Origin of the sequence: Coprococcus sp. AF21-14LB (genome assembly GCF_003458885.1) — a bacterium.
GTDB lineage: Bacteria > Bacillota > Clostridia > Lachnospirales > Lachnospiraceae > UBA9414.
The window spans coordinates 1-57,671 of the sequence record NZ_QRVX01000001.1; the positions used below are offsets into that span (position 1 = coordinate 1).

Here is a 57,671-nt window from a genome sequence, read left to right on the forward strand (position 1 = left end):
ATTATTCCCTCTATACACTTTATTAAGTAAAATTATTCCCTCTATACACTTTATTAAGTAAAGTGTTTTTTTATTAACATATACATTTTCCACAAAAACAACTTATTTTCTAAATTGCAAAAGAGACCAGAATATATCTGATCTCTTCTTTTGCTTTACATTGTTTGTTTTGATAAAATATAAAATTCCTTCTCAACTTGTTAGACATTAATTTCTGCTGTCATACCAAGAAGGTCTTTATTAACTTCCAGTACCGGATTAACCACTTCATTCAAGAACATTTCTACCTGTTCTTTCGCACGTCCTGTATATCTGGACGGCTCCATTGCTGCTTTCAGATCTTCAAGAGACAATTTAAATGCCGGATCTGCTGCAATTAATTCCAATAAGTTATTATCCAGACCTTTTTCTTTGACGTTCTTTCCTGCTTCCATAGACAGTTCACGAATACGCTCATGGAGTTCCTGACGGTCTCCTCCTGCTTTTACCGCATCCATCATAATATTTTCTGTCGCCATAAATGGCAGTTCTGACATCAAACGTTTCTCAATGACTTTTGGATACACAACAAGTCCATCCACAACATTCATGCAGAGATCAAGAATGCCATCAATCGCAAGAAATCCTTCCGGTACACTAAGTCGCTTATTTGCAGAATCATCCAGTGTTCTTTCAAACCACTGCGTCGCAGAAGTGATTGCCGGATTCAATGCATCGATCATAACATATCTCGCCAAAGATGCAATACGTTCGCTGCGCATTGGGTTTCTCTTATATGCCATAGCAGATGATCCAATCTGTGTTTTTTCAAAAGGTTCTTCTACTTCCTTCAAATGCTGAAGAAGTCGGATATCATTCGACATTTTATGCGCGCTCGCTGCAATTCCAGCCAAAACATTCAATACTCTCGTATCCACTTTTCGTGAATAAGTCTGTCCGGATACCGGATAGCAGTTTGCAAATCCCATCTTCTTCGCAATCATCGAATCAACCTGATTGATTTTTTCTTCATCTCCATCAAACAATTCCTTAAAGCTCGCCTGTGTTCCCGTTGTTCCTTTGGAGCCAAGCAGTTTTAAGCTTCCAAGCACATATTCCAAATCTTCCAGATCCATAAGGAATTCCTGCAGCCAGAGCGTAGCACGTTTTCCAACGGTTGTCGGCTGTGCCGGCTGAAAATGTGTGAATGCCAATGTCGGCTGTGCTTTATATTCATCCGCAAACTTAGCCAATTCTGAAATCACATTGATTAATTTGCTTTTTACAAGCTTCAAAGCTTCTGCCATGATGATAATATCCGTATTATCCCCTACATAGCAAGATGTTGCTCCAAGATGAATGATTCCCTTTGCTTTCGGGCATTGCTGTCCATAAGCATATACATGAGACATAACATCATGACGCACAATTTTCTCTCGTTCTTTTGCCACATCATAGTTAATGTCTTCCGCATGGGCCTTTAATTCTTCAATCTGCTCTTCCGTAATTGGCAGTCCCAGCTCTTTCTCTGTTTCTGCAAGTGCGATCCATAATCTTCTCCATGTTCGAAACTTCATATCCGGTGAAAAAATATACTGCATCTGCGGACTTGCATAACGTTCTGATAGTGGGCTCTGATATCTATTATGACTCAATTATTCTTCCTCCTGTTTTGGAATCTCCATTGGATAGTTTCCTGTAAAGCATGCATCACAGAAACAGATATCTCCAACTGTCTCCTGCAGCTTCTCAATTTTCATATAACCAAGAGAATCTGCACCGATCAACTCACGAATTTCTTCCTGCGTATGTGTATGAGCAATCAGATCTTTATTGGACGGCACATCTGTACCGAAATAACAAGGATATAAAAACGGTGGTGAGCTGATTCTTACATGTACTTCCTTTGCCCCTGCTGCTTTTAACATCTTGATGATATTGGCACATGTTGTACCTCGCACAATAGAATCATCTACCATAACGATCCGTTTCCCTCGTACAACCTCTTCAATTACATTCAGTTTAATCTTTACACTGGATTCTCTCTGACTTTGTTTTGGTTTAATAAATGTTCTTCCAACATAACTATTCTTATGGAAAGCAATACCATACGGAATTCCGGAACCTTCTGCATATCCTTTCGCAGCTGCGATTCCTGAATCCGGCACACCGACAACAAGGTCTGCTTCCACCGGATAGCATTCTGCAAGTGCCTTTCCGGCAAGAATTCGAGAATGATACACATTCATTCCATCAATCGTACTATCTGGTCTCGCAAAGTAAATGTATTCGAAAATACATCTCGCCTGTTTTTCCTTCGGAATTGCCATTGTTTTATCTGAAGACAATTCTCCATTCATAATCGTCACAATCTCTCCCGGTTCTACATCTCGGACAAAATCTGCTCCGATTGCAGAAAGGGCACAGCTTTCTGACGCCAAATAATACGCATTTCCTCTTTTGCCAATGCAAAGTGGTTTCAATCCGTACGGATCACGTACACCGATCATTTTACGCGGGCTGGCAATGATCAGCGCATAAGCTCCCTGCATCTTGCCCATTGCATGTGCAACAGCCTCTTCCGCTGTCTTTGCATGAAGACGTTCACGCGCGATGTGATATGCAATCACTTCTGAATCATTGCTTGTCTGGAAAATTGCTCCTGTATATTCCAACTCATGTTTCAGCTGAGCTGCATTAACAAGACTTCCATTGTAAGAAATTGCCAGCGTTCCTTTTACATAATTAATTACAAGCGGCTGGGCATTCGCCACATTGGAACCCTTATCCGCCGAATACTGTACATGACCTACGCCAAGATTACCGCATAACTCATCCAGCATCTCCTCTTGAAACACTTCGCTGACAAGCCCCATGCCTTTTTTCGTCTGTACTCCACAAACTCCTTTTGTATCTGTCACTGCAATCCCACAAGACTGCTGTCCGCGATGCTGCAGCGCAAACAATGCATAATAGATCGAAGATGAAACATCCTCTCCATCAAAATCATACGCTCCGAATACACCACATTCTTCATGTAATCCGGAATCTGCTGTCTCATATTTCTTTTCTCTTCGCATCAATAACTCCTTACTGAATTCCGATTCGTTTAAATACTTCCTGGTAAGCATCTTCTACATTACCAAGATCTCTTCTGAAACGGTCTTTATCAAGCTTCTCATGTGTCTTCACATCCCAAAGTCTGCATGTATCCGGAGAAACTTCATCAGCAAGAATAATCTGTCCATGATAGCGTCCAAATTCAATCTTGAAGTCAATCAGTTCAATTCCTGCTGCAAGGAAGAATTCTTTCAGAACATCATTTACTTTAAATGCATATTCTGTAATCTTATCGATCTCCTCCTGTGTTGCAGCTCCAATTGCTTTTGCAAAATAGCTGTTAATGAGCGGATCACCCAGCTCGTCATCTTTATAACTGAATTCCAGTGTCGGGCAGAGAAGCTTTGTTCCTTCTTCGATTCCAAGTCTCTTAGAGAAGCTTCCTGCTGCTACATTACGTATGATTACTTCAAGAGGAACGATCTCTACTTTCTTAACAGCCGTCTCACGGTCACTCAGTTCTTCTACAAGATGTGTCGGAACTCCTTTTTCTTCCAGAACTTTGAAAATGTAGTTTGTCATACGGTTGTTGACAACACCTTTTCCAACGATCGTACCTTTTTTCTCACCGTTGAAAGCTGTCGCATCATCTTTGTAATCAACAATTACGATATCCGGATCCTCTGTTGCAAATACTTTCTTTGCTTTTCCTTCGTAAAGCTGTTCTAATTTTTTCATACGTGTCCACCAGTTCCTTTCGCTTTTCATTCATTTGTTTATGATATCGCAGTACACATTTTATGCCCCGCTTACGATTCGATTATAATACAAGGCAGGCGGAAAATCAACATATCCGCCTGCCTTGTCTACGCTTTACTTATTATTTATTTTCAAATACTTATATTAGTTTTTCTTATATATTGTACATACTTTATAAGTTCTCTTTCATATCACATGTTTTTCCGGTACTTTTCACGCCATTTTTCCAGAAGCTGCTCAGAATCATCTACTTGAATCTTTTCAGCCAGCGCTTCTGACATTTCACGAAGTTCCCGGTCAATCCCAATATAAACAGTACTCTTTCCGAGAAGCTGCTGATACGCCTCCGTTGTCATATAATTCTTACAACAGTAAATATAGGATATGAGCATGCTTTCTTCTTCGCAGATCTGAAATGCATTTTCATACATGCGTGCAGCTTCTTCATACAGAAACAGCTTCCCATAAGCTGCGCCGAGACATCCGTATACATTACCATAAAAGGTTCCATCCACCGATTCATCCGTTTCTCCATAAACAATGGATTGATACACTAATATTGCCTCTCGGACTTCACCACTTGCAAGGAGATTGTCACCCATATATTTTTTTCGTTCAATCTCTTTTTGATTTTTTAATTTTTCAAGTACATTCTGGATTTGAAGTATTTCGGACTTTGTATAAATACCGGAATGTTTCAAAATTGTCAAAACAAACTGTTCTACTGCTCCATGCCGTTTGATCGCGCTTTTCAATGTATACGCCATATCTTTCATATCAAGTTCTTCTTCAATCCAGTCACAAAGCTGTTCGTTCATCACTGTATAATCGATCAGATACAGGTTATTGGAAATATAGTAGCAGAGTTCTTCCAACGTATAAATCCTTCTGTGTATCCTTGTGATCTCGTATGGCTGAGATGCTTTCTTACTGTGACAAAGAATTAAACTGCCCATTGCTTCCTCCTAACCGGATCAGTTTCTCCGCAGCAAATCCCGCCGCCGGAAAGAACTCGCCCAATCCCATATCTTCTACTATAACTTTCAGGGTTCTGTCATCCTGAAACAGCATTTTCATCTGTACCCGCACGGTATAAGGCTGATTCACAGAAAGACCGTCAAGAGATATCTCTTCAATACGACTCTCTCCGGACGCCAGCGAATCAATTCGTATTTCAATCGCCTCTCCATCCGTCAAAAGTGCTTCTAACTGGCAATCAGATTCATACCAGTGCGCTCCCCAGTTTACAACCGGCTGCCAGACATCTCCTCCTCTTCTTCGAACTTTCAAAGAAATCTGCTCTGTCATTTTTGTATCATCCAGGTATACCGGCCCTTCTTCAAACTCCATTCCGCGCCTGTATGCCGCATAACACGCTCCTTTACTGTAAAGGTTATTTCCCTGAAATGCACGCCGGCCGTTACAGATAACTTTCAGAGAACTCGGATACCAGTTTTGATCAAATCCTTCTCCTGTCAAATAGACAGAAGAAATCAGCCTCTTCTCAAACACCCCCTGAACAAAAGTACGAAATCTGGCATCTGCTTCTGCTGCTTTCTCCTCATCTGTCATCGGAAACACTGCTTTTAATTCTTCCATCCGAATATTTGCTACCTCTTCCACTGTAACAAACGGATCTCTCCCTTTATCAAATGCTGTTTTTAACTTCTTCAGCATAAATGCCCGGATTTCTTTCCGATTGCAGTACAGCAATGCGGATTCATACTGCCACAGCTCTTTTGGCTGATAAAACATATAATAGCAAAAGCTTTCTTTGTAATCCTGCACATAAATATTTTTTCTCTCAATTCCTATCCGCTGGGCAATACCTTTCAGCATCTGAACAATGTCTTCATTTACTTTCGGTAACGTAAACACGATCACACTGATATCCTCAAAACTCTTCAGTGACATTTCGATAAATCTGGCAAGAAGCCATACCGCTTCATATGTCTGATCCTCATATGTAATTTTTTCCTGAGCCATTGCTTTATTCCAAAGATCATCTACAGTATATCCCTCTTTAACAACAGCAAGCCTTCTCGCCCGCTTTCCGTAAAACCATATATGATCATGATAACCGATCACCAGCGGAATCTGATAATTATCTACTGCCACTTCCAGGGTAGCCGGCTCTCTCTCTGCCTCATCAAAATAGCTGATCTGACAGCCATATTCATTTAAATCGTAGCCTATCATCATACCTTTCATCGAACTGTATTTCCCCTTCTCTTGATTAATATACCTGGAACAATTTATCTGCCAGCGCGTCTTCAAGCGCATACGACTGCATTGCTTCTTTCCTCTTTTCTTGAGGCAGAAGCGAGATTTCATTTAATTTCCCATATTTGCCTGCATGCGCCCATTTTCGTTTCACATAAGAACGCTTCTCCGTTGTTGTACTTCCATCTGCAGCAGTTTCCCGGAAATAATACCGAAGTCTTTCATCTTTATATAAAGTAAACTCTTTTACATAAACATTTTCATAAGTCGGAATCAGAATCTCTGCTTCAAAGCCAACGCCTTCCTGCTCATCTCTTACGATCTGATAATGAAGCTTCACTCTGCTGTCTGCATGTTTCGCCTTATACTGAATCAGTATCTTATCAAATAACTGAACTTCCCGAAGCCAGGCTTCCGGATATGTCAGATAGAATGGGAATACAAGTCCTTTCATACGCATTTCCCGAAGCCATCCGAAGAGCTTTTCTTCCCGTCCCGCCAGATTTTCTCCCGAATAGCGCTTCAAAAGCGCAATCTTGCAAATATCTGCCAGTTCCTCTTCTGCGCCATATTCATCTTCCATAATCTGGAACACACATTGATTTACCATTCGATCCCGCAGCACATATTCCCGGCTGACAAATGCCAGGTACGCCTGCTTAATCCTGAAATAAGGAACTCCATCATAGTAGTCCTGAAAGATCTTCTCTTCGTGATACATTGCTTCTGAAAACAGCATCTGAGTTATAATCCGTTCTGCCAGTTTCTTTGTATTCACTTCATACTGCTTTGCTGCATACCAGAGGTCTTTCATATGTTCTGTCGGTCCGCAATAGAAATTCGCCAGATATGTCAATGTCACTTTATCGTACTGTCCTAATTCAAACAGTGTATAGCAGAGATAACTCAGAAAATCATCTTCTTCGTAATTCTCTTCCCGGATTCGTTTACTGCAGATACAGAAGACGTTTTCTTCTTCATATTGCTCCATTCCGTATTTGCGAAGGTTTTCAAATGAAAGTTCTCTTCCTTTGCGCTCTCTTCCTTCAACCTGAGTCGTATCATTGTAATGACGGCTCAACTCCAGGAATTTCTGTTCGTAAAACAAACGTATACTCTCAAACGGAATAGAATCCGCATAATGCCAGCCATTTTGTCCTTCCCAAACAATTCTGGAATCTTTTTGTTTTAAAAAAACAATTGCACCATCTTCCCGGTCATAGGCTGTCCGCTGACTAATTGTTCCATCTGCCTCCAGCACAAGCACATATTTCATTCCCGGCTGAGTTGTTGTCACAAGATACGCATGGCAAATATCATAAAGCGCTTCCATTCGCTTTGGCGTCATGCCTTCTTCCGTAAAAAATCTCCGATAAATAATCCTTAATTCTTCACTGATCCTTCTTTTCTCCAACTGGTTCCATGCAAATGCTTCGATGCGCTCTCGATAACTTTCATAAACAGAACTATCTTCCGGTTCGTAAGTAATGATATTCGCATATAAAAGAGCCGCCTTCCTGTCATTCAGTGTGTTGCCATGCAGAAAATAAAGGTAGATTGTACGCGGTAACTTTCCACTTACTCTTTTCTCTTCCAGGCTAAACATATAATATTCATAAAGCTGTGCAATCTTCAATCCCTCTTCAATAGCCTTTTCAAACCAAATATGATAGCAGCTCTCCATATGCTGGCCTTTGATCAATTGGACACAGATCGCCTGCAAAATAGCAGGTATATGATACTTCTTATAGCATTTTACCAATAACCGATACAGGCTTTCGTCAAAATTCTTCTTCTGACATGCTAACTCCGCTGTCTGAACTGCCATCTCTTCGCCGCAGATCTGATATTTTACCGCAAAATTAACAACCTGGATTTCAAATGTGTTAAGCTGTTTTAAGCAGTCCGGACGCTCTTTTAAATACCGAAACGCCTGAAGATAAAAGATAAGGCTGTGCGCTCCATTTTCAAACTGCCTCTCCATCATCCGTATCTTAGCAGACGTATTTTCATAGACGCTATCGGTTTCGAGCAACATCATAGCAATACGCCAGTTATGCGGAAATTTGGTGTGGAGCCTTCGCATCTCTTCTGTTACTTTACGTCTTTGTTCCTCTTCCGGATTCAGTAGCAGCATCAAATACAAATAATAAAGCGCTCTCTCCGGAGTATGTCCAAGATCTGACTTCTTATAGTTGTAATGCTCCAGAAGCCATCTCGCTTCTTCTCTCTTCTCGCCAATCAGATACACATGGGCCAGCATCAATTGATAGATTTCCTGTTCCGGCGCCAGTTCTCTTAATTTCTGAAAACTATTTACCGCCTCTTCTGCCCAGATACTTTTCTCCATGCGTCCTGCCTCAACACCGAGATAGCCTTTCAGTGTCTGCGCCAGAATAAACTCTTCTTCCCGCTCTTTTCTTGGATTCAATAAAGCCTGATGCACTGTAATCTCACAGCAGATTTCTTCATACGGTGTATCCACATAAATCCGCCCATAATTATAGCCCTGGTGAAGCCCATCCTCCTCTATGATATACGGAAGGCTGCATTGATTCCCAACAAAATCATCTATTACAATCTGACTGCGCGCAACTTTCAAAAACTTCCCTTCTACGCGCACATAAGCTGTCAGATGTCCCCATGTATTTTTCTCCAGATGGATCTCGTCTTTTGTCGCTTCTAATATATTTTCAAATTCACGTTCTTCTTCCTGAAAAGACAGAAAAATCCGTTCTTTCTGCTTCGTACCAACAAGAAATTCTTCCAACGCCTGCTCGCTCAAAGACCATTTGCGCATATTATCATACAGAGAATAAATCCATTTTTCCTCATATTTCAGTACATCATAAAACGCTCTGGAGCGAAACAAACGATGTGCTTCTCCGAAATCCTGATAAGCAAGTTCCCGAAATTCTTTCAATGACTGTACTTTTCCACAGGATGTCATGACAAACGGCTTCTCTACTATAGCTGTAAAGGTAAGTTCATACTCGCCTCCATTCGTCACAACAGTAAATGTTCCCCGTTCTACAAATCCCGGTTCCAATCCTCGTCCATCATAGGTAAAATGAACTTCTACAGAAGCCCCTTCAAAACCTGATTCCACACAATTGATACGAAAAGAGGATGGATATACCAGCCCTCTGATATCTCCATCCAGACGGTTTTCTATACGGAAGCTGCCCTGATATATCTCTCCTTCTCCAATCAGAAGTTCCAAATGTGTCTGTGGGAAATATATTTCCGGCCGCGAAATCTGAAAGTTTCCTTTTGCAAATTGTTTAATCTTATTCTTCAAGATGCCACCTACTTTACATGTTGCTGTTTACAAACTTTTATAAATACGATTATAACATTATTTCATTTCAGTTAGCAATACACTATCCAAGATTTTTCTGCCATCCTTATTTCTCTAAATCTAACATGCTGCAATTTGCACCGATTTAGCCACAATCACACATAGTTCCTAAAACGCTGTCATAAGAATAGATTAACAAAAGATCTCAACTTAGGAGGATCTATGTCAGAAACATCTCAAAAAGAACGACTTTTCGCTGCTTCAGAGGCTTATCCACCAATTTGTGCTGCCGGAGAAAATCGCGCTTATGCCCGTGCCATGCTTGACAACGTGGGCGGACTCCGCTCTGAAATGAACGCTGTCAGCATCTATTTCTATAACAGTCTTATAGTCGCAGATAAGTGCGATGCAGCAGAAGCTTTCCATAAGATCAGCATCGTGGAAATGCATCATCTTCACATCTTTGCCACGCTCGCCAAACAGCTCGGTGAAGTACCTCGCCTTTGGGGATTTCAAGCTGCCGCCGTGTCTACTGGTCTCCATGCTACAACAAGTACACTTCTGAATTAAAGCCAATGCTCTTACAAGCAATCGAAAACGAACAGCAGACGATAAAAAAGTACGAATCACAACGCCAGTGCATTTATGACGAAAATATTCGTGCAAATCTCTCCCGCATTATCCTTGATGAAGAACTTCATATTTCTATTTACGAAACACTTTATCGAAAATATTTCTGTTAACAAAAACCAGAAAGGCAAAGCATCTGCACGCGCCTTTCTGGTTTTTCTAATCTCAGTATCTAATTATATTTCCAGTAGATCGTCAACTTATTTGCTCTTACGTCTTCTCGATAATAATAATGAATCTGGTTTAGACCATACCACCTTCCCAGATACTGCGCCTGTGCCTCCAGAAGGCCTCCAAACAAAATCTGTCTCGCCTCCTCATACACTGCATCGTCTCGAAATTTCATTACTACTTTATCTTCTTTTTCTTCTATGGAGCTTTGGAGTATCCGTTCCAACAGCTCTGCATCTGCCATTTCATAATACATTCCATTCCGCTTATAATAATCATAAGTATCTGCTGTACAGGCCGGATATGGAATATCACTTTCAAGTGTATGTGTTTTCAAAAGTTCGTCGTCAGAGCAGCAGAGATAATCGTATGTAATTTCATTTCCTATTGTCTCCAAAGCATTTTCCTCCTGAAGAAATACCGGATCTCCCCACGTTGTATCTACATAATAATATTCTCCGTCACATTTCACAAGATTCCATGCATGCGCTTCTCCGGTATAAACTTCACCGGTTACATAAGTACAGAAGATACCAAGCCGGTTCAGCAAATATTGGGTCGCCCTTGCGTATCCTGCACAAACGGATTCATGTCCTACAAAAACACTGTAAATATTCTGGTTCTCCGGTGCATCTACACGGTACTCTACCGAATTAATAATCTTCTCATAAACCTGTTTGATTTTTTCATATTCCGAAAGTTCCGGGGCAATTTGCGCCAACCAAATCTCTGATTCTGTGTCAATCTCCACTTTTCTCCGCGCTCTCTCCTCCCCCGAACAAGTATATCCGGGCATAATAACTGAATAGGTTTCCGGCACCGTATATGATGTCGTTCTCGAACTGCCATCACACCAGAAAAATTCCGGATGATCCATATAAACATATTGATATACACGATTTCCCTGATCAGGATTTGACAAATGCACATATATCTCATCTCTTCCGGCTTCTAATCCCGCTAAAATCTCTCTATATGCCTTTTGCTCATTCTCTTTCAGTAAGGAGTAATAGAAATAATTTTCTGCTTCTTCATTGCCGATGACTCTCTCCAGAAACGGAAGTGTCATCTCGCTGTTGGCTGGAATTGTTTTCTTCCATAAGATTTGAATTGCCAAAACCCCAGCCAGCAAACTAATCATCAGCAGAATCACTATCAACATTATTTTCTTTATAATCCTGCGCCGTTTCCTTTGTTTTAGCATCTCATCCTCCTTTTACATTCTCTATTATATGATATCGGCAAATGACTTACAACCAAATATTCATATACCTTTTTTTCCCACATATACTATATTGAAAAAGTAGCTTATGAGGTATTTTATGTATTTACACGCTGCCGAAGCTTCCTCTTTTGGAAAGCTGCAACTTCAAGTCACATCCGAAATCGATACGATTCCAATTACAGATGCAACCATAACTATTTCCTATACAGGAATTCCGGAAACACCGCTTGAAACACTTACCACGAATTCTTCCGGACAAACAGAAATCATTGATCTTCCCACTCCTCCGGTAGAATATAGTCTTGATCCCTCCATTTTTGAACAGCCATATTCCGAATACACTTTCGATATCACTGCTCCCGGCTATGAACCTGTTAATATTTCCGGCGCAGAACTATTAGCGACGTAACTGCGCTTCAACAGGTATCTATGCGCCCACTTACGCCAGAAAATGCCACTCCGGAGATCTTCAATATTCCTGCCCATACGCTCTATGCGGAATATCCACCCAAAATTCCTGAAGCTGAAATTAAGCCGGTCAACGAATCCGGTGAAATCGTGTTAAGCCGGGTTGTAATTCCTGAATTCATCGTTGTACATGACGGTTCTCCACGGGACAACACTGCAAAAAACTACTACGTTAAATATAAAGACTATATCAAAAATGTAGCATCCAGTGAAATCTACGCCACCTGGCCGACAAATACCATACGGGCAAACGTATTAGCTATCATGTCCTTTACATTGAATCGTGTTTACACAGAATGGTACCGAAATCAAGGATACGATTTTACCATTACTTCCTCTACCGCTTTCGACCACAAATGGATTCACAATCGCAATATTTATGACTCCATTTCCCTCGTTGTAGATGAGCTTTTTGCCGACTATCTTTCCCGACCAAACGTAAAACAGCCAATTCTTACACAATATTGTGACGGCAGACAAGTACAATGTCCGAATTGGATGACACAGTGGGGATCTAAAGAACTGGGAGATCAGGGTTATTCTGCTATTGACATTCTCCGCTCCTTCTACGGCGAAGATATGTACATCAATTCTGCCCAGGAAATCTCCGGAATTCCTTCTTCCTGGCCTGGATATGTTCTTCAAATCGGAAGTTCCGGAGAAAAAGTGCGCCAGATGCAGCAGCAGTTAAATGTCATTGCAGGTGCATACCCGGCCATTCCTAAGATTGATGCTGACGGTATTTTCGGACCACGCACTTCAGAAAGTGTACGAATTTTCCAGGGTGTGTTCGGACTTCCTAAAACAGGAACCGTTGACTATCGCACATGGTATAAAATTTCTGAAATCTATGTTGGCGTATCAAGAATTGCTGAACTCCAATAGGTTTTTATTTTACCCCAATCCTTGACAAAGAACTTTTTTATTTTTTGTTCAAAACTGCAGATTTAAAAAACACCGCGAAACGCCTCCGTCTGAAGGCATTTCGCGGTGTTAAGCAGATGCTCCATATTGCTTTATGCAATAAAAACACGCTGTCTTTTTTAATTATTTCCAGTTTACAATTTTTTCAAAATCCGGCTTGAGCGCTGCTCCTCCTACAAGTCCACCGTCAATATCCGGCTGTGCAAACAATTCCGGTGCACTTGCTGCTGAAACACTTCCGCCATACTGAATACGGATTGCTTCTGCTGTTGCTTCATCATAAATCTCTGCAATACATGCACGGATTGCCGCACATACTTCCTGCGCCTGTTCTGTTGTAGCAACTTTTCCTGTTCCAATTGCCCAGATTGGCTCGTAAGCGATCACTGCTGTTTTTGCCTGATCTGCTGTGACATCTAAAAATGCAATTTTAATCTGCTGACGGATGAAATCAATTGTAACACCCTGTTCTCTCTGTGTTAATGTCTCTCCACAACAAACAATCGGTGTAATACCATGTTCGAAAGCTTTTTTCACTTTCTTATTTACAGTTTCATCTGTCTCTGCAAAGTATTCTCGTCTCTCAGAATGTCCGATGATAACATATTTCACCCCTACATCTGTCAGCATTGCCGGAGAGATTTCTCCTGTGAATGCACCTTTTTCTTCAAAATACATATTTTCTGCTCCGATTGCAATGTTGCTTCCCTTTGCAGCTTCCATTGCCGGAATAATGTCAATTGCAGGTACACAGAAAACAACATCTGCTTCTTCTGTTGCTACAAGAGGTTTTAATGTATTTACTAATTCAACTGCTTCGCTTGGAGTCATATTCATCTTCCAGTTACCAGCAATAATTTTTCTTCTTGCCATGATCTTTGCTCTCCTTATTTATTTATCATTTGCCGCTGCAACACCTGGTAATTCTTTTCCTTCCAGGAATTCCAAAGATGCGCCGCCGCCTGTAGAGATATGTGTCATCTTATCACCAAATCCAAGCTGGTTAACTGCTGCTGCAGAATCTCCGCCGCCGATAATCGTAGTAGCGTCTGTTTCTGCCAATGCTTTTGCAACTGCAATCGTTCCTTTTGCAAGTGTCGGGTTTTCAAATACACCCATCGGTCCATTCCAAACAACTGTTTTTGCTGATTTTACTGCATCTGCATATAACTCGGCAGTCTTCGCACCGATGTCCATACCTTCCATATCAGCCGGGATTTCATCTACAGATACAACAGATACTTCAATCTCTGCATCGATTGGATTTGGGAAGTCTGCTGCAATTGTTGTATCCACCGGAAGAAGTAATTTCTTTCCTAACTTCTCTGCTTTTTCCATCATTTCTTTGCAATAATCAATCTTGGAATCATCAACAAGTGATTTACCGATTTCTTTTCCCTGTGCTTTTAAGAATGTGTAAGCCATACCACCGCCGATAATTAATGTATCACATTTTTCAAGAAGGTTAGAAATAACATTTAATTTATCTGCAACTTTCGCTCCGCCGAGAATTGCAACAAACGGACGAACCGGATTCTCAACTGCATTTCCGAGGAAGTCGATCTCTTTCTGCATTAAGTATCCTACTACTGCGGTATCAACGTACTCTGTTACACCTACGTTGGAGCAATGTGCTCTGTGAGCTGTACCGAATGCATCATTTACAAATACTTCGCACAGAGATGCGAGTTCCTTGCTGAACGCTTCTCCGTTCTTTGTCTCTTCTGCACGATAACGTGTATTTTCTAATAATACAACTTCGCCGTCTTTCATAGCTTCTACCGCTGCTTTTGCGTTTAGTCCCACTACTTCAGGATCTGCAGCGAATTTTACTTCCTGTCCTAATAATTCAGAAAGTCTTACCGCAACTGGTGCAAGAGATAATTCCGGTTTCGGTTCTCCTTTCGGTTTGCCGAGGTGAGAACAGAGAATTACTCTGCCTCCGTCTGCGATTAACTTCTTAATAGTAGGAAGTGCAGCAACCAAACGGTTCTCATCTGTGATTTTTCCTTCTTTTAACGGCACATTAAAGTCACATCTTACGAGAACTTTTTTGCCTTTTACATTAATATCATCTACTGATTTTTTATTAAGCATCTGAAAATGCCTCCTTTTCATTGATAAAAGGGCCCGGTCCTTAAAAGACCGGACCCTCATGCGTTGCTTCACAACGACACTTTAGAAATCCTTATGAACTGAGATTCTTAGATTTCTCCAGAAATGATTTTACCGAAGTATTTGATTGTTCTTACCATCTGGCTTGTGTAAGAGTTTTCGTTGTCATACCAAGAAACAACCTGAACTTCTGTTGTTCCGTTGTCTAATGGGCAAACCATTGTCTGAGTAGCATCAAATAAAGAACCATATGTCATTCCAACGATATCGCTTGATACGATTTCATCTTCGTTATATCCGTAAGATTCATTTGCTGCTGCTTTCATAGCTGCGTTGATCTCTTCTTTTGTTACATTTCCTTCAACAACTGCTGTTAAGATTGTTGTAGAACCTGTAGGTGTTGGTACACGCTGAGCAGAACCGATTAATTTTCCATTTAATTCCGGAATAACAAGACCGATTGCTTTTGCAGCACCTGTGCTGTTCGGAACGATATTTACTGCTGCTGCACGAGACCTTCTCAAATCACCTTTTCTCTGTGGTCCGTCAAGTGTCATCTGATCTCCTGTGTAAGCATGGATTGTGCACATGATACCAGATTTGATCGGTGCAAGATCATTTAATGCTTTTGCCATTGGTGCAAGGCAGTTTGTTGTACAAGAAGCTGCAGAAATGATGTCATCTTCTTTTGTTAATGATTCATGGTTTACATTGTAAACGATTGTAGGAAGATCGTTTCCAGCCGGTGCAGAAATAATAACTTTCTTAGCTCCTGCTTTGATATGAGCTTCTGCTTTTGCTTTAGATGTGTAGAATCCTGTACACTCTAAAACAACATCTACGCCGATTTCTCCCCATGGAAGTTCAGCAGCATCTGCTTTCGCATAAATTTTGATTTCTTTTCCATCAACTGTGATAGAATCTTCTCCAGCTTCTACTTTATCGCAAAGAGCGTATCTTCCCTGTGTTGAGTCATATTTTAATAAGTGAGCAAGCATCTTAGGAGATGTTAAGTCGTTGATTGCAACGATTTCAAATCCTTCTGCTCCGAACATCTGTCTGAATGCAAGACGTCCAATACGTCCAAATCCATTAATAGCTACTTTTACTGCCATGTTTAATTCCTCCTAAAGTCATATAGAATTTTTGATTTAACAGTTGTTTGCCTGTCTGTTGTGATTTTAATAACATTGTTAAAGAATCATCAACCTAAAAATATTGTACAAAATAATGTGCAAAAAATCAAGCCTTACTTCTTAGTTTTTCCAAAACTTCCACCTTAACTGCATATTCTTCCTGTATTTTTGTCAAATTGACAAAAATTCCGGCTTCCGCTCGCGAAATACTGTGTAATACCGAAAGCCTGCTGTATTTAAAATCTCTTTCACTTTGTTAAAATCGTAAGCGAGATGCTCCGGGCGATGCCCATCGGAACCAACAGTAATAATCTCTCCGCCAAGCTCTCGGTAACGTTTTAAAATCTCCGGCTTCGGATGGGCAAATCCAAGCCCATACTTAAACCCGGCAGTATTAAGCTCGATTCCCTTCCCTTTCATGATTACTGTTTTTAAAATCTCATCAAGAATATCCTTGTACATACTATAATGATAATGTGTTGCCTGTTCTTTTCCATAACGCACGACATAATCAATATGTCCAAGCACATCGAAATCATCAATATTTTGAACATCGACCAGCATTTCTTCAAAAGCTTCCCGGTAGCGTTCTTCATCTGATTTCATGGAATTCTCTCTCTCAAAATATGGATCAATCCCACCAAACACATGAGCTGAACCAATTACAAAATCAAAGGGATATTTTCCTGTCATCTCGTGGTAAAATGCTCCAAGATGAGGCTGTAAGCCGATCTCCACTCCGATTCGTACATCAATCTCCTCGCGATAGCTTTCTCTTAACTCGGAAAGTGTGTGGAAATATCTTTCCAGATCAAATCGAAATGAATGTGCTGCTTCATCCAGACCGTTTTCTTTGGCTGGATAATCTTCGTCATAATGATCGGTAATACAGATCATTTTCAGCCCTTTCCTTATAGCTGCTTCAATCTGCAGTTTTGGTGTGATTGCCGGATCTGTATCACTGGAAAAATTTGTATGCATATGAAAATCTGTTTTCATCTACTTATCACCTATGATCGTTCCTCCGCCGAGTACATATTCTCCATCATAAAATACAACTGCCTGCCCCGGCGTGACTGCTCTTTGCCTTTCTTCAAATGTGCAGAGGACTTCATCTTCCCCTGTCATTCTTATTGTACACCAGGCGCCCTTATGATTGTATCTGATTTTTGCAAACCCGCATTTCCCCTTCTAATTTTTCAATGCTCATAAAATTCAGCCTGTTTGCCCGCACATCATACGTCATAGCCTCTTCATTGCTGCCAATCACAACTTCATTTGTTTCCGGACGGATTTCGAGAACAAACACCGGATAGCCAAGCGCCAATCCAAGTCCTTTTCTCTGTCCCACCGTATAATGAATGATTCCTTTATGTCTTCCAAGTATTTTTCCGTCTGTTGTCACAAAATTTCCTTCCGGCGGAAGCGTTCCCTGTTCCTTCTCAATAAACGCTGCATAATCTCCATCCGGAACAAAACAGATGTCCTGACTGTCCGGTTTTGACGCAACATTTAACTGTATTTTTTCTGCAATCTCCCGAATTTCTTCCTTCGTATATTCTCCTACCGGCATTAACGTTCGCGACAGCTGCTCCTGTGTTAGATTGTAAAGTGCATATGTCTGATCTTTCTGCTGTGTAGCAGAACATCTGAGGGAATATCGTCCATTCGGCAATTGCTCGACTCTTGCATAGTGCCCTGTTGCAATATAATCTGCACCAATATCCAGGCTGCGTTTCAGAAGTGATTCCCATTTTACAAAACGGTTGCAGGCAATGCACGGATTTGGCGTACGTCCATGGCGGTATTCATCCACAAAATAATCGATTACATATTTTTGAAATTCTTTTTTAAAGTTCATCACATAATAAGGAATTTCAAGCTGATCTGCCACCCGTCTTGCGTCATCCACTGCAGACAGTCCGCAGCAGCCACCATTTTCTTCCTGTACTTCCTCCGGCTCCTCCTGCCAGATCTGCATTGTCACACCGATTACGTCATATCCGGCTTCTTTCAGAAGATAAGCTGCTACAGAGGAATCAACGCCGCCTGACATACCCACTACAACCTTTTTCTTTTCCATCTATCTCACTCCTAGTATACTTCTTCCTCTTCTTCGTCTTCGTGAATATCAGATTTTGGTTTTTCTAATCCTTCAATCTGAAGTCCGTTCTTTTCTGCATAATCCCAAAGCGCTGCATGGATCGCCTCTTCTGCCAGTAAAGAGCAATGTACTTTTACCGGTGGAAGTCCATCAAGCGCCTCCATAACCGCTCTATTTGTTACCTGCATCGCTTCATAGATCGTCTTTCCTTTTACAAGCTCAGTCGCCATACTGCTCGTCGCAACAGCCGCACCGCAGCCAAATGTTTTAAATTTTACATCCTGAATTACTTGGTTTTCATCGATATCGAGATAAATTCTCATAATATCTCCGCATTTTGCATTACCAACTGTGCCTACACCGCTGGCATTTTCAATTTCTCCTACATTTCTCGGATGTTGGAAATGATCCATCACTTTTTCTGTATACATATTATTTACCCTCTGCTTTCTTCATAAAATCTTCGTACAATGGTGACATTTTTCTCAAATTTGCAACAATTTCTCTTAACGTCTCTACTACGTAATCCATATCTTCTGTCTCGAACTCTTCATTCAGTGAAATTCTCAAAGAACCATGTGCAATTTCATGCGGCAGTCCGATCGCCAAAAGTACATGGGACGGATCGAGTGAACCAGACGTGCATGCAGAACCGCTGGAAGCACAAATTCCTTTCATATCCAGCATGATTAAAAGCGATTCCCCTTCAATAAATTGAAAACTGAAGTTCACATTATTTGAGAGACGCTCCGTTCGATGTCCGTTCAACCGACAATACGGAATTTCTTTTTCAATCTTCTCAATCAGATAATCCCTCAGCATTCTTTCTTTTTCTGTCCGTTCTTCCAATGTCTTCATTGCACGCTCTACCGCTGCGCCAAATCCAATAATCCCCGGAACATTTTCTGTTCCCGCACGTCTTCTGCGTTCCTGCGCTCCTCCGTGAATAAATGAACGAATCTTTACACCTGTGCGGATATACAGACACCCGATTCCTTTCGGTCCATTTAATTTATGTGCACTTGCACTGAGCATATCAATGTGACATTCATTCACATCAATTGGCATATGTCCAAATGCCTGAACTGCATCTGTATGGAAAAGAACTCCATGGTCTTTCGCAATTTTACCGATTTCTTTAATCGGCTGCACTGTTCCGATTTCATTGTTAGCAAACATAATCGAAATCAAAATCGTATCCGGTCTAATAGCTTTTTCTAATTCATCCAGACGGACCATACCAAATTCATCCACATCAAGATAAGTAACTTCAAATCCTTTTTTCTCCAGATATTCACATGTATGCAATACTGCATGATGTTCCATCTTTGATGTAATGATATGGCGTCCCTTGCTCTCATACGCCTCTGCCGTTGCTTTCAACGCCCAGTTATCTGCCTCTGTTCCGCCCGCAGTAAAATAGATTTCGTTTTCCTTAGCTCCAATTGCTTCTGCAATCATTTCTTTCTGTTTCATCACTGCCGTTTTATTTTTTGCCGCAAAGCTGTATACACTTGATGGATTTCCATATAATTCTGTAAAATATGGCAGCATTGCCTGGACAACTTCAGGAGCTGTCTTCGTTGTTGCCGCATTATCAAGATATAATAATTTCTCCATTTTCATATCCCCCTTTTATTTTATTTTTTCTGCCGGCACTCGCTGTCCGCAGCAGGAACACAGTTCCTTACTTTCTCGTACAAGCTGATCCAGCTTTATTTCATTTACTGTCTGAGTAATACTTTCATTAATTTTCTGCCAGACATATTTTGTCACACAGCGGTCAGCTGTATCACATCCCACTTCCGGATGCAGTCCCCCGCACTCTACTGCTTCAAGACTTCCTTCCAGAGCTCTTAAAATATCCCCCACAGAAATATCTACCGCTGCTTTATCCAAAACATAACCGCCTCCGGCTCCACGGATACTTTTGATCAGGCCGGCTTTTCTAAGGAGCGACATAAGCTGTTCCAGATAACGCTCTGAAATTTCCTGCCTTGCCGCAATACTGCTGATGGATACCGGCTCTTCTTCACTGTACTGAGCCAGGTCGATCATCGCTCTTAATCCATACCGTCCTTTTGTAGATAGTTTCAACTGATCACCTTCTTTTTTAATTCCTACTCTTTTACTAGGATTTCCATTGCTAGAATAACATTACTATTTTGTTCTGTCAAGAGATTTTCTGGAATAAGCTTTATTAACAGCACTATTAGGAGTTTTTATGTCCAAAACGCACTCTATTATCAAAGGAACTCTTATCCTTACCCTTGCCGGAATTCTTACGCGGCTCATTGGTTTTTATTACCGGATTTTTCTAAGTCATACCTTCGGCGAAGAAGCTGTTGGGCTTTATCAGCTCATTTTCCCCGTATATGCTCTTTTCTTTTCTCTTACCTGTGCCGGTACCCAAACTGCCATTTCTCGTCTTACAGCACGCTATACAGCTGTCGGAAAATCTCTTCAGGCAGTTCGCTGTCTTATGACCGGTCTTATGATATCATGCACACTTTCTATCCTGTGTATGATTTTCCTACAGCAAACTTCTCCAGTAATTGCTCTGCATTTTCTCGGAGATCAGCGCTGCGCTCCTCTTTTGTACTCGATGGCATATGCTTTTCCTTTTGGAGCTGTTCACAGCAGCCTCTGTGGATATTATCTCGGACAACGCCGGACAAACGTACCCGCTTTTTCTCAGCTTCTTGAACAGCTTGCCCGCGTCAGTACTGTCTTTCTCCTGTGCCATTTTACACTCAGACAGCATCTCACTCCAAACATTGTATTTGCAATTCTTGGTCTTGCTGCAGGAGAAATAATTTCTTCCTTTTATGCCGTCTTTTATTTTCTTACCGAACAGCGTCAACAGGCAGAACTGCGTCCTGCAGTCCGCGGAATGTTTCAGCCCTTCAGAAGCCTTATGCAGCTTGCCATACCACTGAGCACAAGCCGTATATTATTAAATCTTTTACAAAGCATCGAAGCTGTATCTATTCCGCACAGTCTAAAGGTGTATGGATTAACTACTGCTGAATCACTCTCTGTCTATGGCGTTCTAACTGGTATGGCACTCCCATGTATTCTTTTCCCTTCAGCTGTAACCAATTCCATGTCTTCTATGCTAATGCCAACTGTAGCTGAGTTACAGGCGTCTAAAAACCAAACTGCTCTGCACAGACTTGTTTCTAAAGTAGTCTTCTTCTGTATCTTTATCGGAATCATATGCTGTACCGGTTTCCTTCTTGCAGGAAATGTGATCGGGCAAGTCCTATTCCACAGCTCTCTTGCAGGAACTTTCATCGTAACGCTTGCCTGGATCTGCCCATTTCTTTACTTAAACACTGCTCTTTTGAGTATTTTAAACGGATTGGGAAAAACATCGTCCACACTGCTCATCAACATGGTCGGACTCACTGTCAGAATCATCAGCGTCTATCTGATTATTCCCTTTTGCGGCATCCAGGGATATTTATGGGGACTGCTTTTAAGCCAAATACTTATTACCCTTTCTTCTTTTTTTCTTTTAAAACGGATATCGTAATCCAAAATACAATATGTTCCAGGCACATCACATAAAAAGGAGACAGAAGCTGCTATAATATCAGCATTTCCTCTGTCTCCCTTTTTTAACCAAGAAGTCGAATAAATAACTTCATGATATCTGGATTTACATAAGCTTCCATAAAAATCCCTATCAGAAATATCCCTCCCACCGTCGTACTCTTCCATATATTCCACCGAATCTGCGGATAGCCATACAAATACCAAAGTAATATGGCGTATCCAAATCCATAAGCAATCATATGCGGAAACATTCCAGCTATGCAGATAAGCATTCCTTTCATACCAAGATTCAAAACTGCCGCCACCGCCACAATCCCTCCGCTAAAGCCTGTCCAGAGCAGAAAAACCGCAGCAGCACTGCTTTTGAATCTGCTGCATCCTGCTATTGCCAGCAACGACAGCGGAAAGAGACGGAGCTGTAAAAGATAAAAGAAATATTCCTTCACATTAATTTCTGTCTGCATATACTGTCTAAGAAAATATTCCTGAAAAATTCCGGAAGAATCCGGGGTGTTTCCTCCGACAATATTGGCATATAGAATTCCGACAAAAAACCCCGCCATATAATAGAGCAAAAGCTGCTTCTTTGACTTTCGTATCTTCATAGGACTCCCTCCCATCTGTTGATACTATATATATGCCGAGGTTATTGTTTTATTCAAGTTTATTCTGCATGATATTTTGCATCGTATGCAAGAATAGCCGCAATCGTTTTACTGTCTTCAATTTCCTGATTCAAAATCTTTTCTTTCAGTTCTTCTATCGTATAGGCTTCCACATCAATGTACTCATCCGCATCCAGATGTTGTTTTGATGGAATCAGATTTCTCGCTGTAAAAATCTCAATTTTTTCATTACAAAGCGCCACTGTCGTGCGAATGGTAATCAGTTTTTCCAGATTTTCCGAGCGATACCCTGTCTCCTCTTCCAGCTCACGGCTCGCACAGACAATTCCCGGCTCGTCAATGGTATCAAGTTTCCCCGCCGGAATCTCAATTGTCTCCCGATCGATCGCATTTCGAAATTGACGTACCATCAAAATCTTCCCATCCTCTCTTACCGGCACCACCGCGGCAGCACCATTGTGATGGATAAAATCATAGTGAACTGTTTTGCCGTCCGGTGTCAGCATCGTATCATCGTAAACATCCAGCACAGCTCCTCGATACGCTAAATCTCTTTTAATTCGTTTCACAGAATCCATTCTTCTCCCTCCAATCTGTTTTCAGTATAACAAATTTGTTTCTGTTCTCCAATGGCATTTTTGTTTCCCACAGAATAAAAAGGGCAGGATATTTGTTATCCCACCCTTATCTTACTTCAAAATAATATTTGACTTATTTTTTCGGTCAATTACTTCGCATAGTCCGTTGCTCTGGATTCACGAATTACATTGACTTTAATCTGTCCCGGATATTCCAATTCGAATTCAATCTGTTTTGCAATATCCCGTGCCAGTAACACCATATCATCATCACTGATCTGTTCTGGAACTACCATGACACGAATCTCTCTTCCTGCCTGAATGGCAAAAGACTTATCAACTCCCTTAAACTGGTTGGTGATATCTTCTAACTGTTTTAATCTGTTTGTGTATGTCTCTAATGTCTCTCTTCTTGCACCTGGTCTCGCTGCAGAAATCGTATCAGCTGCCTGTACGATACATGCAATCAGAGATTCTGGTTCTACATCACCATGATGAGATTCTACTGCATTAATGACTGTTGCAGATTCTTTGTACTTACGGCAAAGATCCACTCCAATCTGGATATGAGAACCTTCAACATCATGATCAATGGATTTACCAATATCATGTAAAAGTCCTGCACGTTTGGCAACGCGGACATCAAGTCCAATCTCACCTGCAAGAAGTCCTGAAAGCTGCGCCACTTCGATAGAATGTTTCAGCGCATTCTGTCCATAACTTGTACGGAACTTCATGCGGCCAAGCAGACGGATCAGCTCCGGATGGATTCCATGAACACCAACTTCAAGAGCTGCTGCCTCTCCTTCCTCACGGATCATACTTTCTACTTCTTTCTGTGCTTTCTCAACCATCTCTTCAATTCTTGCCGGATGGATACGTCCATCCACAATTAATTTTTCGAGAGCAATACGCGCTACTTCTCTTCGAATCGGATCAAAGCCGGATAAAACAACTGCTTCCGGAGTATCATCGATAATCAATTCCACTCCTGTCATCGTCTCTAAAGTACGGATATTACGACCTTCTCGTCCAATAATACGTCCTTTCATCTCATCACTTGGAAGCTGTACAACAGAGATTGTCGTCTCTGCCACATGATCAGCCGCACACTTCTGAATCGCAGTTACGACATATTCTTTTGCTTTCTTTGCAGCCTCTTCCTTTGCCTGGTTTTCCAGTTCTTTTACCATCTTAGCGGTATCATGTTTCACATCATCTTCAACAGTTTTTAACAGATATTCTTTTGCCTGTTCGGAGGTCAGACCTGAGATTCGTTCCAGTTCCCGTACTCTTTGTTTTGTCAGTTCTTCTGCTTTGACTTCTCGCTGCTTAATCTGTTCTTCACGAGTTACAAAGCTAGCTTCTCTCTGCTCAATTGCTTCTGAACGCTTATCAAGAGCTTCTTCTTTGGAAAGGACTCTCTTCTCGTAACGCTGCAGTTCTGCTCTGCGTTCCTTCGATTCTTTCTCGAGTTCATTCTTTGTACGAATGGACTCTTCTTTCACTTCCAAAAGTGCTTCTTTTTTCTTCGTTTCAGCCGTTTTTAATGCATCATCTATAATCTCGCGCGCCTTACTATCCGCATTCCCGATCTTACTGTCTGCATCTTTCCGCAGATTATTGACCGTGATCATGTGAGTAAGCCCTGCTGTTACTACTGATACAACTACAGCAACAATTATATAACCTAGCACAGGAGCACCTCCTTATTTAGTTTTCATTGTACAAATACAACAGTTAAATTTTATACTGTTTTGTTAAATATGTCAAGCATTCAATCAGAAACTTCCTTCATCCCCACAAGAAATCTCCATTGCACGACGAATTTCTTCATAACCAAATCCTTTTCGCGCCAGATAGCCATAAAGCTTTTGCTTCTGATTCTCATCCATATCAGGCCGATACCCTTTTTTAGAAAGGAGTGTGCAAATTGCTTCCAGCGCATCTTCCTGGTCATAACAGGATTCAAACGCCTCATCAATTTGTTCTCCCGGAATCCCTTTCTGCAGAAGGGCAGCATAGATTTCTCTTCGGCTCTTCTTCTCCTTCCGGTTCAGTACATACATCTGCACATACCTTTCATCATTGATATATCCAAAGCGTTTCACATATGCAACAGCTTCTTCTATCAAATCTTCCGGATAATTACTCTGTCGAAGTTTACTTCGCAGATCTGCCTCTGTTCGATCCGATACATTTAAAAGATGAAGCGCCCGCAGTTTTATACGTTTTAAAATAACTTCCTGACGAATCATCTCATAAATTGTTTCACTGATCTGTGCACCCTCAGCAATCTGATAGCGAGACAGTTCGCCTTTGTATAATTCAAAGGCGAACTGTTCATCTAAAAACACTTTATACTTTGTCTTCGTCACGGCTTCTACCCGCGTTACTTTCATACTACTCTTCTTCTGCCTCCGTTTCCGGCTTCGGCACCTGTACAGCAGACTCCTCTGCCGGTGCGAGACCGTAATGCTCTCTTACTTTCGCCTCCAGTTCTGTCATAATATCCGGATGTTCTGATAAATATTGCTTTGCATTCTCACGTCCCTGGCCAATCTTATTCCCGTTATAAGCATACCATGCGCCACTCTTGTTCACAAGATCAATGCTTGTTGCCAGATCCAGAATATCTCCTTCTTTGGAAATACCTTTTCCAAACATAATATCAAATTCCGCTTCCTTAAATGGCGGTGCAATCTTATTCTTAACTACCTTAATTCTTGTACGGTTTCCTACCATCTCACCGCTTTGTTTTAATGTTTCGATTCTTCTGACATCCATACGGATAGAAGCATAAAACTTCAAGGCGCGTCCTCCTGTCGTTGTCTCCGGATTGCCGAACATCACGCCAACTTTCTCTCTCAGCTGATTGATAAAGATTACCACACAGTTCGACTTGCTAATAACCGGAGTCAGTTTTCTGAGCGCCTGAGACATCAGACGTGCCTGCAATCCTACATGGCTGTCTCCCATATCTCCTTCAATCTCCTGACGCGGTACGAGCGCTGCCACGGAGTCGATTACAATAATGTCCATTGCACCGGAACGAACCATCGTCTCTGCAATCTCTAATGCCTGATCCCCACTGTCTGGCTGTGAAATATAAAGTTCATCAATATCTACACCAATATTCTTAGCATATGCCGGATCAAGCGCATGCTCTGCATCAATGAAACCGGCAATTCCGCCGCGTTTTTGTACTTCGGAGATCATATGCAGCGCTACTGTTGTCTTACCACTTGACTCCGGTCCATAAATCTCAATAACACGTCCCTTTGGAACTCCTCCCAGACCAAGCGCAATATCAAGACTCAAAGAACCTGTCGGAACGGTCTCCACTGCCACATTGGCACTGGCATCCCCAAGCTTCATTACTGTTCCCTTCCCAAAATCTTTCTCCAATTTTGAAATCGCTGCATCTAGTGCTTTCTTTCTATCTTCAATATTATTTGCCATTCTACATACTCCTTTTAAATACGAACTTATGTTCGTTTCTATGAATATATTAGTATACATTCTTTCAATTGTCAATAGTCTTTTATCGAATTCCTGCCCCTTGGAATTGTAAACGATGCTTCTTCAGTATAGCATATCCTTCCATATAAAGATAGAATAATACAAAAAGATTATCTGAAGATTGTGTGTTCAGATAATCCTTTGTTTTTTACACCTAAATGTTATTCATTCTGCTCCAGTACTTCAAATTTCATAGATGCGAACAGCGCTACGATCACAGTTGCTGCCAGACTGTAGACAAGCATAACTGCAAATACAACTTCCGGATTCAGGAAGATTGCTGCTGCCACTGATATAAGCACACCAACTCCAAGCACTGCTGACTGAATGAGAAGCCGCAGAATTGTACGCCCTGTATTTTCCATCGTATTTCCAAGCAGCATTTTTGCAAATACTTTTAAATACATTTTATTTGCCTGTAAAAGTACATATATTACGATACTTGCTGCTATCTGCCAGAATGGTACATGCCAGAAATATCCAATCATACCCGCCATGAGCAGTCCATCAAAAAATGCCTTTATATGTTCCATCTTTGTCGCATTCCACATTTTTCTGACTGCCGTGTCCGGAATCAGATATAAATAAGGATTTTCTAACTCCTTGTCCCATTTACCGGCATAACCGGAAGCACAAAAACTCATGTAAGCGATCAATCCCATCATAACCAGCCCCTGCATTCCTTCTTTCGGCGGTCCATCATCTTCGCCAGAACACCGGCAAGAACAACACAAATTAACGTCATCGAATCAAAAATAAAAAACCGCTCTTTCTTATATTCCAAAAGCTGGCGATAGAAGATTGCTTTGGCGCCGCCTCCAAAATTGCCTTTTACTGTACGGAATTTTTTCTTTTTCCCAAGACTATAACCAGTCTCTCCCCGCTTGCTCCGGTTACGGAGTTCTTGATAATCATCCGCAAATTTAGCCGCATCTTCATAATAAGCACCTGTGTTTTTTATCCGGATCGCCATAAGTGTCAGAAGTATAATCAGCCCCAGATATAATACTGTTCCGATTACATTCAAACGATCCGGACCAAGAATCACAAGCCGAAAAGCGCTGATATCCCATCCCACTACCGGAAGCAGCCGAAAAACCGGATGTTCGATCAGTTCCGCAGCACTTTTTAAGCTGATTCCGTTTTCTTTGAAATACCACAGGAAAAATATCGCTGAAACAATAAGAATTCCTTTGATGAAAATTCCCCATCGTTTAAACTTTCCATCAGCAAAACGGTCACTTCCATAGACAATGATAATCAGGCTGCATTCCAGAACCATTTCCAACACAAAGCAGAGCAAAAACATCAGTGCCGCACGCCAGATTGGAAGATGGAATACCCACACACCGATCACGCTCATGACAATACCGCCCACAATACTCAATCCCAGATTTAATGCCGCTGTATCAAGAAGAATTCTCTTTGGAGAAATCGGCGCAGTAAAAACAAAATGCGCCTGGCAGGGGCGGAAAATAATTCCTTTACGGCCTGCATAGCTGACGAAATTTGCAGGAATCATATAAAAACTCCAAATCGTCATCAAAATCACAAATCCATATGCCGAATCAAATTGAAAGGTTGCTGCAACTGTCCCGATTCCCGCAACAATAATTCCGATATAAAATATTCCGAGAACAAGAAACAGATACGTTGTCGGTCGCTTCAGCGCCTTCTTTATTTGATTCTTCCAAATTGTTTTTCTCAAATACCAAAGTGCTTTCATTCTTCCTCACCGCCTGTCATTTCGAAGAACAGATCGTCCAGATCTTTACCGCCAACCTCATCTTTCTTATAAGCTCCGATCAATTTTCCTTTCTCCATCACAAACATTACATCCCACAAGCCGTCTACCATTTCAAGCATATGTGTGCTGATGAGCACCGTTACCCCATTTTCTTTTAATTCCAAAATAACTTCTTTCAGTTCCTTAATTGCTTTCGGATCCAGTCCGACCATAGGCTCATCAAATAAGATTACCTGCGGCTTGACTGCAAGTGCGCAGCAGATACTGACCTTTTGCATCATTCCTTTAGACAATTCATTTCCCATTTTATCCTGCTTGTCACTCATTTCAAATCTTGCAAGCAGTCCTTCAATTTCTTCATCTGTAATGCTGCTTTTATATGCCTTACGAATATATTCTATATGTTCACGTACCGTCAGTGCATCAAACAAAGCCGGAATTTCCGGCACATAGGCAAAGACTTTTTTCGCCTCCAGTGATTTTGACGACATCTTTTGAATTCCAATTCCTCCGTCATACCTGAGCAGGCCTGCAATACTTTTTATAATTGTGGATTTTCCCGCTCCATTCGGTCCAAGAAGAATTCCTACACAGCCATCCGGAATCGAGAAACTAACATGATCTACTGCCAGATATTTTCCATAGCGTTTTGATAATCCCTGTACTTCTAGCATTTTATCCCTCCTCAAAACTTTTGTATTATTATATTAATACAGATATTTCTCTGTGTCAATATATAATATCCATAGGCGGAATTGCTGCTTCTTTGCTCTTATCCTCATTCCAAACAAAAAGGACGCTCATTTTTTGAGCATCCTGTTGTTTTCTTCTAATTTTCAGATTCGTACTTTTCTGCCACTTCGCCGCGCTTTTTATAAATACTGTTGGCCGGCACAAATTCCCTCACCATGGAAAGCGGATAAATATTTGTATGAGCTCCGACCACCGTTCCCGGATTCAGTACACTGCCGCAGCCAACTTCTACATTATCGCCGAGCATCGCTCCGAATTTTTTAAGTCCGGTCTCGATTGGACCATCCGGTGTCTTGACCGTCACAAGTGTCTTATCTGATTTCACATTGGAAGTAATCGATCCGGCGCCCATATGCGCTTTATATCCCAGCACCGAGTCTCCGACATAGTTATAATGAGGAACCTGCACTTTATTAAACAAAATAACATTTTTTAATTCTGTAGAATTTCCCACAACAGCGCCTTCTCCAACAATTGCATTCCCTCTAATAAATGCACAGTGGCGTACTTCCGCATCCTTTCCAATAATTGCAGGACCATGAATGCAGGCCGTTGGCGCAACTTTAGCGCTTTTTGCAATCCATATATTTTCTCCACGCTTTTCATACTCTTCTTCACTTAAAGTATCTCCAAGCTTCGGAATAAACTCACCAATCTTCGGAAGGACTTCCCACGGATATGTAACATCCTCAAAAATATCTTTTGCAAGCGTTTCATCCAGTGAATACAGTTCTGATACTGTTAATTCTTTCATACACATTCTCCTACTTCTTTTTATGAATACCTGTTTTATAAAATACTGCTGCCTGTTCATAGTATCGTCTCAGCTGATACTGATTGTTCAGGCCAAGCACACCATTCGTTCTGCTGATAATAAAATTTCTAAGCTTTGTCATATATTCTTCCGGAGTAATTTCTCCTTCTGCCACATAAGTAAGCCCCTTTTCCCAACTGGCAGTCAGTTCCGGATTTAATAGTGATTTAATCGAATTTGCCACTACATCAAAGACCATTTCTCCAAGCAATGTCGGTGTAATGACCTGTGTTTTCTTATTTAAAGCCAAATACTTAATATGTATCAGTTTTTTCAGAATTTCTGCCCTTGTAGCACTTGTACCGATCCCGCTTCCTTTGATCTGTGCCCGCAGTTCCTCATCTTCGATCAACTGCCCTGCATTTTCCATTGCCAAAATCATTGAACCGGAATTATAGCGCTTCGGCGGCGATGTCTCTCCCTCTTTTATGTGCAACGACTGCACCGGAAGTATACTACCCTTTTTCAATATTTTGATCTGTTCAAAAAAGCTGCTGTCAAGTTCTGTTTCCTCTTCTTCCCCTTTATCTTCTTTTTTATGCAGTGGTTTGCCTGCTACTTTCAGATAGCCTTCCTGCTCCAGGATTTTGAAAGATGAAAAAAACATTTCCCCTCTCATCTCCGTCACAATTGCGATTTTGCGATAGATTGCCGGAGGATAAAAAATCCCAAGAAAGCGTTTCACAATAACATCATAGACCTGCTTCGCCGTATGAGAAACGCTGTTCAGCGCACTAAGTCCCTGACCGGTTGGAATAATCGCATAGTGGTCTGTAATCTGTTTATCATTCACATATCGTGTCTTTGCAAGTCCTTTGTGACTTCCAAATTGCAAAATATCCTGCAAATATGGTTTTGCCATCTCATATTTAGACAATCCGTTGAGATTTTTGGAAATCTCTTTTGCAACCGCTGTCGAAAGCACTCTGGCATCTGTTCTCGGATATGTCACGAGCTTTTTCTCATACAGTTCCTGCACGATTTTCAGTGTCTCATCCGGACTGATTTTAAAACGCTTCGCACATTCATTTTGAAGTTCAGCCAGATTATAGAGCAGCGGCGGATTTTTCTTTTCCTGTTTTTTCTCTACAGACACAACCTTACAGCTAAGCGGCGTTTCTTCCTTCAGCCAAGAAATAAATTCTTCTGCCTTTTGTTTTTCTTTAAATCCATTTTCCTTATAAAGATCAAAAGACTGAAAATATCTGGAGCCCTTCACAGCTCGCCATTCGCCTTCAAAAGTACGTCCATCCAGTGAAACCGTATTCAGTACCCGATAAAAAGGAGTTTTTACAAAATTACGAATCTCCCGTTCCCGGCGAACGACCATACCGAGCACACAGGTCATAACGCGCCCGACAGAAAGCACCGTATATTTCGCTCCGGTAAAGTTTGCGATACTGTTTCCATATTTTAATGTCAGAAGTCTTGAAAAATTAATTCCCATCAGATAGTCTTCTTTTGCTCTCAAATAAGCAGAGGCGGAAAGATTATCATACGCCGACAAATCTTTCGCCTCCCGAATGCCTCTTAAGATTTCATCTTCTGTCTGTGAATCAATCCAGACACGAAGCCGCTTCTTTCCATGTACTCCGGACATCTGTTCTACGAGCCGGTAAATATACTCTCCTTCCCGTCCGGAGTCCGTACAAACATAAATACAGTCCACGTCATCTCTCGTCAAAAGTGATTTCACCGTTCGAAACTGTTTTGCAACTGCCGGAATAACTTCATATCGGAATTCTTCCGGAATAAACGGAAGCGTTTCCAAACTCCAACGCTTCAGCTTCTCATCATAAACCTCCGGATAGCTCATTGTCACAAGATGCCCAACACACCATGTCACAATCGCATTCTCTGATTCCAAATAACCGTCTTTGCGGGCCGCTGAAGCTTTAATGCTTTCGCAAATTCCTGCGCAACACTTGGTTTCTCCGCAATATATAGTGATTTTCCCATAAATTCTATGCTTGTCCTTTCTGATGCTGTCTTTCTTCTGATAAAATCACCTGTTAAAATAATTGATAATCCAGCTTTTCAGATAAAAATTCCAGCATTTTAATTCCGCCGATGCTATTTCCTTTCTCATCCAGAGACGGTCCAAATACCCCAATTCCCATTCTTCCAACAAGCGGAACCGCGATTCCTCCTCCGACGCCGCTCTTTGCCGGGAATCCTACTGACATAGCAAATTCCCCAGAACCATCATACATTCCGCAAGTAAGCATAAGCGCCCGAATCGCTTTTGCACTGTGAGGCTCAATCAGCATCTCCTTCGAAAACGGACATTTCCCCTGATTTGCAAGCACCGCGCTTAGATTTGCAATATCAAGCGCTGTTACACTTACGGAACACATCCTGAAATAAAGATCAAGACATTCCTCCACATCTCCTTCCAGAACTCCCGATGCTTTCAAATAATATGCCAATGCCCGATTGCGGTCTCCGGTTTCTTTCTCAGACTGATAGACACTCTCATTCAGACTGATTTCTTTGTTATTACAGAGTTTTCGCGTCAATTCCAAAAAACGGTCAAACTTTTCATCCGCCGATGTTCCGTTAATGCAGCTGGCCACCGCAATGGCCCCCGCATTGATAAACGGATTAAACGGTCGGGATTTTGTCTCCAACTTTACAATCGAATTAAAAGGATCACCGGTCGGCTCGACTCCCACTTTGTCGTGAAACAAATAATCCGGTCCTCTGTCCCGCACAGCAAGGATCAGGGAAATGATCTTAGAAATACTCTGAATCGTAAACGGAACCCGGGAATCTCCCACTTCCACAACTTCCGGAAGATCTCCATCAAACCCTACTGCACAGATTCCAAGCTGATATTTATTTACCCGCTGAAGCTCCGGAATATAGTTCGCTGTATTACCATTTCTTACAAAACATTTTCCGTACTTCAGCGCATCTTTTAATAATTCCTGCGTTACCACACCTGTTCCTCCTGCTAAAAGCATTTCTACTTACGCATCCATGCTCTAATCTTATCAAAAATAGTTTTATGTTCTACCACAACGGATTTATTTCTGCTTTCACGAATCGCTTCATGCATAAATACTTCCTGAGAATTTACTCCATCTTCTTCTCTGCCCCGTTTTACATAAGTACCATCTGCCGTCATATTTCTTCCTTTGACGGTATCGTTCAACATTGTTTTCAGCATATGCGTAACCCATGTTTTCAATTCTGGATCAAGGATCGGACAGGCTACTTCTACACGTTTTTCGGTATTTCTTGTCATCATATCCGCCGAGCCAATATAAATTTTCTTGTCAGCTCCATTCCCAAAGCAGAAAATACGCGGATGCTCCAGAAACCGTCCTACAATGCTCATTACAGAAACATTATCTGTTTCTCCCGGCACCTTTGGAAGAATACAACAGATTCCACGCACGATCAGATCTACCTTGACACCTGCTTTAGAGGCTTCTGAGACTTTCTGAATGAAATCCATATCCGTTACAGAATTCATTTTCATTACAATACGTCCATTTTTCCCTTTGGCAATCTCTTCATCCATCAGGCTCAAAATATTCTTTTTTAAGCTGCTCGGAGAAACAATCAGCTGATCATATTCGCCATCCAGATTACCAATAGACATATTCTGGAAAAACATCGCCGCATCTTCTCCGATCTTCTTATTTGCCGTCATAAGACAAAGGTCTGTATACATTGCAGCAGTCTTCTCATTATAATTGCCTGTGCCAATCTGAGTGATATACTGAATCTCATTTCGATTCCGATATGTGATCAGACAGATCTTAGAATGTACTTTATATCCCTCAAACCCATAAATCACACGGCATCCTGCTTCTTCCAGCCGCTCCGACCAGTCAATATTGTTCTGCTCGTCAAAGCGGGCGCGCAGCTCAATCAATACTGTTACTTCTTTGCCATTTTCTGCAGCAGCACATAAGTATTCCACTAGCCTCGTCTTCTTTGCCAGCCGATAAATCGTAATCTTAATCGTCATCACATTGGGATCTACAGATGCTTCTTTGATCAATTTTAAAAACGGCTCCATGCTTTCATATGGATAAGACAACATAATATCTTTTTTCTTTACTTGCTTCATAATGCTTCCATCCGTAACCATTCTGGCTTCCTGTGGATGAAATGGCGGATAGATCAATGAACGTTTCATAGATTCCGGTACTTTTTCTGCAACGGCAAACATATAGCCCAACTTCATTGGTGTCTTTGTGCGGAAAATCTGTTTTGGTTCAATCTGAAACTTTTCACAAAAATATTTTTCATTTTCTTTTGTCAGCGGTTCCGCTGTCTCAAGACGCACAACCGCCATTCTGCGCCGTTTATGAAGCGTCTCTTTCATTCGCTTCCGAAAATCTGCATCATCCGCAAATGTCTCATCATCCGGAGAGATATCCGCATTCCTGGTTACACAAATATAATTCTTATCAGAAATCTCATACTGATCAAAAATCAGTTCCATATACTCAATAAGAATCTTTTCCATTCGGATATACCGGATATCATGTCCCGGAAGATATACGATGTCCGAAATAAAATCCGGCAGCGGAATGATTCCGAGCATCGATTTATTTCCCTGTTTCAGATTAGCGGTCACATAAATTGTATTATTCAACAGATGCGGGAACGGGTGATTCGCATCTACAATCTGAGGAGACAGTACAGGAAGGATCTGTTCTTTAAAATATTTCTTTACATACTTCTTTTCCTGCTGTTCCAGTTCTTTAAACGAAAGTCCGCATACTCCGTAAGGACTCAGCTGTTTTTTGATTTCTGCATAAGTCTTATCTCTCTCTTTATAAAGAGGCGCTACCGCTTTATAGATTTCATCAAGCTGCTCTGCTGCCGTCATTCCGGAACGTCTGTCTATACTTTCATCTCCCAGCGCTTCCATATCATGCAGGCTTCCTACCCGGATCATAAAAAACTCATCCAGATTGCTCGTAAAAATCGCCACAAATTTCATTCGCTCCAGAAGCGGCACAGATAAATCCTGCGCCTCCTGAAGCACTCTTTGATTAAAGCGAAGCCATGATAATTCTCTGTTCTGTGTATAATCCAATATTTTTTTCTCCATGCTTTGTCACCTCATCCTGATTCCAATTCTCAGCTTCTGAATCTCTGTGAACTATTTTGCCTGAATATATCCTTTGGCAGTCAATGTTTCAGCGCAAAGCACTGCTCCTCCTGCCGCTCCTCTTACTGTATTATGGGATAATCCAACAAATTTAAAATCATACACGGTATCTTCCCGCAGTCTTCCTACGGAAATTCCCATACCATTTTCAAAATCTACATCTAATGTAACCTGTGGACGGTTATCTTCCTCCAGATACTGAATAAACTGTTTTGGTGCACTTGGAAGCTCCAGTTCCTGCGGAAGTCCTTTAAACTGTACAAGTTTCTCTATCAGCTGTTCTTTTGTTGGTTTTTTCGCAAATTTTACAAATACAGCCGCTGTGTGGCCATTTAAAACAGGTACGCGAATACACTGCGTTGTAATCACCGGCTTCGCTGCTTTTACAATTTGTCCGTCTTTAACTTCTCCCCAGATTCTGAGCGGTTCCTGTTCACTTTTTTCTTCCTCGCCGCCAATATACGGAATGATATTCTCAATCATTTCCGGCCACTCTTTAAAAGTTTTTCCCGCTCCGGAAATCGCCTGATAAGTTGTTGCAACAACTTCTGTCGGTTCAAATTCTTTCCAGGCAGATAGTACCGGCGCGTAACTCTGAATAGAACAGTTCGGTTTTACAGCCACAAAGCCTCTTGTTGTTCCGAGACGTTTCTTCTGTGCTTCAATAACTTCAAAATGCTCCGGATTAATCTCCGGAATCACCATTGGCACATCCGGCGTCCAGCGATGTGCACTGTTATTGGATACAACCGGTGTTTCTGTCTTTGCGTAAGCATCTTCAATTGCACGAATTTCTTCTTTTGACATATCCACTGCACTGAATACAAAATCAACGCCTGAAGCAACCTGCTCTACTTCATTTACATTTTTGATCACAAGATGCTTTACTGCCTCCGGCATCGGTGTAGTCATTTTCCAACGTCCGCCTACCGCTTCCTCATAAGTCTTTCCTGCTGAACGCTCACTTGCAGCAACTGCTGTCACTTCAAACCATGGATGATCTTCCAGCAGCGCAATAAACCGCTGGCCTACCATTCCTGTTGCACCGAGAATTCCTACTTTTAGTTTCTGTTCCATATCTGTCATTCCTCTCTGTTTGATTCATTTCTTATTTCTTATTTTCCGGCAGTTCACAACCCGTTTCTATGTTTCCTGCAAATATTTGCGGTCGCGTTCAATTACCTCTTCCATTGCCTTTTTCCCCGGAGCGCCAATTGTATTTCGTTTCTCTACACAAGTACGAATAGAGATCGCATCATAAATATCTTCCTCAAATACCGGAGAAATAGCCTTATATTCTTCCATGCTCATCTCATCCAGAGAAATTCCTCTCTCAATGCAATAAGCACAAGCTGACCTACGATTCCATGGGCATCCCGGAAAGCAACCCCATGATTCACAAGGTAATCTGCCGCATCTGTAGCATTGGTAAAACCATTTGCGGCGCTTTTTTCCATCGTTTGTCTGTAGAATTTCATCGTCTGAAGCATTCCGGTAAATAACGCTGTACACCCTTTTACCGTATCTATCGCATCAAATACAAGTTCTTTATCTTCCTGCATATCTTTATTATAAGCAAGCGGAATTCCTTTCATCGTTGTCAAGATAGAGATCAGTGCACCGTACACGCGCCCGGTTTTTCCTCTGACAAGCTCTGCAATATCCGGATTCTTCTTCTGCGGCATAATACTGCTTCCTGTGCTGTATGCATCATCAATTTCCACAAACTGATACTCGTTTGAATTCCAAATAATAATTTCTTCTGAGAATCTGCTCAAATGCATCATAATCGTAGCACAAGCGGACATCAGTTCTATCAGATAATCTCTATCGGATACCGAATCCATACTGTTCAGTGTCGGTCCTGCAAATCCCAGCAGTTCTGCAGTATAATCCCGATCTAACGGGTATGTCGTTCCTGCCAGTGCTCCGGAACCAAGAGGACAGAAATTCATCCTCGCATAAATATCTGCAAGTCTCTGTCTGTCTCGTTTAAACATCTCAAAATATGCACTCATGTGATGTGCCAGCGTAATTGGCTGCGCTTTCTGAAGATGTGTAAAACCAGGCATAAAAGTCTCTGTGTGTTCTTCCATAATACCAAGAAGTACGCCCAGCAGCTCTTTCAGAAGGTGATCTTCTGCCACAATCTCATCTCTCACATAAAGCTTCATATCAAGTGCAACCTGATCATTTCTGCTGCGCCCTGTATGTAATTTCTTACCGGCTTCTCCAATCCGCTCGATCAAAGTTGCTTCCACAAAGCTGTGAATATCCTCATAAGCCTCGCTGATTTCCAGCACTCCTGTCTCCACATCTTTTAAAATTCCTTCCAGCCCTCCGATAATCTGTGTTTTCTCTTCTTCGGTCAGAATTCCCTGTTTGGCAAGCATCATCACATGCGCCATACTTCCTTTTATATCCTGTGCATAAAGACGCTTGTCAAAAGAAATTGATGCATTAAAACGATACACCAACTCATCTGTCTCTTTCGTAAAGCGTCCTCCCCATAATTGTGCCATTCTAATCACTCCTTTTTTCTTTCTTCCTGTTGTTTTCTACGTTCTTCGCGGGAAAAGACACACCCGCAATAGTCCTGTCGATAAAGCCCATACTGCTTTGATAATTGTATCGATCTCTGATATCCGTTCTTTTTCTTAAAGTCTGACAGCAAATAGGAAACTCCCTGCTGTTCTGCTTCTTCCTGTCCAATCTCATTCAGCCAATCTGCTTTTTTCATCGGACTGATACTGAGAGTTGTTGTCACATAATCATACCCGCCTTCTTTTGCAGCTAGGGCAGCAGCACGAAGCCTAAGCCGGTAACATCTTCTGCAGCGTTCTCCGCCTTCCGGCTCTTCTTCCAATCCTTTTGCTATCTCATAAAACTTATCCTTCTCATAATTTCCTTCAAGAAATGTTATCGGATATCTGCAATTCATAGAACGGATCAGCGCCTCCTGTTCTATGACTCGTTTCCTGTATTCCTGCTCCGGATAAATATTCGGATTATAATAAAACACTGTAATTTCAAAATACTGAGATAAATATTCTAATACATAGCTGCTGCACGGAGCACAACAACTATGAAGCAGCAGCTTGGGAACTCTTCCTTCTCTTTGAATACGTTCAATGATTTTCTCTGTTTCTTTCTGGTAATTCACAAATCTATCTCCTCATGCACTGTATTGTTTCAATTATACAACGCCTCTTTTAATCCCGCAAGAACACTTTCGTAATCTTTACATAGTTTAATCATATAAACAAACACAGAAAGCTGAGGTTTACAATGGAACATGTACTGGAATTAAACCAAGTCAGTTACTCTTATCACACAAAAGAAGGAGAAACTCTGGCGCTTTCACAGATTTCCTTTTCACTAAAGAAAGGAGAATTCATCGCGATTGTCGGTCCATCTGGCTGTGGCAAATCCACTCTGCTCTCACTCATCAGCGGACTTCTTACTCCTGAATCCGGAACCATCCGTATTAACGGAAAGCCACTAAAAGAAAGCGCTGCAAATATAGGTTATATGCTTCAGAAAGATCATTTATTTGAATGGCGAACGATTTATCACAATGTAATTCTCGGATTAGAAATCCAGCATATGATGAATATCCACACGATCCAGCGTGCAAATGAGCTGCTGGAACTCTACGGTCTTGGGCATTTTAAGTCTTCCCGTCCTTCTGAGCTCTCCGGAGGAATGCGTCAGAGAGCCGCTCTTGTCCGAACACTCGTATTGGAACCCGAACTCCTCCTTCTTGATGAACCATTTTCTGCACTAGATTACCAGACAAGACTTGCAGTAGGGGATGACATCGGACAGATTATCCGAAAAGAACAAAAAACAGCAATTCTTGTTACCCATGATCTTTCCGAAGCCATCAGTCTCGGGGACCGGGTAATTATTCTCTCTGATCGTCCTGCTACAATTGCCCAGACACTGCCGCTGACATTTCACCTAAAAGAAGACACCCCTTTAGAACGCAGAAATACACCTGAATTCAAACAATATTTCAATCTGATCTGGAAGGAGTTGAATCATCATGGCAAAGCAATCCAAACCGCATCTCTTACAGACTGAGTCTGTTTCTCCGGCGCAGGCACAGTACTTAAAAGCAATTCAACGCCACAGGCATACCGTCATTTTCTTTCGCTGCTTTCTTTTTATCTTTTTTCTCACTCTCTGGGAAATTTCTGCCAGAACCGGACAGATTGATTCCTTTATTTTCAGCAGTCCGTCCGGCATTGTTAAATGCTTTGCAGATCTCTTTGCAGACGGAACTATTTTCCTTCACATTTGGGTTACCGTGTATGAGACACTGATCAGTTTCATCCTCGTTCTAATCTGCAGCATATGTTTTGCTATACTTCTTTGGTTTTCTGATTCCCTTTCCGAAATCCTGGACCCATACCTTGTCATTCTAAACAGCCTTCCAAAATCAGCGCTTGCGCCCCTTCTGATCGTCTGGCTTGGGGCTAACAAGAAAACCATCATTGTGGCCGGGATGTCTGTTGCAATATTTGGAAGTATTTTAAATCTCTACACCAGCTTTAAAGAAGTAGATCCGGAAGATCTGAAACTAATTTACACACTACACGGCACGCACCTTCACGCGCTCCAAAAAGTCGTGCTGCCAAGCTCCGTCCCTGCTATCATAAGCAATATGAAAGTGAATATCGGACTTTGTCTTGTTGGAGTTATCATTGGAGAATTCATCGGTGCCAGAGAAGGGCTCGGATATCTGATCATCTATTCCAGTCAGGTCTTCAAAATGGATTGGCTTCTAATGTCCATTGTACTGCTTTGTGTTTTGGCAATGACTCTCTATGCATTCATTAATCTCGTTGAAAAATGGTGTCAAAAAAAATTCTAATGAAAATTCATTATGCGCCCAATTCATTACATGTTGCACTCAATAATAGATAGCATTTTTCTTTCTTTTCCGATACAATAAAAGTACATCAGAAAGGAGTGATTATATGCGTCTATATGAAAAATTACAACAGCTCCGAAAAGAACATCATCTCTCCCAGGAACAGTTGGCCGACTTAATGAAGGTATCCCGGCAAACAATTTCCAAATGGGAAAATGGAACTGCCGTTCCATCTACAGAACGACTTCACGAACTGGCTTCCATTTATCATATCCCTCTTTCCGAGCTTTTAAGCGAGCCAAAAACCAGCGCTGTTCCGACGGCTTCCATACCTAATGAAAAAGAATCGTCAAACAATCGATTCAGGGAAAAAGATTCTCTGCTTGTCTGGAAAGGAACTGTTATTTTTCTCACATTCCTTGTGATCGGACTTTGTTTTTACGGGTATTATCTGAATAAAAAGATTTCTTCCATCAATGTAAACTATCATTATCTGCCTCCAGACAATGCAGACTCTATCCCGGAAGAACAGACATTATCATCAGATTATACCTTTATATTTCAGCATGCAGTTTCAGATTCGAATCAATTTCTTTTTCAAATGAGCGCTGTTCCAAAAACTTACAAGGAACAGGATACTGGTGAATTTATATTGACAATCGGATCAGAATCCAGAACCTTTCCTGCTGAACTGATTGATGGGGTATATCGTTCAGAATGTGCCCTTTCCCCTGATGAACTCAATCAAGAACAGACCTGGTTTTTAAAAATCTCCAATAACGGCTCTTTTCAAACACAAAAACTATATCAAGACCAGAATTTTGGAGAAGAAATACTTCCGCAGCATGAAATCATTTCTACTCCTGAAATTAGTTTCAAAAATAATACGCTTACGTTAAAAGGAGAATTTACTATAAGTATCGGCGCGGCTTTTGACACAACTTCGTCACTGCCTGTTCTTATAAATTATCCGGTTACCGGCATTGTTCGAATTCGTCAGGGTGAGAAAACGCTAGCAGAACTTCCGCTTGATCTTTCTGATACCGTACAGGCTTTTCAGCAAATAGACCAGATGCCGTCCGACGAGGATGGCGGTTCTGAATATGTCTATACCGATCGCAGTTACCTGAATACTCCAATCGAATTAGAATTGCGTATTCCAAATCGTACAGAAAATGTTTTTTACGAAATAGAGTTTACCGATACTTACGGCATAAAAAATACGCTAAAATCTTCTATTCCTTTTTAACGCATCTGAAGAATCAGGATCTGCTGATTAGTACCGTTTTGATTAGCAAAAATCAAGGGCAGATGTGACTCGTATCAAGTCACATCTGCCCTTGCTTGGAACTATCTATTTCCTGACAGCCTCTTCCTTTTTAATACTTCTTTGAAAAATCACTATTTACACCTTAAATATAATAACCGCCGCCCGGCACGCCGCAGCACATTCCACCGCCACAGCAACAATTACAAATAATATTGGCAAGACAGAGCTTCATACAGCAATCTCCACCACCCATAACGGTAGAACCATAAGGGTTCTGCATACCGCGATACCAGCTGCTTCCTGATTCCAAACGCTGTACGAGTGATTGATACTCCCAATTCCCCGGGTCCATCTGCGATGCCTGTCTGGCATGTTCCAGCGCAAGTACATTATTGCCCGCCCCTGAATTGGCAATGGCACTGTAATAATACCATCTGGCATCTCTGTCCTTCAACTGTCCAAGCACATTCAAGGCTTCTTTGTAATGCCCACTGTTAATATAATTTGCAGCTGCGCGTAAATACGCTGATTCCTGAGACTCTTCTTTCTGCTGATAGCTGCCGCCAAAGCCCCCGTAGCTTCCAAATCCTCCGAAACCTCCTCCATAGGAATAATCTCCTGCGCCTCCGGCACCTTGCGTCCGTTCCTTCATGATCTGCTCATATGCCTGTTGAACTTCTTTGAATTTGCGCTCTGCTTCATCTTTATTTGGATTATTAATATTGGCATCCGGATGATATTTCCGGCTCAATCCTCTATATGCTTTTTTTATTTCTTCATCCGTAGCATCTCTCGAAACTCCTAATATGCTGTATGGATCAAACATTTTCTTCCACCTTATCCTGATATCTCTTTTTATTTACTGCCTCATAGCGAAACCACACGCCAGAGTAAAGAATATTTCTCAAAATATCCAAATGCTCCAGAATTGGCAGCCGTTCAAATTCTGCCGAACACTCTGCCATCATCATAGTCAACATCATCTTCGTGTGTTCTCTGAAGTCTTCACGTTTCCATTCTTCCCGAAATGGGTTATAACTTCCATTTTCTAAATCTTTCTCAATATCTTCATACGCATCAAGCAAATAGATAAACTTTCCTAAATAAAATCCGATTTTTCTAAGGCTTTTCTCCCACTCGTCTTTGCGATATGCGAAAATCTCAGCCATTACTTCACCAAATTTTCCTGCCATCTGCTCTGCTTCTAATGTACCTTTTGCCTCTTCAGCAGATATTTCTTTTAGGCAACTCTCAATCTTCCGGAGTTTTTCCTCATATGATATCCGCAGATTTTTCCCCTTTTGATTCAGCATCTTTCCATAGAGCAGTTTTCTCATATTTTTGTCATCATTCCAATCGTCCTTACATTTATAATAAGTAAGAATGATATTCATATCTGCTGCATATGCCGTATATTCGCTTATTTTTGCCGGGTGTTTCGCAAACGGATGTGCAATACAACGCACCATCTTCTTCTCTACTTCCGGCTCATAAAGTGCTGTCAATAGGATATGAAGAAATGTCATATCGTAAGAGAGTGTCGTCTGTCCTATCATCCCATAGCGTTCTTTTAATGACTGGCACAGTCCACAATAATAGGCATGATACATCTCAAAATCTTTTATTTTCATTTCCGGCTTATTAACAATAATATAACCAAACATGTTATCCCCTGAATCTTTCTGTCAGCATCTTTTTCCATTCGGGAAGCACATCTTTCTTTTCTTCATAGAAACTATGCAGAAAATCTCCAAGAAACAAAAGTATCAAAATACTTCCGGCAACTTTTCCAAAAGAGAGCGGAATCCCCTTCACAAAAGAAACGACCATTTTTTGCAAAAATCCAAATAAAAATACTGTATAGAATCCCCAGGCAATCGAGCTCTCCACGCAGAGAATCCCTTTGTAATTGAACGGTTTTTCTTTATAGTCCCACCAGAAATCCCCAAAAATCCGCAGCATCAGCAATGCAGTCAGAAATTCCAGTGTAGTAGCCAAAACAGAGCCATAAATAAATAGCAACAATGCATTGCTTTCATATCTTCGAAGTAAAAAATAGACTGTTAACGCCCCGACACCATAGATCGGACAAAATGGCCCTTTGGCAAATCCTCTGTTTGTTAATTTCCTATTACAAAAAGACATGTACAGAGATTCTACCGCCCAACCAAGTATGCTGTATGTTAAGAACCACCAGACAACCTGGTAAGAATCCATTCCAAAAATTACCTTATCCCACCACATTTTCTCTTCTCCAATGTATTGTATGATAGTAAAAATGGAGTGTTTTGTCAACACTCCACTTAATTTGCACATATTAAAATTAGTTATATTTACGTTTTCTTGCAGCTTCAGATTTTTTCTTACGTCTTACGCTTGGTTTCTCGTAATGTTCTCTTTTACGAATCTCCTGCTGGATACCAGCTTTTGCGCAATTTCTCTTAAATCTTCTTAAAGCGCTATCTAACGTCTCATTCTCTTTTACGATTACATTTGACATAGTCTCACACCTAACCTCCCTCCAGCCCTATATTGTGCAGCATACGACTGTTCGGGTATTTTTTTGCACTAATAGAATTATACCATATTTTTTCTGTTCGTCAACTGTTTCTTTTGAGAAACTTCCAGAAAAAGCAAAAAACTTTTTATCAACTTGTTAACAAATAATCTTTCATGTTAATAAAATATCTTTTATTGTGTTTCAATTCCGCAGCGTATATAATAACATTATGAATATAACAACTCTAGTACGAAAGGCGGCTGATAATGATGAGCACAGAAAAAAATTATTTTGATAAAATCGCAGAAGAAGGACAGTTGATCGTAATTTCTGGTCCAAGCGGTGTTGGAAAGAGAACAATTATTAATCAGTACTTAAAAGAACATCCAAATGCAACAAGATGTACTGCGGTAACAACAAGAGCTCCTCACGAGAACGAAGTAGATGGCAAAGACTATTACTTCCTTTCTCACTTGGAATTCGATCGTATGATTCGTTCACGTCAGATGTTGGAATACGGATATTATAATCGCAACGGATATGGTACTCCTCGCAAAGCTGTCGAGGAAGCACGCGCTGCCGGACATAATGTCATCCTCAATGTAGATGTTTCCGGAGCCATGAAGATTCGTTCCCTCTGCCCGGATGCAACATTGATTTTCATTGTTCCACCTACATGGGACGAATTGGAAGAACGTATTCGCAACCGCAATACTGAGACACAAGAAGAATTAGAAGAACGTCTCCTGATTGCCCAAGAAGAGATTCTTTGTGCGGCTCAGTATGACTATATTCTTGTAAATGACACTGTTGAAAAAACTGTTCGTCGTTTAGGACAGATCATTCACGGTAACCGCTACAGTAAAAACAGTATGAAAGCCTTTTTGGAAAGTTATATCGAAAGCGAAGTTGCAAGTCAGTCTGAACTTGTGAAAGAAGTTCTTTCCTTATAAATATTCTTTGATAATTCAATATCATTTTGTATATTGCATAAAGATCCCGAAGCTACTCTCCTCTTAAGAAGCTTCGGGATCTTACTTATTTCCTTATAATATTTTATGTCTGATTCTATGCAAGCTGTTCTGCCAGTACCTCTTCTGCTTTTGCAAGAGCAGCATCTATTCCGGCCGGATTCTTTCCTCCTGCCTGAGCCATATTCGGGCGTCCGCCGCCTCCGCCGCCCACAAGACCGGCAATCGCTTTAATAAGATTTCCAGCATGTGCACCTGCTTTTACTGCAGCTTCTGTGGCAGTTACCATCAGATTCACTTTTTCACCCGCATCTGATGCAATCACAACAACACCTTCACCTAATTTTTCTTTTAGCTGATCACCAAGATCACGAAGACCATTCATATCAACGCCTTCTAATTTCACAGCAAGGAGCTTCGTTCCTGCAATTTCTTTTACCTGATTCATAACATCGCCCATTGCATCTTTCGCTAACTTACTCTTTAGGCTCTCTACTTCACTTCTCAATTCTTTATTCTCTGCCTGAAGATGTGAAATCTTTTCTCCCAATGTCTCCGGAGATGCTTTCAGGAGCTTCGCAGCTTCATGCATCTTCTCTTCCAAATCTGCATAATATGCCAGAAGTCCTTTGCTTGTCAACGCCTCGATTCTGCGGACTCCCGCTGCCACTCCTGTCTCAGAAAGGATCTTAAACGCTCCAATCTCATTCGTATTCTTCACATGGGTTCCGCCACAAAACTCCCTTGAGAAGTCTCCCATGCTGACTACGCGGACTACATCTCCATATTTCTCGCCAAACAATGCCTGAGCTCCCGTCTTTCTCGCTTCCTCAATAGGCATGTTCACACATTCTACCGGATATGCCGCAGCAATTGCTTCATTTACAATCCCTTCTGTTCTTTCCAGCTCTTCTTTTGTCATCGCAGAAAAATGTGTAAAGTCAAAACGCAGTCTATGGTCATTATTCAAAGATCCCGCCTGCTCCACATGTGTTCCAAGTACTGTACGCAGCGCTTTCTGAAGCAAATGTGTTGCACTGTGGTTTCTTGCTGACAGACCTCTTTTCTCTGTGTCGATCGTAAGTGTTACCTGATCTCCAGTCTTCATCATACCGTTCTTCATATAACCGATATGTCCGATCTTACCACCAAGCAGTTTCTTTGTATCTTCTACAACAAATTCACCGTCTGCACATGTAATCACACCTGTGTCTGCTTCCTGACCACCGCTTGTCGCATAAAACGGTGTCTCTTCCACGAAAATAGTTCCATGTTCCCCGTCAGAAAGAGCATCTGTAACTTCTGTATCCGTTGTCATGACTGTAATTTTAGATTCATATGCAAATTGGTCATATCCTACAAATTTGGAAGTGATACTTGGATCAATCTGTTCATACACAGTTGCATCGGCACCCATGTAGTTTGTTACTCCTCTGGCTGCACGAGCTGTTTCACGCTGAACCTGCATACATTTCTGGAAGCCTTCTTCGTCAACTGTATATCCTTTTTCTTCCATAATTTCTTTTGTCAGATCAAGCGGGAATCCATACGTATCGTAAAGCTTAAAAGCATCGTCTCCAGACAGTTCTTTTGCACCCTTTTCCTGCATCTCCTTCTCAATTTCCTGAAGAATTCCAAGTCCCTGGTCAATCGTCTTATTAAACTGTTCTTCTTCTTTCGCAATTACGTTTAAAATAAACTCTCGCTTCTCTTCTAATTCCGGATATCCATCTTTAGATCCTGCAATCACAGTCTCTGCCAATCCCGGAAGAAACTGTCCTCGATTCCAAGTATCTTCCATGACGACATGCACGTCTCAAAAGACGGCGAAGCACATAGCCTCTTCCTTCATTGGAAGGCATAATTCCGTCAGAAATCATAAAGGTAACGGAACGTATGTGGTCTGTTACAACACGAATAGAAATATCATACTGATCATTCTGTCCATATTCTTTCTCTGCAAGACGGCAGATATGATCTCTCAACGCCTTTAATGTATCTACATCAAAAATAGAATCTACATCCTGAACAATTGAGGCAAGACGCTCTAATCCCATTCCTGTATCTATATTTTTCTGTTCCAGTTCACTATAATTTCCTTTTCCATCGCTCTCAAATTGCGTGAAAACGTTATTCCAGATTTCCATATAACGATCACATTCGCATCCTACTGTACAATCCGGACTTCCACAGCCATATTTCTCACCGCGGTCATAATAGATTTCTGAACACGGACCACACGGACCGGAACCATGTTCCCAGAAATTATCTTCTTTCCCAAAACGAAAAATCCGTTCTTCTGGAATTCCCATCTCATCATGCCAGATATGGAAAGCTTCCTCATCATTCTCATAGATAGACGGATACAGGCGGTTCGGATCAAGTCCTACTACTTCTGTCAAAAACTCCCATGACCAGCGAATCGCTTCTTTTTTAAAATAATCACCAAAAGAAAAGTTTCCAAGCATCTCAAAAAATGTACCGTGACGAGCCGTCTTTCCTACATTTTCAATATCGCCCGTACGGATACACTTCTGACATGTTGTCACACGTCTCTTCGGCGGAATTTCCTGTCCTGTAAAATACGGTTTCATTGGTGCCATACCTGAATTAATCAAAAGAAGACTTTTATCATTATGCGGCACCAGTGAAAAACTCTTTAATGCAAGATGTTCCTTGCTCTCAAAAAATTCAAGGAACATTTTTCTTAATTCATTTACGCCATAGTTTTTCATGGTTTTCCTCCTAATTGCTCTATTTACTCTTTAGATGTTAGCTCACACTATGTATAAATTATAAAGATGCGCTTTCCATTTGTCAACGCAGAAAAAAAGACAGGAAAGATTCTTCCTGTCAGCTTCAACGATTCTTATACCGATTGTGCGTCTGTGTGCATTCTCAAAGGAGGGGTGTTGTAACACAACATAATTGGAAATAAAAAAATAGCACACAGACATATCGGCTCTTGTCGCCTCAATCGTTGTGCTCTGTCCTTTTACCTGAAAGATTTCCCCTCTTCGGTCCAGCCGAAACAGCTGCCAATCTGCTTCTGCTGCCTTTCCAGAGTATCGTCCGGATATGGTCCTTTTGCCTGAGAGTTTTTTCACCTTCGGCGCTAATATATAGTCTCTTCCATATCTTTCAACCGATCCATATTTAAGCTACAATCAATCTAACACATTTTTTCCAAAAAATCAACTCTTTTTCTCAAATTTATTTATTTTTCTACATTCTTCCAATCATATGATATTTCTATAGTCGGTTCATTTCTATCACCAGATAATCAAGTTCTCTATTTTCACAAATTTCAAGTGTAAAATTCTCTATTTTCTTCTTTTCAAGGATTATAATTCTAATGAAACAAAAAAATATGGAATATTTTTCCAAATAAATCTTGAAAGGAGCATTCAAATGGATCATTTAGCCTTATTTTACAAAAGGTTATCACAGCTAAGAACAGAACAAGGCATATCTGCCCGGGATATGAGCCTTTCACTCGGTCAAAGCGAAAGTTACATTAATAAAATAGAGAATCAGAAAGCACTTCCTTCTATGACTTCTTTTTTCTATATCTGTGATTTTCTAAATGTTCATCCAAAGGATTTTTTTGATGAAACGGTAGAAAATCCTTTCCTTTCAAAAGAACTTGCAGATAAATTTACCGGTTTGACCGGAAAACAGCAGGAACATATTCTGAATCTGATAGATGATCTTCTGGCTAAGTAAAAAAAAACACATCCGCAGCTAAAATTCCTTTTGGGAAACCAGCTCGGATGTGTTTCTATTTGTTTATGATTATTTTAATTCAATTTCTTCTAATTCTTTTGCAGGAAGCTGTTTGGAAGATCTGGAAACAAAATCTTTCAATGCTTTTTTTGCTTTTGGAATTTCAATATTAGTTCCAGCGCCGCCAATACATCCTCCCGGACAAGCCATTCCTTCAATCAAACAGCCGTTCATTTTACCTGCTTTTGCAAGTGCAAGTACCTTTTTGCACTCGGCAAGTCCTTCTGCATGTTCAATATGCACTTCTACGTCCGGATAGTATTCATTAATACATTTTTCGATTGCAGCTGCAACACCTCCTGCCGCTGCATATCCGCGCCCTGCTCCTGTAGCATCATGGAAAGAAGACTCTGCTTCAAACTGTGAAAGATCAATATCTTTCGCATCAAACATTGCCTGCAGCTCTTCAAATGTAATGACAAAATCCACATCGCTCCGCACCGTAGTTCGCATTGCTTCTAATTTCTTTGCCGCACACGGACCGATAAATACAACTTTTGCATTTGGATGTTCCTGCTTAATTGTTCGCGCCGTAGCTACCATTGGCGTCAGCTCCTGTGATACCCGGTCTACAAGATCCGGGAAGTATTTCTTTGTCAACATTGACCACGATGGGCAGCAAGATGTCAAAAGAAATGGCAGATTTCCTGTTACAACTTCATTCACATAGTGATGTGCTTCTGAAATTGCACCAATGTCCGCTCCTAAAGCTACTTCATACACTTGAGAAAATCCCAGCTCCTGCAATGCTGCTTTAATATTTCTCGGATTAATATACGGTCCAAACTGTCCAACAAATGCCGGTGCAATCTCCGCAACAACTTCACCGCCCTCTTTCAGACAGCGAATCAGCTGAAAAATCTGAGATTTATCAGAAATTGCTCCAAACGGACAGCTTACCATACACATTCCACAGGAAACACATTTATCTGTATCAATGTGGGCACGTCCAAACACATCTGAACTGATTGCATTCACTCCGCATGCTCTTTGACATGGGCGTTCTTTTTTTGCGATAGCATCATATGGACAATGCGCTTTGCATTTTCCACATTTAATACATTTTGACTGGTCAATGTAGGATTTTCCATTGACCATTGAAATTGCTCCTTTCGGGCAAACTTCTTTACAAGGATGGGCAAAGCAGCCTTTACACTGGTTACTTACTTCGTATTTATTCTCTTCACAGGCAGAACAAGCAGAAGGAATGACCTGCATCAACGGCGGCTCATAGTATTTATCTGAAATATTACTCTCCTCAATCCCCGCTGTGAGATGAACCGGCTTATCTTCTGGACGCAGGGACATCCCCATTGCCAGACGCACTTGCTCACTTACCATAGAACGGATTCGATAGACTCTCTCTCTGTAATTTTCCGTATCTTCATTTACCAGGCGGTATGGGATAGCCTCGATATCTGCGTTTAGGCTCTCCGGTGTTGAATGGTAAGCCACACGCGCAATTTCTTCAAAAACCTTCCGGCGCATTTCGCGTACCGGTGTGTCTAATCCTCTCATGAATTGTCCTCCTCATCACTCACAGCATCGGTTGTCATTACCGAGTCTAAGATTGTTATTTTTTCTACAATCATCATACACGAATTCTCTTCTTGGAGCAACTAAAAAACTCAAAGTACTTCAAAAAATACAAAACAATTATTTTTTTAAAAGTTCCTTTGCATAATAGACAGACTGCATTGCATCTTTTCCATAAAAATCTGCTCCGATCAGATCGGCATACTCCTGATTCAAAACCGCTCCTCCTACCATAACCCGACAATCCGGTTTATTTTTACGCAGAAGCCGTATCGTCTCTTCCATACTGGCAACGGTTGTTGTCATAAGCGCGCTAAGTCCTACAAGGCGAATGTTTTCTTTCAGCGCTGTTTCTACAATCCGATCCGGCGAAACATCTTTTCCGAGATCCAGCACCTCAAATCCGTAATTTTCCAGCAACACTTTTACAATATTTTTTCCAATATCATGAATATCTCCTTTTACTGTCGCAAGAATAATCTTCTCCCTCTCCTCTTGTGAAGAGCCGTTTTTCTGCATTGCCTCTTTCAAAATTTCAAATGCTATCTTTGCCGTTTCTGCGCTCATTAATAATTGCGGCAGAAAAACAGTTCCGGATTCAAAACCTTTTCCGACTTCATCCAACGCAGGAATTAAATAGGTATGAATTACAGAAAGCGCATCTTCTCCTCTGGAAAGCAATGCTTTTGTTGCCTGAGCGGCTTCCTGTTTCAACCCCTTTTCGATTGCATTTTTTAAATTCACAGATACATTTTCTGCTGAATGCCGAATCACATCTGAGTCCTGCTGTCCATACCGGCAAATGTAAGTTTCAAAATTTTCATCCTGGTTCATCAGCGCCCGGTACGAATCATAAGACTGCATCATAGCATCAGAAGAAGGATTAATGATTCCGGCGCTTAATCCCTGCTGCAGCGCCATTGTATAAAATACTGCATTGAGCTGTGGACGATTTGGCAATCCAAATGAAATATTAGATACCCCAAGAATTGTTCTCACACCAAAACGTTCTCGCACAAGCCGGAGTGCCTTTAGTGTTGTTTTGGCACTCTCCGGATCTGAGCTGACGGTCATAGCGAGTACATCCACTACAATGTCTTTTGGCAAAATTCCGTATTTCCCGGCTTCACAGATAATTTTTCCGGCAATATCCGCTCTCCCTTCTGCTGTATCCGGAATTCCATTTTCATCTAAGGTTAATGCTACAACGACTCCTCCATATTTCTGTATCAGCGGAAAAACGGCATCCATTGATTCTTTTTTCCCATTTACAGAGTTGATCATTGGCTTACCATTATAAAATCGCATTGCCCGTTCCATTGTTGGAATATCCACAGTATCAATCTGGAGCGGAATACTTGTCACGGACTGGAGTTCCTTAATGACTTCTGTCATTACTTCTTTTTCATTAATATCCGGAAGCCCTGTGTTCACATCCAGAATATGTGCGCCCTTTTCCTCTTGAACAATCCCTTCCCGCAAAATATATTCGAGATCATGGGACCGAAGCGCCTCTTTCAGACGTTTCTTTCCTGTCGGATTAATACGCTCGCCAATAATTAGCGGCACATCCGAAAACTCTACTGCCTGACTGTAAGATGACACGACGGTAATTGTCTTTTCTTCCGGAAGGAGGATTGCCTTTTTTTCACACAAAGCAATCATCCTTTGAATATGTTCCGGCGTTGTTCCGCAGCATCCGCCAACAGCCGAAGCTCCAAGATCTATGATTTCTTCCATCCGCTCTGCAAAAACATCTGGTTCTACATCATAATAAACCCGTCCGCTTTTTTGCTTCGGAAGTCCTGCATTTGGCTTAACGATCAATGGAAGTGAGCAATACTTCCTGAATTCTTTTACTAAGCCAATCATCTGTTCCGGTCCAAGCCCGCAGTTCATTCCAATTGCATCTACGCGAAGTCCCTCCAAAAGAGCTGTGACTGCCTCCACCGTTCCTCCGGTCAGCATTTTCCCTCTTTCATCAAATACAACTGTCACAAATATCGGAAGCTGCGTATGCTCTTTTGCTCCCAATACTGCTGCTTTTACTTCATAAGTATCACTCATAGTTTCTATATGGATGAAATCTGCTCCGGCTTTCTCACCGAGTTTGGCAGCCTCGCCAAACACCTGGCAGGCTTCTTCAAATTCCAGATCTCCGAGCGGTTTTAGCAATCTTCCCGTCGGTCCCAGATCCATTCCTATATAGCGTTTCTTTCCGCCGACTTGTCTGACTGCCCGTCTTGCATTTTCCAGTGCTGTTTGAATCACTTCTTCTAAAGAAACGTTTTGACTGTGAAATTTACACCGATTCGCACCAAATGTATTTGCAAGAATGAGGTCACTTCCGGCTTCCAGATAATCTCTATGGATTTGGCAAATGGCTTCCGGTCGTTCAATATTCCATAATTCCGGAAGTTCTCCCGGCTTTAACCCTTTTTCCTGAAGAAGGGTTCCCATTCCGCCATCAAAAAAAAGCAGTTCTTTTCCTATTCTGTCTTTCAGCATGTCTCTTCTCCTTATCTTCTGTCATCTATGCGGTAGCTGCAGTCCCATTTTTCACAAATACTGCATCCTCTTTCTACTGCACTTGCACAAGTGTCTGCAATTCCTATAACAGCTGTTACCGACTTTATCGGTGTTAGCATGAAAGCTTCTGTCGTCATAAGGCCAATCTGCTTCGGCGCATCCAAAACTTCTAACAGATTTTTCTGGATGAAAATACTAAAATCTCCGTATCCGGGACTAAACCGCGGTCTTAAATATCTGCTTCCTGCCTTTTTTCCGATTTCTTCCTGTATCTGATCACAGTACTCCTCCAGAACTGCCGCCGCACAAGCCTGCAGAACAACTGCCCTGGCCATATTGGTATACTCATATCTATGAATCCTGCGATCCACCTCGGCTCCTAATGTAGCTGCAAAAACAGCTGCTTCTCTACAGCCCTTTAAATTTACAGCCAAATCTCTGCTGATAATCCTCAGCGCACCGAGTTGTATCTCCTGCTGTCGAACGAATACCGGAAAAAACCGAAAAACTGCTCGTTTTCTTTCCGCAATTGTCTGAAGCTCTTTTAGACATTCATGAATCAGATAAATGGTTTCTTCATCTGGTTTTGTATTCCCATAACCAAGATAACGGATTGCTTCCTGATACACAGTTCTTCTGCTACTCATGCTCAATCATCTCCGAAAGATTATTCATGATTGCTTCTGCCACTTCAGGCTTATTCATAGAATAAATATGAATATTCTGTATTCCATTTGCAATCAGACTAACAATCTGCTCTGTCGCATAGGCAATCCCTGCCTGCTTCATCGCTGCCGGATGACTTCCAAAGCGATCCAGCATAGACAAAAAAACGCTCTGGAAGGAAGCTGCCGGACATTTTGCATATCCGCTCCATCTGTGCCGCATTTGTTACCGGCATAATTCCCGGAATAACAGGATGGTAATTCCCTGTTCGCGAATACGATAGAGAAAACTATAATACAGCGAATTATCAAAAAACATCTGTGTTGTAAGAAAATCCACTCCACATTCTACCTTTTCTTTCAATCTTCGTATATCATCTCTGCGATCCTGACTTTCGACATGCCCTTCCGGATAGCAGGCCGCACCGATACAAAAGTCGCCTGACTCCCGAATCTCTCTGATCAGTTCACTTGCATAGCGATAATCTCTTGCAATCTCTACAGAAGAATCCTCCGGAATATCTCCTCTTAACGCAAGCACATTTTCAATTCCTGCATCTTTTAGTTCCCGAATAACTTTTTTTACCATCGCTTTCGTTGATGATACACACGTCAAATGAGCCAAACTCTCCATTCCTAGATCATGTTTAATATGTGATGCAATGCGAACCGTATTCTCACTTGTTCCTCCGCCCGCTCCATACGTCACGCTCATGTAAGATGGATTCAATCTTGCCATCTCATCTACCGCCTGGATTACAGTTGGATATTTCGCATCTGTTTTCGGAGGAAATACCTCGATTGAAATATGTGTTTTTCCGTCTTTTAATTTCTCGCTGATTTTCATATGCTGTCTCTTCTCCTATAAATTAAACACGTTTCAAAAACGTTTTTATCTTCTGTCCTGTGAAATCAAAAAACATCCTTCCCGGATGTCTTTCTTATGCTAAATGTCAAAGTAATACAACAACAGCAGGTCATCCCTGCTGTTGTCTCTTTCTCTGTATCATAAACGTACTACATTGACTCGTAGAGTTCCTCGTACTGTCTTGCTGAATTCTTCCAAGAGAAATCTTTCTGCATCGCACGTTCTACAAGTTTATTCCAGTCACGTTTTTTATCATAATAAATCTGTTCCGCATAACGCACTGTCGCCATCATCTCATGCGCATTATAATTACTGAAGCTAAATCCTGTTCCCGTCTTTTCATACTCATTGTATGGTTCTACCGTATCTCGAAGTCCGCCTGTCTCCCGAACAATCGGAAGTGTTCCATAGCGCAGACTCATGAGCTGGCTTAATCCACACGGTTCAAATAATGACGGCATCAAAAATGCGTCACATGCCGCATAAATCTTATGTGACAATTGTTCTGAGTAAAAAATATTAGCAGAAACCTTGCCATTATATTTCCACGCGAAATGCCGGAACATATTTTCATACTGTTCTTCTCCGGTTCCAAGTACAACAATCTGAATACTGTCCTGACAGATCTCATCCATAACCCGCTGAATCAAATCAAATCCTTTCTGATCTGTCAGACGGGAAACGATTCCGATCATCATCACTTTTGGATCTTCCGTCAATCCGAGTTCTTTCTGAAGCGCTGTCTTATTCTTTACTTTTTCTTTACGGAAATTCTCTGCAGAATAATGCGCTTCAATCAATTCGTCTGTCTCTGGATTATATAAATCATAATCGATTCCGTTCACAATTCCAGAGAGACAATTAGATCTTGCATTCATTAATCCGTCAAGACGTTCTCCATAAAACGGCATCTTAATCTCTTCTGCATAAGAATGACTCACAGTAGTTACCCGATCTGCATACACAATGCCACCCTTTAAGTAGTTGGCATCTTTATAAGCTTCCAACTTATCCGGTACAAAATAGTATGCTGGAAGTCCTGTAATATTTTGAATTGTCTTTGTATCCCATGTTCCCTGGAACTTCAGATTGTGTATCGTAATAATTGTTTTATTCCCCGGTAGTATTCTGCGCTGTAACGGAAATTATCCAGATACACCGGCACAAGTCCCGTCTGCCAGTCATGACAGTGAATAATATCCGGTCTAAAATCAATCACCGGCAATGCGCTCAATACCGCTTTTGAAAAATATGCAAATTTTTCGACATCAAACCTAATATCACCATACGGCTTAAAGCCTGAAAAATAAAATTCATTGTCAATAAAGTAATAAGTAACCCCTTCATACTGCATCGTTAAGATGCCGACATAGCGGTTCTCCCAGTTAAAGTCCATATAAAAATGTGTAACATATTCGAGCTTTGATTTCCATTCTTCTTTCATACACATATATTTCGGCAGCATGACACGCACATCATACTTCTCTTTATCAAAGCATTTCGGCAAAGAACCTACAACATCTGCAAGTCCTCCGGTCTTAATAAATGGTACACACTCTGAAGCTACAAATAATATCCTTTTCATATGCATTCCTCCATCATTCCTACGGTATTTCTATTATATCGTATTTTACTGCCAATGAAAAGATTTATCTTAGCTTTTTCTCATTCTCTCAATTCTGTTTCCGTTTCTATCTGTGCTTATATTCCAATTGAATTGTATCTGCGATCAATGCAATAAATTCAGAATTCGTTGGCTTTCCTTTTCCATTGCTGACAGTGTATCCAAATAATTCATCCAGTGTATCTAATTTTCCTCTGCTCCAGGCCACTTCGATCGCATGTCGGATCGCACGCTCAACTCTGCTCGATGTCGTCTGATGTTTTTTTGCAACTGTCGGGTATAGGATTTTCGTAATCGCACTTAATACATCCATATCTTCCACCGCCATCATGATTGCATCTCTTAAATAATGATAGCCTTTAATATGCGCCGGAATCCCAATTTCATGAATCATATTTGTTACATGGCTTTCCAGATTCTCCTGCTCTTTTCCCTGACATGCCACAGCTGATTTTGAACTCCCTTCCCGCTTCGGACTAACACGCACACTCTTGATCCGATTTAACAACATTTCATTATTAAATGGTTTCATAATATAGTAACTTGCTCCCCGCTGAAATGCATCTTCTGTGATACGTTCCTGTCCTACTGCTGTTACAATAATAAATTCCGGCCGTTTTTTCATTGTTTTATCTGCATTGACAAGATCCATCACACTTAATCCATCAACTTTCGGCATAATTAGATCAAGCAAGACAACACCCGGCTCATTCTGTTTAATAATCTGCAGCATATCCTCCCCATTGTTTGCTTTTCCGACGAGCTTCAACTCCTTATCGCTGCTGACAATTTCCCCTAAAAGTTCCAATATTCTTTCATTATCATCCGCAACAGCTACATTTAACTGCCCCATTTTTTGTACCTCCTTTTCCTTTTCAAGCACCGTGCTCTGTTATTATAGCTGTCTGATTTTTTGTTCGCAAGGAAAAGTCATCTTATAATTTCGACATTCTTCTTGAAAATATTTGTTTTTCTACAAGTTTCTTGTAGTGTTCTTGCTTCTTTTGACGAAAATTTTCTAAAAATCGTAGATTTTCTGTATGAATTTTTTGTCGATCTTTTTATTTTTTTCCAGAATTCGCCTTTTATTTATGCACCTCTTGATTTCCTTTTCGGAAAATGTTAGTATAGGAATCATCACAGAAACAGGACCTTTGAGCGCTTACACAGCAGTCTCTAAAGGTCCTGTTTTGCGGAATCATTTTATCACAGGAGGTTTGTTATGATAAAAGTTAAGCATCAGATTGACTGGAAAGTTTTTATCCGTCTTGTTGTCGCAATTGCACTTCCGATTGCTTTTCAGAATTTCCTTTCAACAACCGCTAGCATGGTAGACACAATTATGATCGGAAGTCAGGGAGAACTTGCCGTTGCCGCTGTCGGAATCTGTTCCCAGATTTCTTCTCTATTCTTCTCCTGCTATTTTGGTTTTGCAGGAGGCGCGCTTCTATTCTTCTCCCAATACTGGGGCGCTCAAAATGAGGAAGGAATTAATCGGACGTTCGGCATGTCTTTATTGTATATGCTCGCAGTATCACTTCTGTTTGGCTGCGTCGCAATTACCTGTCCAAATTTCCTTCTCGGAATCTATACTGATAAGACAGACATTATAAAACTAGCAGTACCTTATATCAGAATTGTTGGATTTGCTTATCCGCTTCAGGTACTTGCGGTACTCGTCAGCTTTCTCATGCGCTCTACAGAACGTGTGAAAATACCTTTAGTCAGCTCAGCGGTTGCTCTGGTTGTCAACTTTGTGCTGAACTTTATCTTAATCTATGGACGCTTTGGAATGCCGAAAATGGGGCCGGCCGGAGCTGCTGTTGGAACACTCGTTTCCGGCATAGTCAATCTTATCATTCTGCTTGTTTTTCTTTTGAAAGACCACAGCACGATTCAGTTGAAACTGTCACAAATGTTCCACTGGAAAAATGGATTTGCCGGAATGTATCTGAAAAAATGTTTTCCAATTATTTTAAATGAGCTCTTTTACGGAATCGGACAGATGTTGATCAACATTGTTATCGGACATCAATCTTCCTCTGCCATTGCCGCAATGGCTGCATTCCGTGTTCTGGAAGGATTCGTCTTTGCTTTCTTTGGCGGACTTGCCGATGCAAGTACCGTTGTCGTCGGCAAAGAAGTCGGCTCCGGGCATCATATGAAAGGCTACCAGTATGTCAAAGGTTTCTCCATCCTTTGCCCGGCAA

At 41.2% G+C, this 57,671-nt stretch carries 45 protein-coding genes, 6 pseudogenes and 2 riboswitches (1 of these 53 running past the window's edge); of the genes and pseudogenes, 10 read left to right on the forward strand and 41 right to left on the reverse strand.

Translation table 11 applies throughout. The annotated features are described in order from the left end of the window. Positions 1–200: 200 nt before the first annotated feature. The 6 genes from purB to DWX73_RS00030 form a co-directional block, all read right to left on the reverse strand. Positions 201–1,634 carry an adenylosuccinate lyase gene (gene purB, locus DWX73_RS00005; protein WP_118346065.1) on the reverse strand — a complete coding sequence of 478 codons (1,434 nt, stop codon included), beginning with the start codon at positions 1,632–1,634 and terminating at the stop codon, positions 201–203. Beyond that, entirely contained in the window at positions 1,635–3,059 is a 1,425-nt protein-coding gene (purF, locus tag DWX73_RS00010) for an amidophosphoribosyltransferase (RefSeq protein ID WP_118346067.1), read from the reverse strand. A gap of 10 nt (positions 3,060–3,069) precedes the next feature. Next, positions 3,070–3,777, reverse strand: a complete 708-nt coding sequence (gene purC, locus DWX73_RS00015; protein ID WP_118346069.1) for a phosphoribosylaminoimidazolesuccinocarboxamide synthase — start codon at positions 3,775–3,777, stop codon at positions 3,070–3,072. A gap of 212 nt (positions 3,778–3,989) precedes the next feature. Beyond that, the gene (locus DWX73_RS00020; protein WP_118346071.1) at positions 3,990–4,754 is read right to left on the reverse strand and encodes a hypothetical protein; all 765 of its coding nucleotides are present in this window, start codon (positions 4,752–4,754) and stop codon (positions 3,990–3,992) included. Next, positions 4,726–6,009, reverse strand: coding sequence for a DUF5716 family protein (locus DWX73_RS00025; RefSeq protein WP_118346073.1), 1,284 nt, complete (start codon positions 6,007–6,009; stop codon positions 4,726–4,728). Before DWX73_RS00025 ends, DWX73_RS00020 begins: the two co-directional genes overlap by 29 nt. A 25-nt stretch (positions 6,010–6,034) precedes the next feature. Next, positions 6,035–9,322: a DUF5717 family protein gene (locus DWX73_RS00030; RefSeq protein ID WP_118346075.1), complete on the reverse strand. Its 3,288-nt coding sequence runs from the start codon at positions 9,320–9,322 to the stop codon at positions 6,035–6,037. A gap of 222 nt (positions 9,323–9,544) precedes the next feature. Between DWX73_RS00030 and DWX73_RS00035 the strand changes: the two genes are divergently transcribed. Together DWX73_RS00035 and DWX73_RS14370 are read left to right on the forward strand one after the other, a co-directional pair. After that, complete coding sequence (locus DWX73_RS00035; RefSeq protein ID WP_330413326.1) at positions 9,545–9,892, forward strand: hypothetical protein; 348 nt, start codon at positions 9,545–9,547, stop codon at positions 9,890–9,892. A 5-nt stretch (positions 9,893–9,897) separates the two neighbouring features. Then, positions 9,898–10,065 carry a hypothetical protein gene (locus tag DWX73_RS14370; protein WP_330413327.1) on the forward strand — a complete coding sequence of 56 codons (168 nt, stop codon included), beginning with the start codon at positions 9,898–9,900 and terminating at the stop codon, positions 10,063–10,065. A 59-nt stretch (positions 10,066–10,124) separates the two neighbouring features. Here DWX73_RS14370 and DWX73_RS00040 read toward each other — a convergent pair whose 3' ends face one another. Continuing rightward, positions 10,125–11,327, reverse strand: a complete 1,203-nt coding sequence (locus DWX73_RS00040; RefSeq protein WP_118346076.1) for a transglutaminase domain-containing protein — start codon at positions 11,325–11,327, stop codon at positions 10,125–10,127. Positions 11,328–11,445: 118 nt separating this feature from the next. On the opposite strand from DWX73_RS00040, the pseudogene DWX73_RS00045 reads away from it, so the two are divergent. Then, positions 11,446–12,701: pseudogene (locus DWX73_RS00045) on the forward strand (peptidoglycan-binding domain-containing protein). A gap of 162 nt (positions 12,702–12,863) precedes the next feature. On the opposite strand, the gene tpiA reads toward DWX73_RS00045, so the two are convergent. The 8 genes and pseudogenes from tpiA to DWX73_RS00085 all read right to left on the reverse strand — a co-directional run bounded on the left by tpiA (position 12,864) and on the right by DWX73_RS00085 (position 20,192). Next, positions 12,864–13,613, reverse strand: a complete 750-nt coding sequence (tpiA, locus tag DWX73_RS13720; RefSeq protein ID WP_118346078.1) for a triose-phosphate isomerase — start codon at positions 13,611–13,613, stop codon at positions 12,864–12,866. An 18-nt stretch (positions 13,614–13,631) separates the two neighbouring features. Next, entirely contained in the window at positions 13,632–14,837 is a 1,206-nt protein-coding gene (locus DWX73_RS13725) for a phosphoglycerate kinase (protein ID WP_118346079.1), read from the reverse strand. Positions 14,838–14,944: 107 nt separating this feature from the next. Continuing rightward, on the reverse strand, positions 14,945–15,970 hold the full coding sequence (gene gap / locus DWX73_RS00060; RefSeq protein ID WP_118346081.1) for a type I glyceraldehyde-3-phosphate dehydrogenase: 1,026 nt from the start codon (positions 15,968–15,970) through the stop codon (positions 14,945–14,947). A 192-nt stretch (positions 15,971–16,162) separates the two neighbouring features. After that, the gene (locus tag DWX73_RS00065) at positions 16,163–16,990 is read right to left on the reverse strand and encodes a histidinol-phosphatase HisJ family protein (protein WP_118346083.1); all 828 of its coding nucleotides are present in this window, start codon (positions 16,988–16,990) and stop codon (positions 16,163–16,165) included. After that, a pseudogene (gene mnmA / locus DWX73_RS00070) lies at positions 16,991–18,074 on the reverse strand (tRNA 2-thiouridine(34) synthase MnmA). A gap of 11 nt (positions 18,075–18,085) precedes the next feature. Then, entirely contained in the window at positions 18,086–18,526 is a 441-nt protein-coding gene (gene nifU, locus DWX73_RS00075; RefSeq protein ID WP_118346084.1) for a Fe-S cluster assembly scaffold protein NifU, read from the reverse strand. Position 18,527: 1 nt separating this feature from the next. Then, positions 18,528–19,715: a cysteine desulfurase NifS gene (gene nifS, locus DWX73_RS00080; protein ID WP_118346086.1), complete on the reverse strand. Its 1,188-nt coding sequence runs from the start codon at positions 19,713–19,715 to the stop codon at positions 18,528–18,530. A 15-nt stretch (positions 19,716–19,730) separates the two neighbouring features. After that, entirely contained in the window at positions 19,731–20,192 is a 462-nt protein-coding gene (locus tag DWX73_RS00085; protein ID WP_118346087.1) for an RrF2 family transcriptional regulator, read from the reverse strand. Between the two features lie 127 nt (positions 20,193–20,319). Between DWX73_RS00085 and DWX73_RS00090 the strand changes: the two genes are divergently transcribed. Next, complete coding sequence (locus DWX73_RS00090; RefSeq protein WP_118346089.1) at positions 20,320–21,633, forward strand: polysaccharide biosynthesis protein; 1,314 nt, start codon at positions 20,320–20,322, stop codon at positions 21,631–21,633. 85 nt (positions 21,634–21,718) lie between these two features. Here the strand turns inward: DWX73_RS00090 and DWX73_RS00095 are convergent, their stop codons facing one another. From DWX73_RS00095 to DWX73_RS00165, 15 genes and pseudogenes are all read right to left on the reverse strand, one after another. Further along, the gene (locus DWX73_RS00095) at positions 21,719–22,261 is read right to left on the reverse strand and encodes a stage II sporulation protein M (protein WP_118346090.1); all 543 of its coding nucleotides are present in this window, start codon (positions 22,259–22,261) and stop codon (positions 21,719–21,721) included. Positions 22,262–22,320: 59 nt separating this feature from the next. After that, entirely contained in the window at positions 22,321–22,860 is a 540-nt protein-coding gene (locus tag DWX73_RS00100) for an NUDIX hydrolase (protein WP_118346092.1), read from the reverse strand. Between the two features lie 149 nt (positions 22,861–23,009). After that, positions 23,010–24,557 (reverse strand): ribonuclease Y, encoded by a 1,548-nt coding sequence (gene rny / locus DWX73_RS00105; RefSeq protein ID WP_118346093.1) that lies wholly within the window; start codon positions 24,555–24,557, stop codon positions 23,010–23,012. 84 nt (positions 24,558–24,641) lie between these two features. Further along, positions 24,642–25,262, reverse strand: coding sequence for a regulatory protein RecX (locus DWX73_RS00110; protein ID WP_118346095.1), 621 nt, complete (start codon positions 25,260–25,262; stop codon positions 24,642–24,644). A gap of 1 nt (position 25,263) precedes the next feature. Beyond that, positions 25,264–26,322, reverse strand: coding sequence for a recombinase RecA (recA, locus tag DWX73_RS00115; protein WP_118346096.1), 1,059 nt, complete (start codon positions 26,320–26,322; stop codon positions 25,264–25,266). A 221-nt stretch (positions 26,323–26,543) separates the two neighbouring features. Continuing rightward, positions 26,544–27,047, reverse strand: a complete 504-nt coding sequence (locus tag DWX73_RS14235) for a putative ABC exporter domain-containing protein (protein WP_158556800.1) — start codon at positions 27,045–27,047, stop codon at positions 26,544–26,546. Then, a complete protein-coding gene (locus tag DWX73_RS00125) occupies positions 27,044–28,108 on the reverse strand; it encodes a putative ABC exporter domain-containing protein (RefSeq protein ID WP_118346099.1) in 1,065 nt (354 codons plus the stop codon). Before DWX73_RS00125 ends, DWX73_RS14235 begins: the two co-directional genes overlap by 4 nt. Next, complete coding sequence (locus DWX73_RS00130; protein ID WP_118346101.1) at positions 28,105–28,803, reverse strand: ABC transporter ATP-binding protein; 699 nt, start codon at positions 28,801–28,803, stop codon at positions 28,105–28,107. Before DWX73_RS00130 ends, DWX73_RS00125 begins: the two co-directional genes overlap by 4 nt. Positions 28,804–28,958: 155 nt before the next feature. Beyond that, entirely contained in the window at positions 28,959–29,636 is a 678-nt protein-coding gene (locus DWX73_RS00135) for an acyltransferase (protein ID WP_118346102.1), read from the reverse strand. Between the two features lie 10 nt (positions 29,637–29,646). Further along, complete coding sequence (locus DWX73_RS00140; RefSeq protein ID WP_330413332.1) at positions 29,647–31,563, reverse strand: DNA topoisomerase; 1,917 nt, start codon at positions 31,561–31,563, stop codon at positions 29,647–29,649. Positions 31,564–31,708: 145 nt separating this feature from the next. After that, entirely contained in the window at positions 31,709–32,662 is a 954-nt protein-coding gene (gene glsA, locus DWX73_RS00145) for a glutaminase A (RefSeq protein WP_199413515.1), read from the reverse strand. Positions 32,663–32,664: 2 nt separating this feature from the next. Further along, positions 32,665–34,773, reverse strand: coding sequence for a polyphosphate kinase 1 (gene ppk1, locus DWX73_RS00150; RefSeq protein ID WP_118346104.1), 2,109 nt, complete (start codon positions 34,771–34,773; stop codon positions 32,665–32,667). A 51-nt stretch (positions 34,774–34,824) separates the two neighbouring features. Continuing rightward, the gene (gene asd, locus DWX73_RS00155; RefSeq protein WP_118346106.1) at positions 34,825–35,910 is read right to left on the reverse strand and encodes an aspartate-semialdehyde dehydrogenase; all 1,086 of its coding nucleotides are present in this window, start codon (positions 35,908–35,910) and stop codon (positions 34,825–34,827) included. Positions 35,911–35,976: 66 nt separating this feature from the next. Continuing rightward, positions 35,977–37,355 (reverse strand): annotated as a pseudogene (gene argH, locus DWX73_RS00160) (argininosuccinate lyase). Between the two features lie 5 nt (positions 37,356–37,360). Beyond that, the gene (locus DWX73_RS00165) at positions 37,361–37,996 is read right to left on the reverse strand and encodes an epoxyqueuosine reductase QueH (RefSeq protein ID WP_118346107.1); all 636 of its coding nucleotides are present in this window, start codon (positions 37,994–37,996) and stop codon (positions 37,361–37,363) included. 125 nt (positions 37,997–38,121) lie between these two features. Between DWX73_RS00165 and DWX73_RS00170 the strand changes: the two genes are divergently transcribed. The 3 genes from DWX73_RS00170 (at position 38,122) to DWX73_RS00180 (ending at position 40,961) form a co-directional block, all read left to right on the forward strand. Further along, on the forward strand, positions 38,122–38,919 hold the full coding sequence (locus tag DWX73_RS00170; protein ID WP_118346109.1) for an ABC transporter ATP-binding protein: 798 nt from the start codon (positions 38,122–38,124) through the stop codon (positions 38,917–38,919). Then, positions 38,882–39,712 carry an ABC transporter permease gene (locus DWX73_RS00175; RefSeq protein ID WP_118346110.1) on the forward strand — a complete coding sequence of 277 codons (831 nt, stop codon included), beginning with the start codon at positions 38,882–38,884 and terminating at the stop codon, positions 39,710–39,712. Before DWX73_RS00170 ends, DWX73_RS00175 begins: the two co-directional genes overlap by 38 nt. Before the next feature lie 106 nt (positions 39,713–39,818). Then, positions 39,819–40,961: a helix-turn-helix domain-containing protein gene (locus DWX73_RS00180; RefSeq protein WP_118346112.1), complete on the forward strand. Its 1,143-nt coding sequence runs from the start codon at positions 39,819–39,821 to the stop codon at positions 40,959–40,961. Between the two features lie 163 nt (positions 40,962–41,124). Here the strand turns inward: DWX73_RS00180 and DWX73_RS00185 are convergent, their stop codons facing one another. The 4 genes from DWX73_RS00185 to rpsU all read right to left on the reverse strand — a co-directional run bounded on the left by DWX73_RS00185 (position 41,125) and on the right by rpsU (position 43,482). Next, complete coding sequence (locus tag DWX73_RS00185; protein ID WP_118346113.1) at positions 41,125–41,808, reverse strand: J domain-containing protein; 684 nt, start codon at positions 41,806–41,808, stop codon at positions 41,125–41,127. Next, complete coding sequence (locus DWX73_RS00190; protein WP_118346115.1) at positions 41,801–42,646, reverse strand: DUF5685 family protein; 846 nt, start codon at positions 42,644–42,646, stop codon at positions 41,801–41,803. The genes DWX73_RS00185 and DWX73_RS00190 overlap by 8 nt, the downstream gene beginning before the upstream one ends. A gap of 1 nt (position 42,647) precedes the next feature. Then, positions 42,648–43,226 (reverse strand): putative ABC transporter permease, encoded by a 579-nt coding sequence (locus DWX73_RS00195; protein ID WP_118346116.1) that lies wholly within the window; start codon positions 43,224–43,226, stop codon positions 42,648–42,650. Positions 43,227–43,305: 79 nt separating this feature from the next. After that, entirely contained in the window at positions 43,306–43,482 is a 177-nt protein-coding gene (gene rpsU / locus DWX73_RS00200; RefSeq protein ID WP_004054229.1) for a 30S ribosomal protein S21, read from the reverse strand. A gap of 266 nt (positions 43,483–43,748) precedes the next feature. Between rpsU and gmk the strand changes: the two genes are divergently transcribed. Next, entirely contained in the window at positions 43,749–44,435 is a 687-nt protein-coding gene (gene gmk, locus DWX73_RS00205) for a guanylate kinase (protein ID WP_118346118.1), read from the forward strand. A gap of 115 nt (positions 44,436–44,550) precedes the next feature. On the opposite strand, the pseudogene alaS reads toward gmk, so the two are convergent. Beyond that, positions 44,551–47,188: pseudogene (alaS, locus tag DWX73_RS15345) on the reverse strand (alanine--tRNA ligase). 248 nt (positions 47,189–47,436) lie between these two features. After that, a riboswitch (glycine riboswitch) is annotated at positions 47,437–47,521 on the reverse strand. Between the two features lies 1 nt (position 47,522). Then, positions 47,523–47,598, reverse strand: a riboswitch (glycine riboswitch). Positions 47,599–47,864: 266 nt separating this feature from the next. Here alaS and DWX73_RS00215 point away from each other — a divergent pair. Continuing rightward, on the forward strand, positions 47,865–48,179 hold the full coding sequence (locus DWX73_RS00215; RefSeq protein WP_118346119.1) for a helix-turn-helix domain-containing protein: 315 nt from the start codon (positions 47,865–47,867) through the stop codon (positions 48,177–48,179). A gap of 69 nt (positions 48,180–48,248) precedes the next feature. Here DWX73_RS00215 and DWX73_RS00220 read toward each other — a convergent pair whose 3' ends face one another. The 6 genes and pseudogenes from DWX73_RS00220 to spo0A all read right to left on the reverse strand — a co-directional run bounded on the left by DWX73_RS00220 (position 48,249) and on the right by spo0A (position 56,314). Further along, positions 48,249–49,757, reverse strand: a complete 1,509-nt coding sequence (locus DWX73_RS00220) for a 4Fe-4S dicluster domain-containing protein (RefSeq protein ID WP_118346121.1) — start codon at positions 49,755–49,757, stop codon at positions 48,249–48,251. Positions 49,758–49,895: 138 nt separating this feature from the next. Further along, entirely contained in the window at positions 49,896–52,283 is a 2,388-nt protein-coding gene (locus tag DWX73_RS00225) for a homocysteine S-methyltransferase family protein (RefSeq protein ID WP_118346123.1), read from the reverse strand. 11 nt (positions 52,284–52,294) lie between these two features. Further along, positions 52,295–52,951, reverse strand: a complete 657-nt coding sequence (locus DWX73_RS00230; protein WP_118346125.1) for a vitamin B12 dependent-methionine synthase activation domain-containing protein — start codon at positions 52,949–52,951, stop codon at positions 52,295–52,297. Further along, positions 52,944–53,816, reverse strand: a pseudogene (gene metF, locus DWX73_RS00235) (methylenetetrahydrofolate reductase [NAD(P)H]). Before metF ends, DWX73_RS00230 begins: the two are co-directional and overlap by 8 nt. Before the next feature lie 170 nt (positions 53,817–53,986). After that, positions 53,987–55,422: pseudogene (gene glgA / locus DWX73_RS00240) on the reverse strand (glycogen synthase GlgA). A gap of 106 nt (positions 55,423–55,528) precedes the next feature. Next, complete coding sequence (spo0A, locus tag DWX73_RS00245; protein ID WP_118346126.1) at positions 55,529–56,314, reverse strand: sporulation transcription factor Spo0A; 786 nt, start codon at positions 56,312–56,314, stop codon at positions 55,529–55,531. Between the two features lie 369 nt (positions 56,315–56,683). Between spo0A and DWX73_RS00250 the strand changes: the two genes are divergently transcribed. After that, positions 56,684–57,671, forward strand: partial view of an MATE family efflux transporter gene (locus DWX73_RS00250; protein WP_118346128.1) — the 5' portion only. 437 nt of this gene lie beyond the right edge of the window; the window shows 988 of its 1,425 coding nt (coding positions 1–988); it begins with the start codon at positions 56,684–56,686; its stop codon lies off the right edge, out of view.

Excerpts from the sequence above, each read along its gene's own strand:
- purF (WP_118346067.1), bottom strand. The coding sequence starts at position 3,059 with ATGCGAAGAGAAAAGAAATATGAGACAGCAGATTCCGGATTACATGAA.
- purC (WP_118346069.1), bottom strand. The coding sequence starts at position 3,777 with ATGAAAAAATTAGAACAGCTTTACGAAGGAAAAGCAAAGAAAGTATTT.
- DWX73_RS00020 (WP_118346071.1), bottom strand. The coding sequence starts at position 4,754 with ATGGGCAGTTTAATTCTTTGTCACAGTAAGAAAGCATCTCAGCCATAC.
- DWX73_RS00025 (WP_118346073.1), bottom strand. The coding sequence starts at position 6,009 with ATGAAAGGTATGATGATAGGCTACGATTTAAATGAATATGGCTGTCAG.
- DWX73_RS00035 (WP_330413326.1), top strand. The coding sequence starts at position 9,545 with ATGTCAGAAACATCTCAAAAAGAACGACTTTTCGCTGCTTCAGAGGCT.
- DWX73_RS14370 (WP_330413327.1), top strand. The coding sequence starts at position 9,898 with ATGCTCTTACAAGCAATCGAAAACGAACAGCAGACGATAAAAAAGTAC.
- DWX73_RS00040 (WP_118346076.1), bottom strand. The coding sequence starts at position 11,327 with ATGCTAAAACAAAGGAAACGGCGCAGGATTATAAAGAAAATAATGTTG.
- tpiA (WP_118346078.1), bottom strand. The coding sequence starts at position 13,613 with ATGGCAAGAAGAAAAATTATTGCTGGTAACTGGAAGATGAATATGACT.
- DWX73_RS13725 (WP_118346079.1), bottom strand. The coding sequence starts at position 14,837 with ATGCTTAATAAAAAATCAGTAGATGATATTAATGTAAAAGGCAAAAAA.
- gap (WP_118346081.1), bottom strand. The coding sequence starts at position 15,970 with ATGGCAGTAAAAGTAGCTATTAATGGATTTGGACGTATTGGACGTCTT.
- DWX73_RS00065 (WP_118346083.1), bottom strand. The coding sequence starts at position 16,990 with ATGAAAACAGATTTTCATATGCATACAAATTTTTCCAGTGATACAGAT.
- nifU (WP_118346084.1), bottom strand. The coding sequence starts at position 18,526 with ATGTATACAGAAAAAGTGATGGATCATTTCCAACATCCGAGAAATGTA.
- nifS (WP_118346086.1), bottom strand. The coding sequence starts at position 19,715 with ATGGAGAAATTATTATATCTTGATAATGCGGCAACAACGAAGACAGCT.
- DWX73_RS00090 (WP_118346089.1), top strand. The coding sequence starts at position 20,320 with ATGTCCAAAACGCACTCTATTATCAAAGGAACTCTTATCCTTACCCTT.
- DWX73_RS00095 (WP_118346090.1), bottom strand. The coding sequence starts at position 22,261 with ATGAAGATACGAAAGTCAAAGAAGCAGCTTTTGCTCTATTATATGGCG.
- DWX73_RS00100 (WP_118346092.1), bottom strand. The coding sequence starts at position 22,860 with ATGGATTCTGTGAAACGAATTAAAAGAGATTTAGCGTATCGAGGAGCT.
- DWX73_RS00110 (WP_118346095.1), bottom strand. The coding sequence starts at position 25,262 with ATGAAAGTAACGCGGGTAGAAGCCGTGACGAAGACAAAGTATAAAGTG.
- recA (WP_118346096.1), bottom strand. The coding sequence starts at position 26,322 with ATGGCAAATAATATTGAAGATAGAAAGAAAGCACTAGATGCAGCGATT.
- DWX73_RS14235 (WP_158556800.1), bottom strand. The coding sequence starts at position 27,047 with ATGATGGGATTGATCGCTTACATGAGTTTTTGTGCTTCCGGTTATGCC.
- DWX73_RS00125 (WP_118346099.1), bottom strand. The coding sequence starts at position 28,108 with ATGAAAGCACTTTGGTATTTGAGAAAAACAATTTGGAAGAATCAAATA.
- DWX73_RS00130 (WP_118346101.1), bottom strand. The coding sequence starts at position 28,803 with ATGCTAGAAGTACAGGGATTATCAAAACGCTATGGAAAATATCTGGCA.
- DWX73_RS00135 (WP_118346102.1), bottom strand. The coding sequence starts at position 29,636 with ATGAAAGAATTAACAGTATCAGAACTGTATTCACTGGATGAAACGCTT.
- glsA (WP_199413515.1), bottom strand. The coding sequence starts at position 32,662 with ATGCTTTTAGCAGGAGGAACAGGTGTGGTAACGCAGGAATTATTAAAA.
- ppk1 (WP_118346104.1), bottom strand. The coding sequence starts at position 34,773 with ATGGAGAAAAAAATATTGGATTATACACAGAACAGAGAATTATCATGG.
- asd (WP_118346106.1), bottom strand. The coding sequence starts at position 35,910 with ATGGAACAGAAACTAAAAGTAGGAATTCTCGGTGCAACAGGAATGGTA.
- DWX73_RS00170 (WP_118346109.1), top strand. The coding sequence starts at position 38,122 with ATGGAACATGTACTGGAATTAAACCAAGTCAGTTACTCTTATCACACA.
- DWX73_RS00175 (WP_118346110.1), top strand. The coding sequence starts at position 38,882 with ATGGCAAAGCAATCCAAACCGCATCTCTTACAGACTGAGTCTGTTTCT.
- DWX73_RS00180 (WP_118346112.1), top strand. The coding sequence starts at position 39,819 with ATGCGTCTATATGAAAAATTACAACAGCTCCGAAAAGAACATCATCTC.
- DWX73_RS00185 (WP_118346113.1), bottom strand. The coding sequence starts at position 41,808 with ATGTTTGATCCATACAGCATATTAGGAGTTTCGAGAGATGCTACGGAT.
- DWX73_RS00190 (WP_118346115.1), bottom strand. The coding sequence starts at position 42,646 with ATGTTTGGTTATATTATTGTTAATAAGCCGGAAATGAAAATAAAAGAT.
- DWX73_RS00195 (WP_118346116.1), bottom strand. The coding sequence starts at position 43,226 with ATGTGGTGGGATAAGGTAATTTTTGGAATGGATTCTTACCAGGTTGTC.
- rpsU (WP_004054229.1), bottom strand. The coding sequence starts at position 43,482 with ATGTCAAATGTAATCGTAAAAGAGAATGAGACGTTAGATAGCGCTTTA.
- gmk (WP_118346118.1), top strand. The coding sequence starts at position 43,749 with ATGATGAGCACAGAAAAAAATTATTTTGATAAAATCGCAGAAGAAGGA.
- DWX73_RS00215 (WP_118346119.1), top strand. The coding sequence starts at position 47,865 with ATGGATCATTTAGCCTTATTTTACAAAAGGTTATCACAGCTAAGAACA.
- DWX73_RS00220 (WP_118346121.1), bottom strand. The coding sequence starts at position 49,757 with ATGAGAGGATTAGACACACCGGTACGCGAAATGCGCCGGAAGGTTTTT.
- DWX73_RS00225 (WP_118346123.1), bottom strand. The coding sequence starts at position 52,283 with ATGCTGAAAGACAGAATAGGAAAAGAACTGCTTTTTTTTGATGGCGGA.
- DWX73_RS00230 (WP_118346125.1), bottom strand. The coding sequence starts at position 52,951 with ATGAGTAGCAGAAGAACTGTGTATCAGGAAGCAATCCGTTATCTTGGT.
- spo0A (WP_118346126.1), bottom strand. The coding sequence starts at position 56,314 with ATGGGGCAGTTAAATGTAGCTGTTGCGGATGATAATGAAAGAATATTG.